This is a genomic window from Rubrobacter taiwanensis (assembly GCF_004337705.1).
Classification (GTDB): Bacteria; Actinomycetota; Rubrobacteria; order Rubrobacterales; family Rubrobacteraceae; genus Rubrobacter_C; species Rubrobacter_C taiwanensis.
Map to the genome: position 1 here is coordinate 1 of NZ_SKBU01000014.1, position 56,964 is coordinate 56,964.

At 68.6% G+C, this 56,964-nt stretch carries 63 protein-coding genes (1 of these 63 only partly in view); all 63 read right to left on the reverse strand.

Annotated features, from left to right (window positions below; genetic code table 11):
- A partial coding sequence (locus tag E0L93_RS06855; RefSeq protein ID WP_207890363.1) for a (d)CMP kinase occupies positions 1-213 on the reverse strand: 213 nt, incomplete at its 3' end.
- 35 nt (positions 214-248) lie between these two features.
- Entirely contained in the window at positions 249-1,571 is a 1,323-nt protein-coding gene (gene aroA / locus E0L93_RS06860) for a 3-phosphoshikimate 1-carboxyvinyltransferase (RefSeq protein WP_243638149.1), read from the reverse strand.
- A 2-nt stretch (positions 1,572-1,573) separates the two neighbouring features.
- Positions 1,574-2,269, reverse strand: coding sequence for a pseudouridine synthase (locus E0L93_RS06865; protein WP_132690307.1), 696 nt, complete (start codon positions 2,267-2,269; stop codon positions 1,574-1,576).
- Positions 2,266-2,835, reverse strand: coding sequence for an SMC-Scp complex subunit ScpB (gene scpB / locus E0L93_RS06870; RefSeq protein ID WP_132690309.1), 570 nt, complete (start codon positions 2,833-2,835; stop codon positions 2,266-2,268). Before scpB ends, E0L93_RS06865 begins: the two co-directional genes overlap by 4 nt.
- Positions 2,832-3,515: a segregation and condensation protein A gene (locus tag E0L93_RS06875; protein WP_132690311.1), complete on the reverse strand. Its 684-nt coding sequence runs from the start codon at positions 3,513-3,515 to the stop codon at positions 2,832-2,834. The genes scpB and E0L93_RS06875 overlap by 4 nt, the downstream gene beginning before the upstream one ends.
- 4 nt (positions 3,516-3,519) lie before the next feature.
- The gene (ald, locus tag E0L93_RS06880) at positions 3,520-4,653 is read right to left on the reverse strand and encodes an alanine dehydrogenase (protein WP_132690313.1); all 1,134 of its coding nucleotides are present in this window, start codon (positions 4,651-4,653) and stop codon (positions 3,520-3,522) included.
- Complete coding sequence (locus E0L93_RS15770) at positions 4,650-5,666, reverse strand: DUF3866 family protein (protein WP_165874214.1); 1,017 nt, start codon at positions 5,664-5,666, stop codon at positions 4,650-4,652. The genes ald and E0L93_RS15770 overlap by 4 nt, the downstream gene beginning before the upstream one ends.
- On the reverse strand, positions 5,663-6,163 hold the full coding sequence (locus E0L93_RS15775) for a hypothetical protein (RefSeq protein WP_165874215.1): 501 nt from the start codon (positions 6,161-6,163) through the stop codon (positions 5,663-5,665). Before E0L93_RS15775 ends, E0L93_RS15770 begins: the two co-directional genes overlap by 4 nt.
- A complete protein-coding gene (locus tag E0L93_RS06890; RefSeq protein WP_132690317.1) occupies positions 6,163-7,797 on the reverse strand; it encodes a CTP synthase in 1,635 nt (544 codons plus the stop codon). The genes E0L93_RS15775 and E0L93_RS06890 overlap by 1 nt, the downstream gene beginning before the upstream one ends.
- The gene (locus tag E0L93_RS06895) at positions 7,790-8,578 is read right to left on the reverse strand and encodes a hypothetical protein (protein ID WP_132690319.1); all 789 of its coding nucleotides are present in this window, start codon (positions 8,576-8,578) and stop codon (positions 7,790-7,792) included. Before E0L93_RS06895 ends, E0L93_RS06890 begins: the two co-directional genes overlap by 8 nt.
- Positions 8,572-9,231, reverse strand: a complete 660-nt coding sequence (locus E0L93_RS06900) for a glycosyltransferase (RefSeq protein WP_243638150.1) — start codon at positions 9,229-9,231, stop codon at positions 8,572-8,574. The genes E0L93_RS06895 and E0L93_RS06900 overlap by 7 nt, the downstream gene beginning before the upstream one ends.
- Positions 9,232-9,255: 24 nt before the next feature.
- Positions 9,256-10,104 (reverse strand): copper transporter, encoded by an 849-nt coding sequence (locus E0L93_RS06905; RefSeq protein ID WP_132690323.1) that lies wholly within the window; start codon positions 10,102-10,104, stop codon positions 9,256-9,258.
- A 4-nt stretch (positions 10,105-10,108) separates the two neighbouring features.
- Positions 10,109-11,284, reverse strand: coding sequence for a putative cytokinetic ring protein SteA (gene steA, locus E0L93_RS06910; protein ID WP_243638142.1), 1,176 nt, complete (start codon positions 11,282-11,284; stop codon positions 10,109-10,111).
- Positions 11,281-12,933, reverse strand: a complete 1,653-nt coding sequence (recN, locus tag E0L93_RS06915; protein WP_132690325.1) for a DNA repair protein RecN — start codon at positions 12,931-12,933, stop codon at positions 11,281-11,283. The genes steA and recN overlap by 4 nt, the downstream gene beginning before the upstream one ends.
- The gene (locus E0L93_RS06920) at positions 12,923-13,717 is read right to left on the reverse strand and encodes an NAD(+)/NADH kinase (protein ID WP_132690327.1); all 795 of its coding nucleotides are present in this window, start codon (positions 13,715-13,717) and stop codon (positions 12,923-12,925) included. Before E0L93_RS06920 ends, recN begins: the two co-directional genes overlap by 11 nt.
- The gene (locus E0L93_RS06925) at positions 13,714-14,490 is read right to left on the reverse strand and encodes a TlyA family RNA methyltransferase (RefSeq protein WP_207890365.1); all 777 of its coding nucleotides are present in this window, start codon (positions 14,488-14,490) and stop codon (positions 13,714-13,716) included. Before E0L93_RS06925 ends, E0L93_RS06920 begins: the two co-directional genes overlap by 4 nt.
- A 10-nt stretch (positions 14,491-14,500) precedes the next feature.
- Positions 14,501-15,385, reverse strand: coding sequence for a polyprenyl synthetase family protein (locus E0L93_RS16060; RefSeq protein ID WP_132690331.1), 885 nt, complete (start codon positions 15,383-15,385; stop codon positions 14,501-14,503).
- Positions 15,378-15,779, reverse strand: a complete 402-nt coding sequence (nusB, locus tag E0L93_RS06935; protein ID WP_132690333.1) for a transcription antitermination factor NusB — start codon at positions 15,777-15,779, stop codon at positions 15,378-15,380. Before nusB ends, E0L93_RS16060 begins: the two co-directional genes overlap by 8 nt.
- Positions 15,776-16,117 (reverse strand): Asp23/Gls24 family envelope stress response protein, encoded by a 342-nt coding sequence (locus E0L93_RS06940; RefSeq protein WP_132690335.1) that lies wholly within the window; start codon positions 16,115-16,117, stop codon positions 15,776-15,778. The genes nusB and E0L93_RS06940 overlap by 4 nt, the downstream gene beginning before the upstream one ends.
- Complete coding sequence (gene efp / locus E0L93_RS06945) at positions 16,114-16,641, reverse strand: elongation factor P (RefSeq protein WP_424511422.1); 528 nt, start codon at positions 16,639-16,641, stop codon at positions 16,114-16,116. Before efp ends, E0L93_RS06940 begins: the two co-directional genes overlap by 4 nt.
- A gap of 92 nt (positions 16,642-16,733) precedes the next feature.
- Positions 16,734-17,171, reverse strand: coding sequence for a type II 3-dehydroquinate dehydratase (locus tag E0L93_RS06950; RefSeq protein ID WP_132690339.1), 438 nt, complete (start codon positions 17,169-17,171; stop codon positions 16,734-16,736).
- On the reverse strand, positions 17,168-18,232 hold the full coding sequence (gene aroB / locus E0L93_RS06955; RefSeq protein ID WP_132690341.1) for a 3-dehydroquinate synthase: 1,065 nt from the start codon (positions 18,230-18,232) through the stop codon (positions 17,168-17,170). Before aroB ends, E0L93_RS06950 begins: the two co-directional genes overlap by 4 nt.
- Complete coding sequence (locus E0L93_RS06960) at positions 18,217-18,714, reverse strand: shikimate kinase (protein ID WP_132690343.1); 498 nt, start codon at positions 18,712-18,714, stop codon at positions 18,217-18,219. The genes aroB and E0L93_RS06960 overlap by 16 nt, the downstream gene beginning before the upstream one ends.
- Entirely contained in the window at positions 18,711-19,859 is a 1,149-nt protein-coding gene (aroC, locus tag E0L93_RS06965) for a chorismate synthase (protein ID WP_132690345.1), read from the reverse strand. The genes E0L93_RS06960 and aroC overlap by 4 nt, the downstream gene beginning before the upstream one ends.
- Positions 19,856-20,488 carry a hypothetical protein gene (locus tag E0L93_RS06970; protein WP_132690347.1) on the reverse strand — a complete coding sequence of 211 codons (633 nt, stop codon included), beginning with the start codon at positions 20,486-20,488 and terminating at the stop codon, positions 19,856-19,858. Before E0L93_RS06970 ends, aroC begins: the two co-directional genes overlap by 4 nt.
- The gene (locus E0L93_RS06975; RefSeq protein ID WP_132690349.1) at positions 20,478-21,119 is read right to left on the reverse strand and encodes a type IV pilus inner membrane component PilO; all 642 of its coding nucleotides are present in this window, start codon (positions 21,117-21,119) and stop codon (positions 20,478-20,480) included. Before E0L93_RS06975 ends, E0L93_RS06970 begins: the two co-directional genes overlap by 11 nt.
- Positions 21,120-21,122: 3 nt before the next feature.
- A complete protein-coding gene (locus E0L93_RS06980) occupies positions 21,123-21,785 on the reverse strand; it encodes a PilN domain-containing protein (protein ID WP_132690351.1) in 663 nt (220 codons plus the stop codon).
- Complete coding sequence (pilM, locus tag E0L93_RS06985; protein ID WP_165874216.1) at positions 21,782-22,852, reverse strand: type IV pilus assembly protein PilM; 1,071 nt, start codon at positions 22,850-22,852, stop codon at positions 21,782-21,784. Before pilM ends, E0L93_RS06980 begins: the two co-directional genes overlap by 4 nt.
- Positions 22,849-23,604, reverse strand: a complete 756-nt coding sequence (locus E0L93_RS06990) for a prepilin peptidase (RefSeq protein ID WP_132690355.1) — start codon at positions 23,602-23,604, stop codon at positions 22,849-22,851. The genes pilM and E0L93_RS06990 overlap by 4 nt, the downstream gene beginning before the upstream one ends.
- Positions 23,604-24,218 (reverse strand): PglD-related sugar-binding protein, encoded by a 615-nt coding sequence (locus tag E0L93_RS06995; protein ID WP_132690357.1) that lies wholly within the window; start codon positions 24,216-24,218, stop codon positions 23,604-23,606. Before E0L93_RS06995 ends, E0L93_RS06990 begins: the two co-directional genes overlap by 1 nt.
- A 161-nt stretch (positions 24,219-24,379) precedes the next feature.
- Positions 24,380-25,303 (reverse strand): methionyl-tRNA formyltransferase, encoded by a 924-nt coding sequence (fmt, locus tag E0L93_RS07000; RefSeq protein WP_207890366.1) that lies wholly within the window; start codon positions 25,301-25,303, stop codon positions 24,380-24,382.
- A gap of 2 nt (positions 25,304-25,305) precedes the next feature.
- Entirely contained in the window at positions 25,306-25,806 is a 501-nt protein-coding gene (gene def, locus E0L93_RS07005) for a peptide deformylase (protein ID WP_132690361.1), read from the reverse strand.
- 2 nt (positions 25,807-25,808) lie between these two features.
- The gene (locus tag E0L93_RS07010; RefSeq protein ID WP_132690363.1) at positions 25,809-28,004 is read right to left on the reverse strand and encodes a primosomal protein N' family DNA-binding protein; all 2,196 of its coding nucleotides are present in this window, start codon (positions 28,002-28,004) and stop codon (positions 25,809-25,811) included.
- 6 nt (positions 28,005-28,010) lie between these two features.
- Positions 28,011-29,246: a methionine adenosyltransferase gene (gene metK, locus E0L93_RS07015; RefSeq protein ID WP_132690365.1), complete on the reverse strand. Its 1,236-nt coding sequence runs from the start codon at positions 29,244-29,246 to the stop codon at positions 28,011-28,013.
- A complete protein-coding gene (coaBC, locus tag E0L93_RS07020) occupies positions 29,246-30,319 on the reverse strand; it encodes a bifunctional phosphopantothenoylcysteine decarboxylase/phosphopantothenate--cysteine ligase CoaBC (RefSeq protein WP_132690367.1) in 1,074 nt (357 codons plus the stop codon). The genes metK and coaBC overlap by 1 nt, the downstream gene beginning before the upstream one ends.
- Before the next feature lie 38 nt (positions 30,320-30,357).
- A complete protein-coding gene (gene rpoZ, locus E0L93_RS07025; protein ID WP_132690369.1) occupies positions 30,358-30,678 on the reverse strand; it encodes a DNA-directed RNA polymerase subunit omega in 321 nt (106 codons plus the stop codon).
- Complete coding sequence (gmk, locus tag E0L93_RS07030; RefSeq protein WP_132690371.1) at positions 30,662-31,258, reverse strand: guanylate kinase; 597 nt, start codon at positions 31,256-31,258, stop codon at positions 30,662-30,664. Before gmk ends, rpoZ begins: the two co-directional genes overlap by 17 nt.
- Positions 31,243-31,518, reverse strand: a complete 276-nt coding sequence (locus tag E0L93_RS07035; RefSeq protein ID WP_207890367.1) for a hypothetical protein — start codon at positions 31,516-31,518, stop codon at positions 31,243-31,245. Before E0L93_RS07035 ends, gmk begins: the two co-directional genes overlap by 16 nt.
- Before the next feature lie 66 nt (positions 31,519-31,584).
- Positions 31,585-32,454 carry a dihydroorotate dehydrogenase gene (locus tag E0L93_RS07040; RefSeq protein ID WP_207890368.1) on the reverse strand — a complete coding sequence of 290 codons (870 nt, stop codon included), beginning with the start codon at positions 32,452-32,454 and terminating at the stop codon, positions 31,585-31,587.
- A complete protein-coding gene (locus tag E0L93_RS07045; protein ID WP_132690377.1) occupies positions 32,445-33,113 on the reverse strand; it encodes an iron-sulfur cluster-binding protein in 669 nt (222 codons plus the stop codon). The genes E0L93_RS07040 and E0L93_RS07045 overlap by 10 nt, the downstream gene beginning before the upstream one ends.
- A complete protein-coding gene (carB, locus tag E0L93_RS07050; protein WP_132690379.1) occupies positions 33,110-36,280 on the reverse strand; it encodes a carbamoyl-phosphate synthase large subunit in 3,171 nt (1,056 codons plus the stop codon). Before carB ends, E0L93_RS07045 begins: the two co-directional genes overlap by 4 nt.
- A gap of 1 nt (position 36,281) precedes the next feature.
- Positions 36,282-37,388 carry a glutamine-hydrolyzing carbamoyl-phosphate synthase small subunit gene (gene carA, locus E0L93_RS07055; RefSeq protein ID WP_132690381.1) on the reverse strand — a complete coding sequence of 369 codons (1,107 nt, stop codon included), beginning with the start codon at positions 37,386-37,388 and terminating at the stop codon, positions 36,282-36,284.
- Positions 37,378-38,667, reverse strand: coding sequence for a dihydroorotase (locus E0L93_RS07060; protein ID WP_132690383.1), 1,290 nt, complete (start codon positions 38,665-38,667; stop codon positions 37,378-37,380). The genes carA and E0L93_RS07060 overlap by 11 nt, the downstream gene beginning before the upstream one ends.
- The gene (locus E0L93_RS07065; protein ID WP_132690385.1) at positions 38,664-39,578 is read right to left on the reverse strand and encodes an aspartate carbamoyltransferase catalytic subunit; all 915 of its coding nucleotides are present in this window, start codon (positions 39,576-39,578) and stop codon (positions 38,664-38,666) included. Before E0L93_RS07065 ends, E0L93_RS07060 begins: the two co-directional genes overlap by 4 nt.
- Positions 39,571-40,122 carry a bifunctional pyr operon transcriptional regulator/uracil phosphoribosyltransferase PyrR gene (pyrR, locus tag E0L93_RS07070; RefSeq protein WP_279387460.1) on the reverse strand — a complete coding sequence of 184 codons (552 nt, stop codon included), beginning with the start codon at positions 40,120-40,122 and terminating at the stop codon, positions 39,571-39,573. The genes E0L93_RS07065 and pyrR overlap by 8 nt, the downstream gene beginning before the upstream one ends.
- A gap of 56 nt (positions 40,123-40,178) precedes the next feature.
- The gene (locus E0L93_RS07075) at positions 40,179-41,072 is read right to left on the reverse strand and encodes an RluA family pseudouridine synthase (protein ID WP_132690387.1); all 894 of its coding nucleotides are present in this window, start codon (positions 41,070-41,072) and stop codon (positions 40,179-40,181) included.
- On the reverse strand, positions 41,072-41,368 hold the full coding sequence (locus E0L93_RS07080) for a DUF167 domain-containing protein (protein WP_165874218.1): 297 nt from the start codon (positions 41,366-41,368) through the stop codon (positions 41,072-41,074). Before E0L93_RS07080 ends, E0L93_RS07075 begins: the two co-directional genes overlap by 1 nt.
- A complete protein-coding gene (locus tag E0L93_RS07085; RefSeq protein ID WP_132690389.1) occupies positions 41,358-42,251 on the reverse strand; it encodes a DivIVA domain-containing protein in 894 nt (297 codons plus the stop codon). The genes E0L93_RS07080 and E0L93_RS07085 overlap by 11 nt, the downstream gene beginning before the upstream one ends.
- A 7-nt stretch (positions 42,252-42,258) precedes the next feature.
- Positions 42,259-42,576: a YggT family protein gene (locus tag E0L93_RS07090; RefSeq protein ID WP_132690391.1), complete on the reverse strand. Its 318-nt coding sequence runs from the start codon at positions 42,574-42,576 to the stop codon at positions 42,259-42,261.
- Positions 42,573-43,361, reverse strand: coding sequence for a pyrroline-5-carboxylate reductase (proC, locus tag E0L93_RS07095; protein ID WP_165874219.1), 789 nt, complete (start codon positions 43,359-43,361; stop codon positions 42,573-42,575). The genes E0L93_RS07090 and proC overlap by 4 nt, the downstream gene beginning before the upstream one ends.
- 8 nt (positions 43,362-43,369) lie before the next feature.
- Positions 43,370-43,942: a cell division protein SepF gene (locus E0L93_RS07100; protein WP_207890369.1), complete on the reverse strand. Its 573-nt coding sequence runs from the start codon at positions 43,940-43,942 to the stop codon at positions 43,370-43,372.
- Positions 43,932-44,660 carry a YggS family pyridoxal phosphate-dependent enzyme gene (locus E0L93_RS07105; RefSeq protein ID WP_132690395.1) on the reverse strand — a complete coding sequence of 243 codons (729 nt, stop codon included), beginning with the start codon at positions 44,658-44,660 and terminating at the stop codon, positions 43,932-43,934. The genes E0L93_RS07100 and E0L93_RS07105 overlap by 11 nt, the downstream gene beginning before the upstream one ends.
- Positions 44,661-45,353 (reverse strand): purine nucleoside phosphorylase YfiH/LACC1 family protein, encoded by a 693-nt coding sequence (locus E0L93_RS07110; RefSeq protein ID WP_132690397.1) that lies wholly within the window; start codon positions 45,351-45,353, stop codon positions 44,661-44,663.
- Between the two features lie 60 nt (positions 45,354-45,413).
- On the reverse strand, positions 45,414-46,478 hold the full coding sequence (gene ftsZ, locus E0L93_RS07115; protein ID WP_132690399.1) for a cell division protein FtsZ: 1,065 nt from the start codon (positions 46,476-46,478) through the stop codon (positions 45,414-45,416).
- Between the two features lie 20 nt (positions 46,479-46,498).
- Entirely contained in the window at positions 46,499-47,734 is a 1,236-nt protein-coding gene (gene ftsA, locus E0L93_RS07120; RefSeq protein ID WP_132690401.1) for a cell division protein FtsA, read from the reverse strand.
- Between the two features lie 10 nt (positions 47,735-47,744).
- Entirely contained in the window at positions 47,745-48,419 is a 675-nt protein-coding gene (locus E0L93_RS16435) for a cell division protein FtsQ/DivIB (RefSeq protein ID WP_132690403.1), read from the reverse strand.
- Positions 48,416-49,762 carry a UDP-N-acetylmuramate--L-alanine ligase gene (gene murC, locus E0L93_RS07130; protein WP_132690405.1) on the reverse strand — a complete coding sequence of 449 codons (1,347 nt, stop codon included), beginning with the start codon at positions 49,760-49,762 and terminating at the stop codon, positions 48,416-48,418. The genes E0L93_RS16435 and murC overlap by 4 nt, the downstream gene beginning before the upstream one ends.
- 16 nt (positions 49,763-49,778) lie before the next feature.
- Positions 49,779-50,813 (reverse strand): UDP-N-acetylglucosamine--N-acetylmuramyl-(pentapeptide) pyrophosphoryl-undecaprenol N-acetylglucosamine transferase, encoded by a 1,035-nt coding sequence (locus tag E0L93_RS07135; protein WP_132690407.1) that lies wholly within the window; start codon positions 50,811-50,813, stop codon positions 49,779-49,781.
- A complete protein-coding gene (locus E0L93_RS07140) occupies positions 50,755-51,894 on the reverse strand; it encodes an FtsW/RodA/SpoVE family cell cycle protein (RefSeq protein ID WP_132690409.1) in 1,140 nt (379 codons plus the stop codon). The genes E0L93_RS07135 and E0L93_RS07140 overlap by 59 nt, the downstream gene beginning before the upstream one ends.
- Positions 51,891-53,207 (reverse strand): UDP-N-acetylmuramoyl-L-alanine--D-glutamate ligase, encoded by a 1,317-nt coding sequence (gene murD / locus E0L93_RS07145; RefSeq protein ID WP_132690411.1) that lies wholly within the window; start codon positions 53,205-53,207, stop codon positions 51,891-51,893. The genes E0L93_RS07140 and murD overlap by 4 nt, the downstream gene beginning before the upstream one ends.
- 4 nt (positions 53,208-53,211) lie before the next feature.
- The gene (gene mraY, locus E0L93_RS07150; RefSeq protein WP_132690413.1) at positions 53,212-54,210 is read right to left on the reverse strand and encodes a phospho-N-acetylmuramoyl-pentapeptide-transferase; all 999 of its coding nucleotides are present in this window, start codon (positions 54,208-54,210) and stop codon (positions 53,212-53,214) included.
- Positions 54,203-55,567 carry a UDP-N-acetylmuramoyl-tripeptide--D-alanyl-D-alanine ligase gene (locus E0L93_RS07155; protein ID WP_132690415.1) on the reverse strand — a complete coding sequence of 455 codons (1,365 nt, stop codon included), beginning with the start codon at positions 55,565-55,567 and terminating at the stop codon, positions 54,203-54,205. The genes mraY and E0L93_RS07155 overlap by 8 nt, the downstream gene beginning before the upstream one ends.
- On the reverse strand, positions 55,568-56,964 hold the 3' portion of the coding sequence (locus E0L93_RS07160; RefSeq protein ID WP_132690417.1) for a peptidoglycan D,D-transpeptidase FtsI family protein. The gene runs 322 nt beyond the window's last position; 1,397 of the gene's 1,719 nt are visible here — the last part of the coding sequence; the start codon falls outside the window, past its right edge; its stop codon occupies positions 55,568-55,570.

A 56,964-nucleotide genomic window follows, 5' to 3' on the forward strand; every position in this document is an offset into this window, starting at 1 on the left:
CCCCCCCGGCGTGAGCAATACCTCCCGCGCCAGCCCCGCCAGCCGCTCCCCGTCCCGCACATCCACCCCCGCCCTCAGCGCCGCCAGCGCAACCGCCCGGTAAGTGGCCCCGGTGTCCAGATGCGAGATCCCGAGCTCGCGCGCCACCTCCCGCGCAACGGAGCTCTTGCCGCTGCCCGCAGGACCGTCTATGGCAACCCTGATCCTACCCATCAGCTAGAGCAAGTATAGCGGATGGACCGGCCACCTCACCGTAGCTCCCCCAGCCGCCTAAAGTAGCCGGGAAACGTCTTGGTCACACACCCCGGATCCCGGATGCATACGCCCGGCACCTTTAACCCCACCAGCGCAAACGCCATCGCCATCCGGTGATCATCATACGTCTCAACGATGGCCGGTCGTACCCGCTTCGGTGGTATTATGCGTAAACTATCGCGAGTCTCCCGGACTCTGACGCCCAGGCGGGAGAGTTCTGTTGCGACGGCGGAGAGGCGGTCGGTCTCTTGGTGGCGGGTATGTTCGACGTTCCGGATGGTGGTAGGTTCGGTAGCGAAGGGGGCTATGGCGGCGAGGGTCATCATGGTATCGGAGAAGGCGTTCATATCCACCTCGACGCCCCGGAGGGTGTGGGGGCCCCGGACCTCTATATGGTTGTCGTTTATCTTGATCTTGCAGCCCATCCTGTGCAGCACCTCAAGGAAGCGGAGGTCGCCCTGGGCGGAGTGGCGGCCCAGGCCCGGCACTCGTACCCGGCCGCCGGTGAGGGCGGCTGCGGCGAAGAAGTAGGAGGCGGCTGAGGCGTCGGGTTCGACGGGGTAGTCCTGCGGGGTGTAGCGGGCCGGGGAGATGTGGAAGATACGGGAGTCCGGGGAGGCCTCCACTTCCACGCCGAAGGCGCGCATGACCTCCAGCGTGATATCGACGTAGGGTTTGGAGACGAGTTCGCCGGTCGCCTCTATGCTGAGCGGGGCGGCGGCGTAGGGGGCGGAGATCAGGAGCCCGCTCAAAAACTGGCTGCTCTTCGCGCCGGAGATGGCGATACGGCCGCCGTGCAGGGTGCCGCCTCTGATGACGATGGGGAAGTGTCCCGGTTTTGAGGTGCATTCCACGCGGGTTCCGAGTCTGCGCAGGGCGTCTATTAGGTCTTCCATGGGGCGTTCGCGCATTCTGGGGGTTCCGTCCACGCGGTAGGGGCCGGCTCCGAGGGAGAGTGCGGGCGGCAGGAAGCGGGCTACCGTTCCGGCGTTGCCGACGTAGAGTTCGGCTGTGGGGGCCGGGATCTCACCGGCCCGGCCTTCGACGCGGACCGTGCCGGAGGCGGGTTCAGCCCGCACATCGAAGCCCAGCCGTCTGAGGGCGTCCATGAGCCAGTAGGAGTCGTCGCTCATGAGGGCGTTACGCACGGTGGAGGTTCCCGTGGCCAGGGCTGCTATGAGGAGAGCCCGGTTGGTTACGCTCTTGGAGCCCGGCACCCGGATGGTGGCGTCGACGGGACGTTCGAGCGGCGGGATCTTTAGCTCCTCCGGGAAGGTGCCCCGGATGTCTTCGATGGTGAAGTCCGTACCGGGCACCTTCAACGCAGCGCCTCCAGCTCTCCGGGGGTGAGCGGGCGGTATTCACCGGGCTTGAGGTTCCCCAGACGCACCGGTCCGACCCGGACGCGCTCGAGAGCGACGACCTGCAGGCCGACGGCGGCGCAGGCCCGGCGCACGATGCGGTTGCGGCCCTCGTGCGTGGTGAGGTGGAAGGTGGTGGCGCCGGGGGAGCGGCGCACGCGCGCAAGCCGCATGGGCCGGGTGGGACCGTCCTCGAGGTCCGGCCCGGCGGCGAGGGCGGCGAGTGCTTCGCGCGAGGCGTGGCCCGCCACGGTCACCCGGTACTCTTTCTCGATCTCGAAGGAGGGGTGGGAGATGCGGTTGGCGAACTCCCCGTCGTTCGTGAGCAACAGCAGGCCCGAGGTATCCCGATCCAGCCGTCCGACGTGCACCAGGCCGGGGACTTGCGGGATCAGGTCCCGCACCGTGGGCCGGCCCTGGGGATCGCTCAGGGCGGTGAGATATCCCGGGGGCTTGTGCAGCGCCAGGTAGGCGTGCTCGTGCGGCGGACGGACCGGCCGGCCGTCCAGGGTGACCTCGTCCCCCTCGGAGACGGTGGCACCGAGAGCGGCGATCTCCCCGTTCACGCGCACCCGGCCGGCGGAGATCAGGGCCTCCGCCTTGCGGCGCGAGGGTGCAACCCCGCTGCGGGCCAGGTACTTCTGCAGCCTCATCCCGCCTCCCGGCCGCTGCGCACCACCCTCTCCCGCACCCGCTCCAGTTCCTCGGCGCTGACCAGTTCGTCCAGCGGCGGGAAGTCCTCCCGGCCTTCGGCTCCGGCCGCGGTGAGGAACTCCTCGGTCACGTCCAGCAGCGCCGGCGAGCCGGGCGCCTCCTCGTCGCGGCCGACCTCCCGCAGCAGCTCCCGGTCCACAAGCGAGCGCACCACGGCGTCGGAGTTCACCCCGCGCACGGCCGAGATGCCACCGCGCGTGATCGGCCCCATGTAGAGCACCGTCGCCAGCACTTCGTAGGCCGCCGCCGAGAGCGGGGCCGGCCGCGCGACCTCCCGGAAGCTCTCCACGTAGCGGGCGCAGGCGGGGTTCGTGGCCAGCTGGTAGCCGCCCGCCACGTGCCGCAGCACCACACCCGAGGACTCCGGGGAGTAGCGCCGGGCGAGCTCCTCTAGCGCCTCCCGGGTCTCGGGTTCGGGGAGATCCGCGGCGCGGCTCAGCGCGCGCAGGCTCACCGGACGCGGGCTCACGATAAGGATGGCCTCGATGCGGGCGGCGGCGTTCACGGTCGGGGTTCGAGGGTTATGGGTCCGAGGGGTTCGCTCTGGAGCAGGTTAAGTCTCCCTTCCGAGGAGAGCGAGAGCGCCGCGGCGAAGGCTACGGCCGTGCGCAGCCGGTCCATGCCGGAGACGATCTCGTCGAACGAGCGCGGGCCGCGGGTCAGGGCGGCCTCGATCAGGGCCGCAAGCTCCTGCACGGTGACGGTTATGGGGCCCAGGTGATGTGTCTGGGGTTCCGGGGCGCGGGAGAAGACCCGGCGGGCCGTCTCCAGCAGCCGCCCGCGGGAGATGGCGAGCCGCTCCCTGCGAGGAGGCAGGCTCACTGCCGAGGGGTGGTATCCGGCGTTGGCCTTAAAGCGGTCCGCCAGTCTCTCCGCAGCGCGCCGGATCTTCAGGTACTCCTTCAGGCGTCCGGCCAGCTCCTCGGGGCTCAGGAGGGGCGCCTCCTCCCCGGCTTCGGCGGGCTCCAGAAGCGGTGAGAGGAGGCGGCTCTTGAGCAGCACGAGCGCCGTGGCCGAATCCGCAAACTCCGTGTCGCGCTCCAGATCCGGGGCGAGATGCGTCGAGCGGTAGAGCTCGACCAGCCGCCTCAGCGGCACCTCGAAGACCTCCAGCTCCTCCCGCATGATGAGCTTCAGCAGCAGGTCGTAGGGCCCGGCGTAGACGTCCAGCTCCACGGTGAACACGGGGTCAGCGAGCCTCCGCGTGCATCGGGAGTACCGATGAGAGCCGGTAGTGCTCGGCGCCGCAGGCCTCCGCCAGCGGCGGGCTGACCACGCGCCCCTCCACGATGGCGGCCCCGCGCCGGAGCCCCGCGTCGGAGTTGAGGGCTCCCACGAGGCCGCGGTCGGCGACCCCGAGCACGTAGGGCAGCAGGGCGTTAGAGAGCGCCTGTGTGGCGGTGATCGGGACGGTAGCCGGCACGTTTTTGACGCAGTAGTGTATGACGTCCTCCTCCACGAAGACCGGGTCGTCCAGCGTGGTCGGCCGCGAGGTCTCCACGCAGCCACCGTGATCGACGTCCACGTCCACGATCACGGCCCCGGAGCGCATCTCGCGCACGGTGTCCCGGTCCACGAGCGCCGGGGTGCGCGCCCCCACGACCAGCACCGCGCCGACCACGAGATCCGCGCCCAGCACCGCCTCCCGGATGCTCATGCCGCCCGCAACGAGCGTGCGGACCCCGCGCAGGCGCAGCCCCTCCAGCTGGCGCAGCCGGTCTATGTCCCGGTCCAGTACCGTAACGTCGGCCCCCAGCCCGCTGGCCACCCGGGCCGCACCGGTCCCCACTATCCCGGCCCCCAGCACCACGACCCGGCCCGGCTGCACGCCGGTCGATCCCCCGAGCAGGATGCCCCGCCCGCCGGAGGGCCGCTGCAGGTAGTGAGCCCCGATCTGGGGTACCAGCCGGCCGGCGATCTCGCTCATCGGGGTCAGCACCGGCAGACGCCCGCGGTCGTCCTGGATCATCTCCAGCGCGAAGGCGCGGCAGCGGGACTCGATCAGCGCCCGCACGAGGGACGGGTTCACCGCGAGCGAGAGGAAGCCGAAGAGGATCATGTCCTCCCGCAGGAGTCCGTGCTCTTCCGGCACCGGCCCGGAGACCTTGACCATGATCTCCGACTCGTTCCACACCGCGGCCGCATCCCCCAGAATCCGGGCTCCGGCGGCGGAGTATTCCTCGTCGGGGATCCCGGACTCCAGCCCAGCGCCCAGCTCAACGAGCACCTCGTGGCCGCGGCGCGTGATCTCGTACACCGCGCCCGGCGTCAGGGCCACGCGGCTCTCGGCGGGCGAGAGCTCTCTTACGACGCCGATCTTCACCGCGATTCACCCCCGAGCGCCAGCGCGACGGCGGCGGCAGCGGCGTCGAAGAAGACCGGATCTTCTCCGTATCCCCGTCCCATGCTCTTAAAGGTTAAACCGAACTTCTCCTCCAATCCACCGGCGCCGAACCCGACCCGCTCGTAGCGGTGCCGCTCCGGAAGACCCGATAGGTCCACCCCGTCCGCGCCCTGCGGAAGCGCGACCCGGCAGCCTCCCAGAGCGGCCCGAATCACGGTCCGCGTGTGGTGGCTCATCCCCCGGTGCCGCTCGCGGGGATCGGCGTGCGAGAGGCGCGGGGCCAGGACCGGGGTTGCGCCCAGAGCAGTGGCGGCGTTGAGCGCCACCGCCGCGCTCATCCCCCCGTGTCCGTAGGCCGCGCCCGTGCCTACGACCCCCGGCCCGATACCGGCCAGGACCAGATCCGCCACACCCGCCGCGGCCAGCAGCCCGGCGTACACGTTCGGGGACTCCAGATCTCCTCCGAAGCAGTTGCCGCAGGAGACGACGGCGTGCAGGAGGTTCTTAGCCTTCAGAACGCGAACGGTCTCGCTGAAAGCCACGGGCAGGGCTCCCCCCTCCTGCCAGACGAAGGCGACCCTCTTCCCCGGGGCGAGCCCTCCGGCCGCAGCACAGGCCGGTGAGAGGTGCGAGTGCAGCGGCAGCACGACGACCGGCACCCCCCGCAGCGTGCCCGACATCCGCGCCGGCCGGGCCGGGAACTGGAGCGGCGTGTAGGGCAGCTTGGTGAAGTGATCGCGGTTTTCGGGAAGCTCGGAGCCGTCTCGCGGCAGGATGAGGGCCACCCCACCGGTCCCGAGCCCCATCTCCGGCCCGGCGGTGTTCGCCAGCACCGTCTCTCCGGGTTCCGGAGGGGGCCCCAACTCCCGGTAGGAGAGGCCCGGAACCTGCCGGCCGGCCAGGCTCCCCTCCAGAATCTCCAGCGTGAACGCGGCGGCCCCGGAGTGCTCGCCCTCCGCGCGCAGCACGCGCGCCCGGCGCAGCCCCGTCACGGGACCTCCAGCCCGAGCTCGCGCGCGAGGCGCTCCTTTACGACCTCCTCCATGCCCCGGACGCCGAGCGCGACCTCCCCACCCCGGACGGTCTCCCACGAGGGGCCGAGCCGGACACGCAGCCCCAGCCCGCGCAGCAGGAGCGCGAGCTCCTCCAGCACCTCCCTCTGCGGTATCACGGGCGCTGCGCTGCGCGTGGCGCGCACCTCCAGAACCGCTCCGGAGAGCGCCGCGGCGCAGGAGATGCGCTCCAGAGCGCGCTCCGCCACCGCGGAGAGCCCGCCCTCCGAGAGGGCGCGCAGCTCGCCGGAGATCTCCAGAGTAGCGGGACCGACCCTTCTCACCCCAAGACCGGCGGGCGGGGCGAGATCCGGCACGTCCCCGGCTCGGCGCCACTGCAGGCGGGCTGAGATCTGCACCGCACCGGCCGTGGAGGTCGCGACGAATCCGGCCGGCTCCGAGCGGAGGAGAGCCGCAGAGAGGGCCGTCCGGTGCATTATCTCTGGCGCGCCGGATTCTCCACCGGAGCAGCCCCCTTCTTCCGGAACCCGAGGCTGGCCTCCACGAAGCCCCTGAAGAGGGGGTGTGGACGCAGGGGCCGGCTCTTGAACTCGGGGTGAAACTGGCTCCCGATGAAGAACGGGTGGTCTGCAAGCTCGGCTATCTCGACCAGCCGCCCGTCGGGCGAGGTGCCGCTCCAGACCATGCCGGCCCGCTCCAGCCTGTCCCGGTAGGCGTTGTTCACCTCATAACGGTGGCGGTGCCGCTCGTAGACCAGCTCTTCCCCGTAGATCTCGGCGGCGAGCGTACCGGGAGCCATCCGGCAGGGGTAGCTGCCCAACCGCATCGTGCCGCCCATCTCGACGCCTACCTGATCCGGCATGATGTCTATGACCGGGTGCGGCGAGTCGGGATCGAACTCGGTCGAGTTGGCGCCTGCAAGCCCGCACACGTTGCGGGCGAACTCGATGACGGCGATCTGCATCCCGAGGCACAGTCCCAGGTACGGTACGCCCTCCTCCCGGGCGTACCGGGCGGCCCGGATCTTGCCCTCAACCCCCCGGGGACCGAAGCCCGGAAGCACCAGGATCCCGGCAGCATCCCCGAGCCGCCGGGCGACGACCCCGGAGTCCGTAAGCTCCTCGGAGTCCACCCAGTCCAACTCCACCCTCGTCCTGTACTCGGCCCCGGCGTGCTCCAGAGCTTCGGATACCGAGAGGTAGGAGTCCCTAAGCCGGGTGTACTTCCCGATGACGGCTATCCTAACGCTGCTCTCGGCGTCCAGAATACGGTCTACCAGCTCGCGCCACTCCTCCAGCCGGGGCGGCGGAGCCGGCAGCCCCAGCCGCTCCAACACGAGCTCGTCCAGCCCCTCCTCGTGCAGCCCGAGCGGGATCCAGTACAGATTCGGAGCGTCCACCGCCGGGATGACGCTCCTGAGATCCGTGTCGCCGAAGAGCGCGATCTTGCGCCGGATATCCTCGTCTATGGGCCGGTCGGCCCGGCAGACGAGGATGTCCGGCGAGATGCCGATCTCCCGCAGGCGCTGCACGGAGTGCTGGGTCGGTTTGGTCTTAAGCTCCCCGGCGGCCTCTATATAGGGCACGTAGGAGACGTGGACGTAGATCACATTCTCCCGCCCCACGTCGCTGCGGAACTGCCTTATGGCCTCAAGAAAGGGCAGGCTCTCGATGTCGCCGACCGTGCCCCCGATCTCCGTGATCACCACGTCCCGGTCGCGCCCGAGGCGCCCGATCCGGTTCTTGATCTCGTTGGTTATGTGCGGGATGACCTGCACGGTGGCGCCCAAATAGTCCCCCCGCCGCTCCCGGCTTATGACCTCCAGATAGACGCTGCCGGTGGTAACATTGGACAGCCGCCCCAGATTCTCGCCCAGAAACCGCTCGTAGTGGCCCAGATCCAGATCGGTCTCCGCCCCGTCCTCGGTGACGTAGACCTCGCCGTGCTGGTAGGGGTTCATCGTCCCCGGATCCACGTTTATGTACGGGTCGAACTTCTGCAGCGCCACCCGGTAGCCCCGGCTCTTGAGCAGCATCCCTAAAGCAGCCGCCGTCGTTCCCTTCCCTATGGCGGAGACCACCCCGCCCGTCACGAAGATGTATTTAGTCAATCCGCCCCCATCTGTCTAGCCTGCGCAACATCCCGCTCCGCTCTATCAGGGCGGAGATGGAGAACGCCTCCGCCACAGCGGTGAGCCCCAGAATCACGGCCAGCGCAACCCACCACACAACTCCCGGCCCGCTCATCACGACCAGATATCCAGCCACCGCCCCGCACACGGCAGCCCCGGAATCCCCGAGCATGAGCCGCCCCCGGAGATCTAGCCCAAACAAAGCCAGCGCCCCGCCCAATACCGGTAACACAGCCACCCGGACATGCTCCGGAACCGCAAGGAGGAGCAGCACCGAAGGAATCCCGAGGAATTTGAGGGTTCGTGCCGGGCGAACGTCGAAAAGATTCGCAAGATTGACGCTGCCCGCCATTAACACGGAGGCGATTATAACACCAAAGATGCCCCCGTCTACAGCCGCAAGAGCGAAGATGAAAGCTCCCCCGCCTAGCACCCCGGCCTTGATTGCCCCCGTGGTCACCCTCCCCCGTACTAAAGCCCCGAAGTGACCCCGGAATCCTCGCGCCTCCGCCCCACCCCACATATCGTCCACATACCCCACCAGCCCCGCAACCAGCGTATATAACAGAAACGCCAGCGCATCCCGCTCCCACCCCGCCAGCATGCCCGCCATATATGCCCCTAGTATTATGGGCATGAATGCCAGTCCGGCGGAGGTCGGGATGCTCTTTTGCCGGAAGTTGGCCCGCCGGGGGAGGAAGCGCCAGAGGAGGGCCAGGGAGGCCAGCGTGACCAGAAATCCTGCCGCTGCGGCTACCAAGGGATGCGGCTCCCCTGCAGGGCGCGCAGGACGTCGAGCCCCTGCCGGGCGCGGTGAGCGAAGCCGGAGGGGCCTCTGCCGGTGGGGCGGTGCGAGAGCGGGAGGGGTATCTCTAGGGGCTGGATCCCGGCGGCGAGGAGGTCCAGGGTCATGCCGACCTCGACCCCAAAGCCCGGAGCGAGTCCGGGGAGGAGGTCGAGCGCCCCGGCGAGCAGCGCCCGCTGGCCGGAGAGCGGCTCCCGCGGGGCGAAGCCGGTGCGGCGCGAGATCTCGCACCGGGCCAGCCTCTTCACCAGCCCGAAACCCGCCCCCTCCGCCGGCGGGAAGGCGGCCACGGCAACGGGAGCCCCATAGAGACCGTCCAGCAAGGGCCTCAGGCGGGCAGCAGAAGCCCCCAAATCGGCGTCGGCGAGCAGCACGGCGTCCGGGTTGTGACGGCGGGCGTGGACGATGCCGGAGAGGAGCGCACGGCCCTTGTCCCCCCGGCGACGCGGCGGTAGCCGGACGACCTCCGCGCCGAACGCCGCAGCTACCTCGGATGTATTATCCATACTTCCGTCGTCTACGACCACGACATGCTGCACGGCGGGGAGGGTTACGAGGGCGCTCAGGGTCTCCGGCAGTCGGGGGGCTTCGTTACGGGCTGGAACCACTGCGACGGCGGGGGTGGTCAATCTCTAGCTTGAGGGCTCGGGGAAGGCGCTAGAGGCGGTGGGTTTGACTCCGTAGGAGCCTTCGGCGGCTCCGGAGGCCAGCAGGACGAGTGCGGCGCGGCCTGCCGGCATATCGGCGTTATCCACCGAGGAGATCCCGGCGCTCTGGTAGAGCGGGATCTCGGAGTTCGCGGCGAACGAGGATTCGGCCGCCACGACCCTGATTCCGGCGTCCTCCCAGGCGCCGAACATCTCCTCCTGGGCCGTGGCCAGGAAGTCCAGTGCGGGCTCGGCCGCCTCCGGGTCCACCGGCGCTCCGCCGCCGACGAAGACCACGACGTCCGGCAGGCCCTCCGGCCGCGGTCCGCCCGCGATGACATCCGCGACGTCTTCCAGGGCCCGGATCTCCAGTGTGGAGCCGGCTATCTCCAGTGCGGCGCGGGCGTAGGGCTCGAAGGAGGCGGCGGAGATCTGCTCCCGATCGGGCGGTTCCAAGCGGATGACGGGTCCGAGGTCCGCTCCGGCGCTCTGGAGGGTCTCCTGGACCTGCCGGGAGACCTCCTCATCCGCGTAGGGACCCGCGACGACGGCCACATCCACCCCTTGCAGGCGGCCGGCGACGATCGTCTCCGCCATCCGGTGCGAGATCTCGTCCTGCGCCTCCAGCTGCGCCCGGAGGGTGGCGATCTCCTGGTCCTTCTCGGCTATGACCTCCTGCTGGTGGCTGAAGCGGTTCTCGATGTCCGCTATCTGCGCCCGGAGCTGCTGGTCGACCACGCCGCGGTCGGCTATGGCGGTGCCGAGCAGGACCCCTATCGCCAGGGCCAGAAACACGGATATGAGCGAGACGAGGTGGTAGCGGAGGTCCGGCATGATCTTAGATCCCCAGCACCAGACGCAATTTTATCGCCAGAAGACGGAAGATCTCGGCTATCGGTTCGGAGGCGTAGACGACCGCGGAGAGCGCGACCAGCCCGGCCATCACGAGCGCGGCGAGCTGCCCGGAGGAGACCCGCGCCGGGTAGAGCTTGCTCACCCCCTTGGCGTCGACCAGCAGCGAGCCGACCTTCAGCCGGGTCAGGAAGGTGGAGGAGGCCCCTTTCCTGCCCTTGTCCAGAAACTCCACCAGCCCCACGTGCGTCCCCACCGCCACGATGAGCTCGGCTCCGCACTGTTCGGCGAGCATGATCGCGATATCCTCCGAGAGTCCGGGGGCCGCGAGCACCTCCGCTTCCTCGATGCCCGCCCGCTTCACCCGTTCCATCCCCGGCGCGGGGCCGCCCGGGTAGCCGTGCACCAGGACGCGGTCCGCGGCGCGCAGGGCCCTCTCGGAGACCGAATCCATGTCGCCGAAGACGAGGTGCGGCCTCCACCCGGCCTCCAGCACGGCGTCGGCTCCGCCGTCGACCCCGATGATGAACGGGCGCATGCCCCGGATGTACGGGCCCAGGGCCTGCAGGTCCTGCCGGTAGTCGTAGCCTCGGACCACAACGAGCACCTGGCGGTCCCGGATCTCGCCCGCCAGCTCGTCCGGAATCTCCAGCGAGGAGAACAGGATGTCCCGCTCCAGCCGCATGAACTCGACGGTGTTCCGGGCGAAGCTCTCCAGCGCCGCCCCAACCCGCTCCCGGCTCTCGCGGATGGCGCTCTCCGCCTTCCCGACGTCCAGGTGCTCCCCGGCGGCCACGAGCCGGCCGCCCAGATATACGGCGTCGCCGCGGACCTCGATCTCCTCTCCCGTCTTGATGCGCTCGAAGACCTTCGACCCCACGCCGTCCAGCAGGTACACCCCGCCGCGAGCCAGTATCAAGGGGCCCAGATTGGGGTAGAGCCCCGTAGAGGAGCACGCAGCGTTAACCACCACCCGCACCCCGGCGGCCACGAGCGATTCGGCCGTGACCCGATCCAGATTCTCGTGATGGATGACCGGGATGTCCTCCGGGGTGAGACGCGGCACGATCTCCTTGGTCTTCATCCCCAACACCGCCCGGCCGGTGAACCGGACCGGAACGCCCGCCGGTCGCCCGTTCTTCGTGAGGTCGATCCGCCTCACCGCTCCCCCACCAGAAGCTCCGAGGCGTGGGCCAGCGAGGCCTCGTCCACCCGCCCAGAGAGCATCCGGGCCAGCTCCCGCCGCCGCTCCCCGCCGGAGAGCCGGCGCGCCCGGGTCAGCGTGCGGCCGCCCTCCTCGAGCTTCTCGACCAGGATGTGATCCTCTGCCCGCGACGCTATCTGAGGCAGGTGCGTTATCGTGAGCACCTGATTGCGCCCGCTCAGCTCCTGCAGCTTCTCGCCCACGGCCGTCGCCGTCTCGCCCCCGATGCCCGCATCCACCTCGTCGAAGACGTACGTGGCCCCGCCATCCACCCGCGCCTGCGCCAGCCGAATCGCAAGCATGATCCTGGAGAGCTCGCCACCCGACGCATAACGGCGTACAGGTAGCTCCGGCTCTCCGGAGTTGGGCGAGATCCCGAACTCCACCCGCTCCCGGCCGAGCGGCCCGGGCTCGACCTGGATCAACCGAGCTCTAAACCTCCCTTTCAGGTTCAGATCGCTCAGGTTCTCCATGACTCTCGCGGTCAGTCTCTCGGAGGCCTCCCGGCGGCCGGCGCTCACCCTATCTGCCAGCTTCCGCAGGCGGGCTTCGCCGGCGGCGAGGCGTTCTTCCAGCTCGCCGACCCGTTCGGAGGAGCCCTCCAGCCGGGCCAGCCGCTCGCGGGCGCTGCGGGCGTAGGCCTCCACGTCGCCGTACTTGCGTTCGAGTTCGTGCAGCTCGGCGAGGCGGGCCTCTACCTCATCGAGGCGGGCGGGGTCGGCCTCCAGATCGTCCGTGTAGGCCTGCAGTTCGTAGAGAATATCCTGCAGTTCGGCGGAGGCTCCTTCCAGGCGCTCCACCAGCGGCGAGAGCGTCTCGTCGTAGCCGGCGGCCCGCCGCAGCTCCGAGCCCGCCGTCCCGACGGACTCCACCGCGCCGCCCTCCTCGGAGGAGAGGGCGGCGGAGGCTGAGGCCGCGGCCTGGAGCAGATCCGTGACGTTGCGCAGCCGGTCCCGCTCCCGGCGCAGGCTCTCCACCTCTTCCGAGGTGTAGCCGGTGCGTTGTAGCTCGTCGAGCTGATAGCGCAGGAAGTCAATCTCGCGCGCGCGGGCTTCGGAGGACTCCCGGATCTCCTGCAGCTCGCGCCGGTCGCGTTCCACGGCGGTCCAGAGCCGGGCGTGCTCTTCCAGGGCCCGGGCGGCATCCGGGGAGAGGAAACCGTCCAGGATCCCGAGCTGCGCCGCCGCCGTGGTAAGCTGCGCCTGCTCCCGCTGTCCGTGGTAGGAGACGAGCCGCTCGCCCAGCGCGGCGAGTGCGCGCACCGGCACGCTCACCCCGTTCACGTAGCACCGCGAGCGGCCGTCTGCTGTGACCGTGCGCCGCAGGATCAGGCCGTCCTCCGCATCCACCTCCCCGGCCAGGTCCCCTAAAGCGGCGAGGATGTCGAGGCTCTCCGGCACGATGAAGCGGCCTTCGATGGTGGCCTGCGAGGCTCCGGAGCGCACGAACTCCGAGCGGGCGCGGCCGCCCAGGAGCATCTGCAGCGCGGTGGCCAGCAGCGTCTTGCCGGCCCCGGTCTCGCCGCTGATCACGTTCAGCCCGGGGCCGAACTCCACGACGGCCCGCTCTATGAGGGCAACGTTCTTAACCGAGATCTCAGCCAGCACCCAGAAAAGTCCTCCTCACGGCCTCCCACCAAGACCAGCCGTCGATCCGGGCTATCCTCAACTTCTCCTGCGAGAGTCTAACCCGCACGCTCTCCCCCGGCGTGATCCGCTGCGGCTCCTCGCCGTCGAGCGAGAGCAGCGCGTTCTTGTTCTCCAGAACCGTCAGCTCCGCCACGTCATCCTTACCCAGAACCAGCGGGCGGCTAAGCAGGGTGTGCGGGGCGATAGCGACCAGCACGTAGCATTCGGCGTTGCGGGAGACGATCGGTCCCCCGGCCGAGAGCGCGTAGGCGGTGGAGCCCAGAGCGGTGGCGGCCACGAAACCGTCGCACATGTACGACCCGATATCGTCGCCGCTCACCCTCACCCCGACCGAGATGAGCCGGTGCGGCCTCTCCTTGACGAGCAGTGCGTCGTTGACCGCGTGGCGGGGCTCGGTGGCCCCGGTGCGGACCTCCAGCTTCCGGTACTCCTGAACGTACAGCTCGCCCTCCACGGCGCGCCGCACGCCCTCCTCCATCTCGTCCGGGCGCATCCCGGACATGAACCCGACCTTGCCCAGGTTCACGCCCAGCAGCACGCTCTCCGGGTACATGCGGGAGGCCCGCAGCATCGTGCCGTCGCCGCCGAGCACGAAGATCAGCTCCGAGTGTGCCCCGCCGGCCGGGTTCCCCTGCACCACCTCCACGCCCCGGCGCTCCAGCTCCCGCACCAGGCGCTCCCGGGCCCCGGCGCTGACCTCGGGGCTGGGGTGCGCAACTATTCCCACCCGCCGGACCTTCACGTCTCCACCGCCTCGCGGATCTCATCCTCCCTCAGGCCGGCCGGAGCACCTCGCAGCAGGTGCAGCGGGTACTCCCGGTTGCCGGAACGCCGCCCCGCCACCGCGGCCCGCATGACCCCGGCGGCTCCGAACCCCATCTTATCGAATTGGTCCACAACCTCAGATATTACCCGGAAGTGCACCTCAGGGTCGCGCACCACACCGCCGCGCCGCACCTCCTGCGGGCCGGCTTCGAACTGGGGCTTGACGAGCACCACCGCCTCCCGGATGGAAGGAGTGGTCTTCACCAGCCGCTCCAGCGCTACCGCGAGCGAGATGAAGGAGAGGTCGGCGACGAGCAGCTCCGGCGCCAACGGAAGCTCTCCTCCCGTCAGGTACCGCACGTTCGTACGCTCCATGACCGTCACCCGGGGATCGTTCCTGAGCCGCCAGTCCAGCTGGCCGTAACCGACGTCCACCGCCACGACGCGCCGCGCCCCGCGCTGCAGGAGCACGTCCGTAAAACCGCCCGTGGAGGCTCCGGCATCCAGGCAATCCCTGCCGGTGACGGAGATCCCGAACCCCTCCAGCGCTCCGGCGAGCTTCTCCCCGGCCCGCGAGACATAGCGCCGGGGGGAGGTTACCCGGATCTCGGCCCCCGGGTCCACCGCGGCCCCGGCCCTGGTGGCCACCTCCTCTCCGACGCGCACCGCCCCGGCCAGGATCAGGGCTCTGGCCCGGCTCCGGTTCTCCGCCAGTCCCCGCTCCACCAGAAGTGCGTCCAGCCGCCGCACGGCCGCCCGGCTAGTGCTCCCGGTGCCGGACGAAGAGGGCCAACTGCTCCAGCCCGGCGGTGTCGCCCTCGATCCTCCGCAGCGCCTCCACGGCCCGTGCGAGAGACTCGTCCGCGGCCCGGCGGGCCCCGTCCAGCCCGTAGACCCCGACGAAGGTGACCTTCCCCTGCTCGGCGTCGCTCCCGGCGCTCTTGCCGAGCCGCTCCGTGGTCGAGGTCGCATTCAGGATGTCGTCTACGATCTGGAAGCAGAACCCGAGCTCCCGGGCGTACTCCGAGATGTTCTCCTGCTCCTCGACGCTCGCCCCCGCCAGGATCGCGCCTATGCGGGCGGAGGATTTAATCAGCGCCCCGGTCTTAAAGGCGTGGATCATGTGCAGTGTCTCCGGGTCTCCCCCGCCGGTCCCGGTGTACATCATGTCCATCACCTGCCCGCCGACCATGCCGTTCACGCCGGTGGAGTCGGCCAGCTCCCGCACCACCTCCAGGATCTGCTCCGGGGTCCCATCCTGGTGCACGGTGATCAGGGTGAGCGCCTCCCCGAAGAAGGCGTCCCCGGCCAGAATGGCCAGCGCCTCCCCGAAGACCTTGTGGCAGGTCGGGCGGCCCCGGCGGAAGTCGTCGTCGTCCATGGCGGGCAGATCGTCGTGGATTAAGGAGTAGGTGTGGATCAGCTCCACGGCCGCCGCGGAGGGCAGCACGTGCGCCGGATCGGCGCCGAAGACCCGCGCGGACTCCATGCAGATCGTGGGCCTGACCCGCTTGCCCCCGGCGAGCATGGAGTACCGCATGGCCTCCACCAGCCGCTTTAGCCGGGGGTCTTCGGAGAAGACGAGCCCCTGCAGGTACGCCTCCAGCCGCCGCCGGTGTCCCTCCCAGAGCCGCGCGCTATCCATGTATCAACAGCCGGTCGGCCGCCCCCCTCAGCACCCCGCTCACGAAGCTCGGCGCGTCCTCGCCGGAGAAACCCTTGGCCAGCTCCACCGCCTCGTTTATGGCCACATCGAGCGGCACGTCCTCCACGTGCAGGATCTCGTAGAGCGCCAGCCTGAGCACCGTGCGGTCCACGGCGCTCATCCGGTGCACCGGCCAGCCGATGGAGACCTCCGAGAGGATGCGGTCCAGCGCCTCCCGCTCGCCCATCACGCCTCTTATCACGCGGCGGGCGTACTCCTCAAGATCGCTCCGGTAGGCGAGCCACTTGCCCATCAGCGATTCGACCGGAGCCCCGGTGACGTCGCTCTGGTAGAGGATGAGGAACGCCTGCTTGCGGGCCCGCCGCCGGCTCACGCGACCACCTCCGCCACATGCACGTCTACCCGTTCGACCTCGACGCCGGCCTGCTCCCGCAGAGCCCCGGCGACCCGGCGCTGAACCTGACGCGCCACCTCCGGGATGCTGCGGCCGTAACGCACGGCTATTGTCACCTTCGGCGCCGCCCCGGCCTCCCGTTCCGGAAGCTCGACGCTCCCCACCAGCCGCCGGCGGGCGAGGATGCCGAGCTCGGAGTCCTCAACCTGGGAGGCCACGCCCTCCACCTCCCGGGCGGCGAGCGCGGCCAAAAGCCGGAGCGCCTCGTCTCCGATCCGGTACTCTATCCCGGCCGTGTCGCGCGGCTTTAGGTTCATACCCGGGTCAGGTACTCGCGGGTGCGGGTGTCCACCCGTACCCTCTCTCCCTCGCTGATGAACAGCGGAACCTGGACGGTAAGTCCGGTCTCCAGCGTGGCCGGCTTGCTGCCGCCCTGAGCGGTATTGCCCCGGACGCCGGGATCGGTCCGCACGACCTCCAGGTCCACGTGCGCCGGAGGCTCGACGCTCACGATCTCCCCGTCGGCGAAGAGCAGGCTCACCTCACCACCCTCCACGATGAAGTCGGCGGCCTCGCCCACCACCTCCCTGGGGACCGGGATCTGATCGTAGGTCTCCGAATCCATGAAGTACATTAGATCCCCGTCACCGTAGAGAAACTGCATGGGCCGCGACTCGGTGCGGATGTTCTCCACCTTCTCCCCGGCCCGGAAGGTCTTCTCGATCACCGCCCCGGTGTCCATGTTCCGCAGCCGGGTGCGCACGAAAGCGCCGCCCTTGCCGGGCTTGACGTGCTGGAAGTACAGTATGATGAATCGTTTGCCATCGACCCTGATGGCCATGCCGTTCTTGAACTGGTTCGTGGATATCACGCTCTCGCGTCTCCCGATCTCTCATCAGCAGCTGGCAAGCATCGTCTTCGACCTCGCCAATATTAACGCAAATCCCACCGGCTTCCAAAGAGCACGTACCGGGCCGCAACCCGGTATCCGAACGGCCCCATCCCGGCCACCACGGCGTCCACGGCCGGCGAGATTACCGACCTCCTGCGCCACTCTTCCCGCCGGTAGACGTTGGAGAGGTGCACCTCGACCCTGGGTATGGAGAGTATCTCCAGGGCGTCGTGTATGGCGTAGGAGTAGTGAGTCCAGGCCCCCGGGTTGAGTATGAGGCCGGCGGCGTCTGCCGCGGCGTGTATCCTGCGCACGAACTCCCCCTCTAGGTCCGTCTGGAAGAACTCCCACTCCACATCGGGAAACTCGGAGCGCAGGCCGTCCTCGATCTCCTTCAGGGTGGTCCCGCCGTAGATCTCGGGCCGCCGGTCGCCCAGCAGCCCCAAATTCACCCCGTTTAACACCACGACCCGGCTCACAGCGACCCGATCACCTCTACCACCTCCGCATCCTCCACCCTCTGGTCCCAGACCGGCTCGCCCACACCTTTGAGCAGCACGAAGCGGTGCTCGCCGCTCCGGCGCTTCTTGTCCCGCTTCATCGCCTCCAGGACGGGTGCGGGCTCCACCTCCGGCGGCCGGGTGGGCAGAGCGGCGGCCTCTAGAAGCCTCCGGTGCTCACCCCGCAGATCCGTCCCGAACCTCCGGCGCGAGAGCTCAGCCTCGGCCAGCATCCCGACCGCCACGGCCTCCCCGTGCAAAATCCGGTAGCTAGCGGCGGCCTCCAGCGCGTGACCGACGGTGTGGCCGTAGTTCAGGATCGCGCGCAACCCCTCCTCCCGCTCATCGCGCTCCACCACCGATGCCTTAAAGCGCACGGAGTGCAGGATGAGGGTCTCGAGCGCCGCCGCCTCCCGCCCCCGCGCCTGCGGGAGGAGTTCCAGGTCCCGGTAGAACCCTCCGCCGCAGAGCAGCCCCATCTTTACCACCTCCGCGAGCCCGCAGGAGAGCTCGCGGTCCGAGAGGGTCTCCAGCCAGCCCACCTCGGCGATAACCGCCCGCGGCTGCAGGAAGCCGCCGACGAGGTTCTTCCCCTCCGGCAGGTCCACCCCCACCTTCCCGCCCACGGAGCTGTCCACCATCGCCAGCAGGGAGGTCGGCAGCTGCACGAGCGAGATGCCGCGCATGTAGGTGTGAGCTATAAACCCGCCGAGATCTCCTACGACCCCGCCCCCGAGCGCGAAGAGCGTCCCGTCGCGCCCGAGCCCCGTCAGCGCCAGACGCCGCACCACAGCCCCATAGGACGAGAGGCTCTTGGAGCGTTCGCCGGGCGGCACCTCGATCGTATCCACCACCCGCCAGCCGGCGCCTTCCAGCTCCCCGGCCAGCCTCCCGGCGTGCAGCGGCCCGACGTTCGAGTCGGTTAGGATGACGCCGGTTGCGGGCTCGAGCGCCTCCGAGACCAGCTCCCCGATGTCCAGCTCCCTACCGACGACGACACGGTAGGGCGCGCCGGCGGTGACCGTCACTCCCTCAGCCAAGCCACGATCTCCCGCGCCACGTCTTCCGGCGGGCGCTCGTAGACCTCGACCTGCAGCGCAGCGACCTCCAGATAGTACGGCAGCCGCTCCGAGTAGCGCCGGGAGAACTCCTCGTAGTCCTCGCCGCGCAGCGGCCGGTCGGTGCCGCGCGTGCGGCGCCAGAGGATCTCGGTGTCCTCCCAGAGGAAGACGGTGTTCACCTGCGAGAGGAGGCTCCGGTTGCGCGGCTCCTCCACCACCCCGCCCCCGCAGGCGACGACCCGCTCGCCCCCCAGCATCTTCCCGAGCGCCTCGCTCTCCAGCCGCCGGAAGGCCCGCTCGCCCAGAGAGTCGAAGATCTCGGTGATGGAGAGCCCGGCCCGCTCGGCGACGACCTCATCCAGATCCACGAACTCCCAGCCGACCTGCCGGGCCACGATCCGGCCGACGGTGCTCTTGCCGCTCCCCATGTACCCGACTATGGCCAGCGGCCCGCTCTTCATCTCCCGATCCGCCCCAGGTACGCCTCATACGAGGCCCGGATGTCCGTCATGTTGTCTTGCCCGAACTTCTCCAGGAAGGCCTCGGCCAGCACGACGGCTACCATAGCCTCCCCGATAACGGCCGCCGCCGGGACGGCGCAGCTGTCCGCCCGCTCCCGGAAGGCGCGGGCCGGCTCCATCGCGGAGAGGTCCACGGTGCGCAGGGCCCTGGCTATGGTGGAGATCGGCTTCATCGCGGCCGAGATCACGACCGGCTCGCCGTTGGTCATGCCGCCCTCCAGCCCGCCGAGGCGGTTGCTGGCCCGCGCGAGCCGTCCGTCCTCCAGCAGGATCTCGTCCTGCACCTCGCTGGAGCGGCGGGCGGCGAGCCCGAACCCGAGCCCGAAGTCCACGCCCTTGATGGCGTTGATGGACATCACGGCCGCCGCGAGCCGCGCATCCAGCTTGTCCCGCCAGTCCACGTACGAGCCGAGCCCCGGGGGACACCCCTCCGCCACGACGACGAACTCGCCGCCGAGCGCGTCCCGGGCGTAGCGGGCGGCGTCGATCTCGGCCTTCATCCGCTCCGTGATCTCCGGGTCGGGACAGCGCACCTCCGAGGCGTCGGCCTTCGCCGCGTCGCGGACGGCCAGCTCCCTGGGGTAGGCGACGCCCCCAATGCGGTAGACGGCACTGTGGACGGTGATCCCGAACTCCCCGAGCAGCTTGCGGGCCACCGCCCCCGCGGCAACCCGCGCCGTGGTCTCGCGGGCGCTGGAGCGCTCCAGAACGTTGCGCAAATCGTCGTGGGCGTACTTCTGCATCCCGGCCAGGTCGGCGTGTCCGGGCCGGGGGAGCGTGATCTTCTCCGGCGGCCTCTCCACCGGAGCCGGGTTCATCCGCTCCTCCCAGTTGGCGTAGTCCCGGTTGCGGACGAGCATGGCCACCGGGGAGCCCAGAGTGTAGCCGTGCCGTACCCCGCCCAGAAACTCTACCCGGTCTTGCTCGATCTTCTGCCGGCCGCCCCGGCCGTAGCCCCGCTGCCGCCGGGCCAGATCCCTGTCTATGTCTTCCGCGAGCAGCCCGAGCCCGGCCGGCACGCCGTGCACTATCGCGACCTCGGCCGGGCCGTGCGACTCGCCCGCCGTCGAGAATCCGAACTTCATCGCTCTCCATCCGAGAAAGTGAATACAACGGTGCGGTCTCCCCGAGACAGTACCACCACCCTCTCCGCCGTGTCCACCCCGACGACCCGCGCCCCGAACAAACGGGACCCGGCGCCGATCCTCTCCCCGTTCACCTCGACCCACGACTCGCCGCCGCTGCCGCCGAAGACCACCCGCGAACCCCGGAAGAGGGCCTCCGCATGCTCAAGCGAGTCCGGCGGGGGCAGCGTCCCACCGCTGTCGTAGAGCCGGTCGTCAGGGACGGGCGGAGCCGGCGGGGGGGTGGCCGGACCGGGCGCGGGTGGAGCGGCAGGATCGGGAGTTGGAGCGGAGCCGAGAGGATCGCCGTCATCCTCCGGGACCTCCGGAGGGGCAGTCTCTTCCGGAGGGGCACTCTCTTCCTGCGCGAGCGGTATGAGCTGCCGGAACGGGTCCTTGGCCTCGTATCTGGAGTAGTCGCGGACGCGCCGGATCTCCACCTCCGGCTCCGGGGCCTGCTGCCGGGGGGCCGGGGAAACCTGCGCCGGAGGGTCCGCCTCCGGCGGCCGGATCAGAAAGCCGGCGGCGGCCCAGGCCACGACGACCAGGATCAGCAGGGCCGCGACGGGCTGCAGAGCTCTAAGGAGCATCGGTCTCCTCCTCAGCGGGCGGTTCGGGCGCCGGCGTCTCCTCTCCGGGGCGGGCGGCGGGCTGGACGTAGATCTCGGCATTCACCTCCACCGTAAGCAGGCGTTCGGCCGCAGGAACGGCGGCATACTGTTCGGCGGCCGGGTCCGCCGGAGCGTAGCGCAGCTCCCTGACGGTAACCAGCCGGCTGAGGTTCCGGAGCCGGAAGAGGAAGTCCTGCATCTGTTCGTAGGTTCCCTCGAAAGACATCTCCACCGGTATTCTAGAATAGTTGACCCCTTCGGCGGAGAAGACCTCCGGGTCCCCGGGGGCCACCGAGAGCTGCAGCACGCCCGCCGCCTGAGCGACCTCCTCTATCTGCACCAGCAGGGTCGGCATCTCATCCTGCTCCGGCACCCGGCGGGAGAGCTCCAGCAGCCGGCGCTCTATCTGCGGAGCGTTCTCCCGCACGGCCTCCAGCTCCGCAACCTCGGCGTTCAGGCTCTGCAGCCGGGCCTCTCTGCCCTCCCGTTCGGCGCGGACGGTCTCGAGCTCGGAGAGCAACGGGGAGAGCAGCACGAACCAGAAGGCCACGGCCACCAGCACCAGTCCCAGGATTCCGAGCGCGAGCACGTTGCGGGTGCGGGAGTCCACTGCCTAAGGCTCCTCCGGCTCGACTCCCAGCGGCACCCTCTCCCCGTCTTCCCCGACGACGGTGATAAGCTCGGAGGAGACCTCGAAGGCTATGGCCGGCTCCACATAGGTCTCGCGGTCCAGTTCCGCGCTCACCAACCGGCTGTTCGCCAGGTAGGGCAGGCCGTTCATCCGCACTATGAAGTCCGCCACGTTCTGGTACTCGGGCAGCGTTATGCCGGTGAACGTCACGGCGCCCGGGGGCTCCAGGATCTGGCCGGCGGGGGCCTGCAGGTTCACCGGCGAAGCCTGCGCGGTCAGGCCGTTGAGGGCCGCGCTCTGGGGTATGGCGAAGGCGAGCCCCTGCAAGAACTCGTCCCACGGAAACCGGGTACGCCAGACACCGTCGGCGACCTGCTCCTTGGCCGCCAGCCGCTCCTGCAGGTCGCGGTAGGGCTCGAGCTCGGCCAGCCGGCGCTCCTGGCGGGCTATGTCCTGGTCAAGGCGCATAACGGCCTCCCGTTCGCCTGCGAGCCTGAGAAGGAAGAAGAGGTAGAGGGCGACCATGCAGATGAGCATCAACACCCCGGCGATGAGCAGCAGCTCCACCGGGCGGCCCCGGAGGGCCGGAGGAGCGCCGGCCAGCCTCCCGCGCTCCTCCGGCGGCAGAAGGTTTATGCGCCTCATGCTTCCTCAAACGCAAGGCCCATCGCCACCGACAACACCGGCTCCATAGCGCGCAGATCCTCGTCGGAGACGTTGGACCCGTTCTGCTCGATCTTCTCCAGAGGCCTTCCCCTGTGAACCGGAATGCCGAGAACCCCCTCCAGATATCTCTCGAAGCCCGGTATCATGGACCCCTCGCCCGAGACGAAACCCCGATCTACTTCGCTGGCGAAGGGCTGCTGGTTATGATAATCGATCGAGCGCCGCACGTCTTCGGCGAGGAGCTGCACGGCCTCCTCAAGCCCCTCCCGCACCCCGCGCCGGCCGGCGGGCTGCTCCGTGGTCTCTTCCGGATCTCCCGCCAGGTCGAGGTCGAAGACGCGCTCCTCGGCCTCTTCGGCGGAGATGCCGGCAGCCTCCGCGGCCGCCGCGAGGAATGACTCAGCGCCGCCGGGGATGAAGCGGGTCACGGTAGGCGCAGCGCCCTGGGAGATAACCAGGCTCGTGGTCTCGGCCGAGACATCCAGGAGCAGCGTGGCGCCCTCGTCGTCGAAGAGGCTCGGTGGCAGCATCGAGCGCAGCAGGCAGAGCGACTTGACATCCACCCCCGCGGGCCGCAGACCGGCGGCCCTGACCGCCGAGCTGAAGGCGCTCACCATCTCCCGGTGCGCAGCGACGAGCAGGATGCGGTCCAGCTCCTCATCCGGGGACGGGCCGAGCACCACGTAGTCCAGAACGGTCTCGTCTACCGGCATGGGTATATGGTCCTGAGCCTCGAAGCGGATCGCACCCTGCAGGTCCTTCTCCTCCATGCGGGGGAGGTTGATGAGCCGCACCACCACCCGGTTGTTCGCAACCCCCAGGTAGACGCTCCTGCTCCCGAAGGAGTGGGTCCCCCAGAACTCCCTCAGCTCCGAGGCCAGCAGCTCCGCGTCCGCAACCTCGCCCCCGGCGATGGCCTCCCGGGGCAACCGGCGATACCCGACGTGATGCAGCGTGTAAGCCCCGCGCCCCTGCGAGACCTCCACGGCCTTGAGCGAACCGTGGTCTATGTCCAGCCCGATGCTCCGGGATCTGAAGAGCCTCAACTCCCGCCTCCCCAGAGCGAGTCAATGTAGGCGGCCCAGATCTCCTCCCCCGCGAAGAGCGTTACGATCGCTCCCAGCGCCATGAACACCCCGAACGGGAGCGGGGTTCTGCGGCCGGCCCGCCCGAGAGCCATGAGCACCCCGCCGGAGATGGCGCCGGCCAGCGCGGCCAGGAACAGAGCCAGGAAGGCGTAGAGGCCGAGGAAGGCCCCGAGCAGGGCCGCGAACTTCACATCCCCCATCCCCATGCCGGCCGGGTAGGCCACCGCGAGCGCCAGCAGCGCACCGGAAGCCGCCCCCGCCCCCGCGGGATAGACCCACCAGCCCCCGGGATCGGCCAGCAGCGAGAGCGCGAGCCCGAGCGCCGCACCGGGCAGCGTAAGGGCATTGGGGAGCAGCTTGTGCTCCAGATCTATGCCGGCCAGCGCCACGAGCAGCAGGATGAAGACGAGAGCCCGCAGCAGCTCCGGCCCGAAACCGAAACGGAGCACCGCCAGCAGAAAGAGAACCGCGGTCAGCAGCTCGACCACCGGATAGCGGAGCGATATGCCCGCCCCGCAGTGCCTGCACCTGCCCTTCAGGATCAGGTACGAGATGAGCGGAACGTTGTCCGCCGCAGAGATGGGATGCCGACACGCCGGACAGCGGGATGCGGGGAGAACGAGGGACTCTCCCCGGGGCAGGCGATGGATGACCACGTTCAGGAAGCTGCCCAGGATCAGCCCGACCGCCGCCGCTGCCGCAGCGAGCACTACTCTCCTTCTCCGACTATGTTGGTGAGCGGTGGCACTCGCAGATCGTCCCGCACCTCGGCCTTGCGGCCGACGGTGGAGTTCGCCCCCAGATGCACCCGCGCCCCGACGTGCGACCGCACCCCGACCACCGCCCCGCCCGAGACCCAGGCCCCGGCCCCCACGACCGAATCCCGCTCCACAACCGCTCCCGGTCCCACGTGGCAGTGGCTGCCGAGCGCCGCGTCCGTATGTACCACGGCGCCCGCACAGATCACCGCGCCGTCCCCGACGGCCGCCTCGAGCGAAACGTGCGCCGCGGGATGTACCGCGCTTACGAACCGGGCCCCCGCCCCACGCAGCGAGTTGGCCACCCGCATCCGGGCCCGATTCTCCGTTATGGCCACCACGACGTAGAGCTCCTCAACCGAGAGCATGCTCTTGAGCATCCCCACATCCCCGAGAACCGGGACGCCCTTTATCTCCTCCGGAAGCACCGCATGCGCATCGTCGTAGAAGCCGACGACCAACTCCCGGTAGCCGCAGGCAGTCAGGATGTCGAGAACGACACGCCCGTAGCCCCCGGCCCCGACTATGACTATCCTGACACCGGCCTCCCGTTCTATCTCCTGCACCTGAGCTTCAGGTGCAGCGTATCTTGCTCCCCGCTCCGCGATGTGAGACCTCCAGAAGATCCCGCGCCCTTCCTATAGCGGAGAATTCTAGCACCCCCGCATATCCGGCAAAACAGCAACCACATGTACTGTATATGAACTTAAGGTACACAACGGATTGGCTACGCGTGCACCTGGAAGGCTCCCTCCAGGGGGTTACCGCGCAGGAGGTCGGCCGCCGGGAGGGGTCTCTTCCCTGGCAGTTGGAGCTTCAGGAGCTCTACCGCTCCCCGACCGCAGCCGACGAAGATGCGGCCGTTCCGGGTCTGGATCTCTCCGGTCGAGAGGCGGGGCGGGTCATCCGGCAGCCGGGAGCGGTAGAGCTTGACGGGTCCCCGGTAGCGGGGGTGGAAGGCGCGGGCTCCGATATGCGGGGCCAGTGCCCGGATATGGTCGTGGACGCGGGTTGCGGGGAGCCTCCAGTCCACCGCGAGGTCTTCGGGGGTGAGTCGGGCGGCGTAGGTCGCCTGCAAGTGGTCCTGGGGCGTGAGCTGCAGCTCGCCTTTCTGCAGGAGATCGAGCACCTCCACGATGGCCTCCGATCCCAGTCGTGCGAGGCGTTCGGACAGCTCGCCGCCGGTCATATCCGGTGGGATCTCGAGCTCTCTTCTGAGCGCCACATCCCCGGTGTCCAGCCCCTCGTCCATGCGGATTATGGTCACGCCGCTCTTCCGCTCTCCGGCCATGATCGCGCGCTCTATGGGGGCGGCTCCCCGGTAGCGGGGCAGGAGCGAGGCGTGGACGTTCCAGGCTCCGAGCCGGGCGGCGTAGAGGGTATCGGGGTGCAGGATCTGGCCGTAGGCTGCGACGACCAGCGCGTCACACGCCGCTATCTCGTCCCGGACCTCCGAGATGCGCTCCGGCTGGCGCAGGGGCAGCCCGAGCTCGCGGGCGAGGGAGGCCACCGGGGGAGGCCGAAGCCTCCGCCCCCGGCCGCGGCGGGCGTCGGGCTGGGAGATGACGAACTTCACGTTGTGATCCGAGCCTGCCAGCCCGCGGAGTATGGTGGCGGCGAACTCCGGAGTGCCGGCGAAGGCTAGGTGCAAGGCTACCGCCGGGCGGCCATCTGCCGCTCGCGCCATGCCCGCAGCGCGGCCTTGCGGGACTCGCGGTCGGTACGGTCCAGGATCAGGACGCCGTCGAGGTGATCGATCTCGTGCTGGAACACCCGGGCCAGCACGCCTTCGGCGTCGAGGGTCACGGGTTCGCCCTTGAGGTTCCGGCCCGAGAGCACCACCCGGCCGGCCCGCTCCACCTCAACCTGAATGCCGGGGATCGAGAGGCATCCTTCGGAGTCCTTCACCGTCTCCCCGCTCAGCTCCTCTATCTCGGGGTTGACGATCACGAACTCCTCGTCCTCCCCCAGCGCGGCCACGAAGATGCGCCTAAGATAGCCGACCTGATTGGCGGCCAGCCCCACCCCTTCGGCCCGGCGCATCGTCCTGAGCATCTCCTGCGCCAGGCGCTCCAGCGACTCATCGAAGCTCTCAACCGGGGTAGCCTGCGACTTGAGTACCGGATCGCCGAACTTCCGGATCTCGAGCGTCATCTCTACACCTCCTCCGGGTCTATATCAACCTGCACGCGCACACCCCGGACCCTTGAAGCGCCGCGCGCGGCCCTTCTGGCGGCCGCCGCGACCGATTCCCGGTCCCGCGCCCGCAGGATCGCCTGCCAGCGGGAACCATTCTCCAGCGGGATGGGACCGAGCAGATCCACCCCGGGATCCGGCCGCGTAGATTCTACCGCATGCAGAACCCCGGACTCGCTCCCCTCCAGTGTGAGCACGGCCAGGTGCGAGTACGGCGGGTATCCCGCCGCGCGTCGCCGGGACAGCTCGGCGCGGGCGAAGCCCTCGTAGTCCCGCCGCAGCGCCGCCCGCAGGGCGTAGTGCTCAGGATCCCGCGTCTGCACCGCGAGACGGCTCCGGGCCCTCTCCACCGCCGTAAAGAGGATGCGGAACCCTTTCTCAACCGCCCGGAACCCGCCGGCCTGCAACAGCGAGTCTGCATCGGGGACGGCGATCAGATCCCACTCGCATTCCAGGATCTTGCGCGCCGTGCCTACCACCGCGGGAGCTTCCAGGTCTTCGCTCAGCTCCGCCGTGTGGAGACCGATGCCGGTCCCCAGGCGTCTCTTTAGCCCCTCCCGGACCCGCTCTACGGTGAGACCGGTGAAGCTCAACCGCCCCGAACCGCACGATTCACACGCCTCCGGTGCCGGGCGCTCGCTGCCGCACCCGCCGCAGACCAGCATCCGGGTCCGCCGGTGGAAGCGCTCCGGCAGATCGCAGCGGAGGCAGGTAGCCACGGCACCGCAACCGTTGCACCTCACCACCGTCGCGTACCCCAGACGGTTGACGAGCACCCCCGCCCGGCCGCCGTACCTGATGCAGCACCGGATCTCGTCCAGCAGATGGGCGCTCAGGGCGACGCCACTCCCCCGCAGGTCCACGAGCCTGATCCCCGGACGCCCCGGGAGCTCCCGCGGCGGGAGCTCCCTCAACCCCGCCGCCCGGAGCTCCAGCGACGGGGCCGGGGAGAGGAAGAGAAGCTCCATACACTCCAGACGCTGCCGCTCCAGTACCGCGTCCCGCGTGTGAAAGGCGGCGTTCTCGTACTCCAGCGCCGGCGCGGAGCGGTGGGATTCGTTCGGTTCGTCCACGACCACCGCCACCCCCGGCCGTGCCAGCGGCAGCAGCACCGCAGGGCGCGTCCCCACGACCACGTCCACCCCACCGCGCTTTGCGGCCTCGTACACCTCCGCCCGCTCGGCCCCCGCGCCCCCGTGGTATGCGGCTATCCTGACACCCCGGGGCAGGCGCTCCACCAGTGCCCGCCGCACCTCCTCGAGCATCCTCGCCTCCGGAAGGAGGATCAAGGCCTGCTCCCCCCGCCCGACGGCGCGCAGCGCGGCCGCCGCCGCGGCTCCGGCCTGCTCCCGGAGCGGCAGCCGCCACACCAGAGCTCCGCCGCCCGAGAGTGCTTCCAGCTCCGGGTAAGCGGCGGCGAGGCTTCCGCGCGAGCCGCCCCCTTCCGCGCCGTGTATATAGGATCGCTCCACCCGCCGCCACAGGCGGATCAGGCCGCGCTCCGCCAGTCGCGGCAGCGCGGCGCGGGAGGCACCTGCTCCGCTCAGCAGGGCGCGGACGGGGGCCTCCCCGCCGAGCTCCTTCAGGGTCTCGAGCAGCTGCCGCTGGCGGGGTGCGCGGTCGAGCTCACCATCAGCGGCATCCCGCAAGAGGGTGGCCCACTCAGCGGCCGGGGGATGCGGGGGTACCGGATCCAGCTCCACCCTCCCGGCGGCCTCGGCCAGCTTCAGGCCCTCGCCGCCGAGCTCGCGCCGCAGGACGCCGCGGGAGACGCGGGAGCCGGGACGCCAGCTCCAGCCGGGAGCGGGGTCGAGCACGCGGTAGGCGTCCCGCAGGCCAGGCGGCAGGGCTAGACGCAAGACCGCCGGCAGCGGCGCGGAGCAGGAGTCCGAGATCCGGCGGCAGAGCTCTAGAAGCTCCGGGCCGATGGAGAGCCGGTCTATGACCCGCCGGATCTCCTGCAGGGGCCTCTCTCCGGAGGGCTCCTCTCCGACGACGATGCCGAGGCGGGAGTAGCCCGAGAGCGGAGCAGCCACGGCAGCCCCCGGGCCGACGGCAGGGACCAGAGCATCCGGCACGCTGTAGCTGAGAGGCGGCAGAGCCCGGGTGGGGATCAGGAGGCAGACCCGCACCCGGTGCGGCAGAGATCCGGACAACTCCGGCTACAGGCCGGCGGCCCGGCGCAGCTCGTCCGCCCGGGAAGTCTCCTCCCAGGTAAAGTCCGGTTCGCGGCGCCCGAAGTGCCCGTAGGCAGCGGTGCTCGCAAAGATCGGGCGCCGCAGGCTCAGATCCCGGATTATCGCTCCCGGCCTGAGGTCGAAGTGCTCCTGAATCAGCTCGCTCAGCGTGGAGCCGGCGAGCCGGGAGGTGCCGAAAGTCTCGACCATCACGCTTACCGGACGCGCGACCCCGATGGCGTAGGCGAGCTGGATCAAGCACCGCCGCGCCAGCCCGGCTGCCACCACGTTCTTGGCCACCCAGCGCGCAGCGTAGGCTCCGGAGCGGTCCACCTTGGTGGCGTCCTTGCCGGAGAAGGCGCCGCCGCCGTGAGGGACGGCGCCGCCGTAGGTGTCGACGATGATCTTGCGCCCGGTGAGCCCCGTGTCGGCCTGAGGACCGCCGGTGACGAAGCGCCCCGTGGGGTTGATCATGACCTCGGTGGCCTTCCCGTCGAAGAGGTGCTCCGGGATCACGGGCCGGATTACGGCCTCCAGGATATCCCCCTCGATGCTCTTCTCCGCACCGTCCCGGTGCTGGGCGGAGACCAGCACCTTCTCCACCCGGACCGGACGCCCCCCCTCGTAGCGCACCGTCACCTGGCTCTTCCCGTCCGGCCGCAGATAGTCGAGTATGCCCCGCTTGCGCACCTCGGCCAGCCGGCGGGTCAGGGCGTGGGCCAGCGTGATCGGCAGCGGCATCAGCTCCTCGGTCTCGTCGCAGGCGTAGCCGAACATCATCCCCTGATCTCCGGCCCCGATCTCATCCAGATCCTGCCCGCGGCGCGCCTCCAGCGCCACGTCCACGCCCTGCGCTATGTCCTGCGACTGGGGATCTATGGTCACGATGATGCCGCAGGTCTCGGCATCGAAGCCGTACTTGGCGCGGGTGTAGCCGATCTCGGCGATCTTCTCCCGCACCACCTTGGGAATGTCTATGTAGGTGTCGGTCGTGATCTCCCCGGCCACGATCACCAGTCCGGTGGTCACCATGGTCTCGCATGCCACCCGGCTCATGGGATCGTCACGCAGGGCGGCGTCCAGGATCGTGTCCGAGATCTGGTCGGCCACCTTGTCCGGGTGGCCCTCGGTTACGGACTCTGAGGTGAAGGGATAGGAGCTCCCGGAGCACGTCTCAGACCCCTGATGCACGGCCGGGCTCTTGAGGATCCTCTCCGTCATTACGTCTGTCCCTTCCTGTTCAACTCCGAGATCAGAACGTCCAGGATGACGCGGGCGATCTCCCGCTTCGAGGCCCGCCCCACCCGGCGTTCCTCACCGCGGCTCACGATGCAGACCTCGTTCTCATCCGACCCGAACCCGATCTCCGGCCGGGAGATGTCGTTGCCGACGATGATGTCGGCTCCCTTGCGTTCCAGCTTCTCCCGCGCGTCGGGCAAAGGGTCGCCGAACGCTGCTGCGAATCCTATCATAAAGAGGTGCGGGAAAGACTCCCGCACCCGAGCGAGTATGTCAGGGGTGGATCTGAACTCTACCTTGAGCCCTTCGCGCCGCCGCACCTTGCCCCTCCCGGGTGCGGCGGGGGTGAAGTCCGAGACGGCAGCGGCCATGATGAGCGCGTCGGCCTCCGCCACGGCCCCCAGCACCGCCCTCTCCATCTCGGCGACGGTCTCTACCGGTATCCACTCCACGCCCGGCTCGGGTGTGCCGAGGTTCGCGGCCACCACCGATACGTCCGCGCCGCGCGCCAGCGCTTCCCGCGCCACCGCGAGCCCCATCTTCCCCGAGGAACGGTTTCCGATGAAGCGCACCGCGTCCAGCGGCTCCCGGGTACCGCCGGCCGTGACCACGATGCGCCGCCCGGCGAGCTCTCCCCCGAGGGAACGGAACAGCGCGGCAGCTATCCCGCCCGGCGGCGCCATGCGCCCGCCTTCCGGCTCCAGCACCCGGCAGCCGGATTCGCGGACGCGCCGGATGTTCCGGCGCACCGCCGGGTGCGCCAGCGTGCCCGCATCCATCTCCAGCGCGACGACGCAACCCCGTCTCCCAGAAAGGGCCTTCTCGAACGTCGGAGCATCCGCAACCCCCCAGGCCAGCCGGGAGAGGACGTCCGGCCCTGCCGGAGCGAACGCTACGGCGTCCGGATCCTCCGGCGGACCGGAGAGAGGAACGCCGGCGGCCGCAAAGGCCGCCGGCCCCACGAACCTCTCCGCCCCCGGGGCGAGCAGCGGCTTTACGCCGTAACCCGCCTCCGTTAGGAGCCGTGCAAGGGCCGGGCCCCGGAGCGCGCCCATCCCCGGCCCGACCGAGAGCAATATGGTGAGAGCGTCCCTCAGGCCGCCCCGTGAGACTCTTCGGGCGAGGTCTCCTCTTCAGTGTCCGGCGACTCCGCCAGACCGGTGGAGTCCACTTCCTCCTCGGCGAAGCTGACCTTGAGCCTTCCGGCCCGCAGCTCCTCGATCGCAATGGTCAGGGGGTGCTGGGAGCTCGGATGCACCTGCGGCCCCGGGATACCGAGGCTCTCTCCGATGCCCAGCGTGGCGGTGTACTCGTTGATCTGGCGCGCGCGCCGGGCCGCCGCCATGACGAGCCCGTAGCGGGAGTCCACCCGGCCACCCTCCAGCAGCTCGTCTATCTTAAGCTCGTTCAGCATCTCTTCTACCTCCTTCACAGGGGCTCCGGATTATCTGCCGCATAAGTTTAATCATTGCCGTCCGGGATTTCTCCAGCTCGTCGTTTACGATCTCATAGTCGAACTCGTCGCGGGCCGCCACCTCATTCCGGGCCGCCTCCAGACGCCGCTCCAGCGCCTCTGAAGTCTCGGTCGCCCGTCCCTCCAGCCGGCGGCGATTCTCCTCCAGCGACGGAGCCCGGACGAAGATCATGACCGCATCCGGCCGCCGCCGCCGAACCTGCCGGGCCCCCTGCAGCTCGATCTCCAGGATCACGGAGAGCCCGGCATCCAGAAGCTCATCCACCTTCTTCTCGGGCGTGCCGTAGAGGTTTCCGGAGTACTCGGCCCACTCCAGAAAGCGTCCCTCCCGAATCCACGCCTCGAACTCTTCGCGCGAGAGGAAGATGTAGTCCCGGCCATCCACCTCTCCGGGCCGCGGCGGGCGGGTGGTGGCGGAGACCGAATACGCCAGCTCCGGTACGGCCTCGAGAGCGGCCCGGATAAGAGTTCCCTTCCCGGCCCCGGAGGGCCCGGAGACCACGATCAGTCTTCCGCGCAACCCAGAACCTTGATCAGCCGGTCCCGCTGTCCGTAGGTGAGGCCCACGAGCGTCTTGGAGCGGCTTATCCCGGACTCCCTGAAGATCCGGTTCACCTTCACCTTGCCCACGCCGCGCATGGCGAGCAGCATCTCCTCGACCTTGGCCCCCCTCAGCTCGGGCGGGGGATCCATGAGCAGGTCGTAGATGCTGATGCGCCCCTCCTTGAGGTCCCGCTTGGCGGCGGCCCGGGCGAAACGCACCCGGTTTGCCTTCTCCAAGGCCGAGAGGCGCTCTTCGGATGTCCTTTCAGGAACCCTCCTCAACATCAACTGCAGAGTATACCATCAGTGCGCCGCCCCGATGAGGTCCCGGGCGTCCAGACCCGTCTCTCTCAGATAACCGGAGAACTCTCGCAGTATCTCCCGCGGATCCCGTACGAAGCCGGCAGACCCTATCTGCACCGCCGTGGCCCCCGCCAGCATGAACTCGGCCACGTCGGTCCCGGTGGCCACACCTCCGCACCCGAGGATCGGTATCCCGACCGCGCGAAAGGCCTCGTAGACGGCCCGCAGCGCCACGGGCTTGATGGCGGGGCCTGAGAGGCCGCCGCGCAGCCGCACCTCTCGCCGACGGGCGTCCACCGCCAGCGCCGGCAGGGTGTTGATGAGCGTCACCGCCGCAGCCCCGGCACGTTCGGCGGCCTGCGCGCCCTCCACGGCCCCCTCGCTGGCAAGCTTGGCGAGAACGGGCTTCCCCCCCGCCGCCTCGACCGCCGCGGCCACTACCTCCTCCACACTCGCCGGCACGGCGCAGAAGTAGAGCCCGCCGCGCTCCACGTTGGGACAGGAGAGATTGAGCTCTATCGCCCGGACCCGGTCGTCGGCGGCCAGCCGCCCGCAGAGAAGCGAGTAGTCGCCGGCCGTCTCCCCCGCCACGGAGACGAAGAGCGGAACACCCGTGTCAAAGGCATCGAGCTCCTCCATGAACCGCTCGACGCCCGGGTTCTGCAGGCCGATGGAGTTGATCATTCCGGCCGGTGTCTCCGCAAGACGGGGCGGCGGGTTCCCAGTCCGCGGTTGCGGCGTCACGGTCTTGGGCAACACCGCACCGTATACTCCCTCCGAGGCCTGGACGGCCTCCTTACCATGCGTGCCGGCGGCCGGAACGAGCGGCGTATGCAGCCGGAGGCCGCACAGCTCCACGTTCAGATCCACGCCAGCTCCCGCGCTTCGAAGACGGGCCCCTCCACGCACGCCCGGGCGTAACCGCCCCCGGCGAGCGGGACGGCACATCCGTAACAGGACCCCTCGCCACACGCCATCATCTCCTCGACGGCGACCTGGCAAGGGATGCCGGGCGGCACCGCTCCCGGACCGCTGGCGTAGACGGCGGCGTAGCCGCTCAGATCGCCGAAATCGTCCACCACCCGGGCGCCGGGGAAGTCGCGGAGAATGGGGACCTGAGCCGCGGCGAGCTGCAGGAAGATGTCGTGGTCCACCCCCCGCTCCTGCAGCCGGCGGTAAAGCAGCCTGAGCGGCGCCACCTTCCCTTCCCGGGCGATCAGGGCCACGCGCCCGGCCGGGACGTCCGGCCGGTACCCCCGGCCGTGCGGGGCACTGACCTCGATCTCCTCCGAGGAGGCTATCAGGCGGGTCCCCCGGCCGCGGACCTCCAGCAGAACGCTCATTACTCCACCCCGGAGATCGTACACCGAGAAGGGCCGGGCCAGGAACGGGTCGAAAGATGTCCGCTGCGAGGCGGCCCGGATCAGGACGAACTGCCCGGGCTCCACATCCCCCTCCCAGGGATAGCGCAGCACGCGGTAAGATCCCAGCCGCTCCCGGCTCTCGACCCTGACCCGGTGGAACCTCACGTCGCGGGAGCGATGAGCCGCTGTAGCGCCCGCACTTCGGCGATCCCGCCACGAATCATGGACTCCACCCCCTGTACCGCGGCCGAGGCCGCGGCCAGGGTGGTAATGCAGGGCACACCGTACAGGAGCGCCTTGCGCCGGATCAGATACCCGTCCGAACGCTCCCGCGCCCCGCGCCCCCAGGGAGTGTTGATGATCAGATCCACCTCCCCGCGCTCGATAAGCGTGAGCACATCGTCCCCGAGCTCCCCGATCTTCGGCACCACCGCCACCGGCAGACCGTTGTTCCGGAGCACCTCGGCCGTGCCCTCGCTGGCCGAGATCTCGAATCCCAGATCCGCGAACGCCCGCGCGATGAGGACCGCCGAGCGCTTGTCCCGGTCGTTGACCGAGATGTACGCCCGCCCCCCCGTCGGAAGCGGCACGCCGGCCGCAGCGAGCGCCTTGGCGAACGCCCCCCCGAAAGACCTGTCTATGCCCATCACCTCCCCGGTGGAGCGCATCTCGGGTCCGAGCAGCGGGTCCACGTCCGCAAACCGGTCGAACGGGAAGACCGGAGCCTTCACGCTGAAGTGACCATTGTAGCTCGGCTTTAGGTTCATATCTCTGAGCTTCTCGCCGACCAGCACACGGGTCGCCACCCTGGCCAGCGGAACCCCGGTCGCCTTGGAGATGAACGGCACCGTGCGCGAGGCACGCGGATTGCACTCGATCACCATCACCCGGTCTCCGCGCACCACATACTGCACGTTCATCAGCCCGACCACCCCCATGGCCCGCGCCAGCTGCCGGGTGTAGTCCTCAATACGCCGCAGCAGGGGACGGGTGATCGTGATCGGCGGCGTTACGCACGAGGAGTCGCCGGAATGTACCCCCGCCTCCTCAATGTGCTCCATGATCCCCCCGATGTACACGTCCTCGCCGTCGGAGACAGCATCTACGTCTACCTCGACGTAATCCTCCATGAACTTGTCTATGAGGATGGGGTGCTCCGGGCTCGTACTCACACTCTCTGTGAGGTAGAGGTCGAGCGCTTCGCGGGTGTAGACGATCTCCATCCTGCGCCCGCCCAGCACGTAAGAGGGCCGGACGACCACCGGGTATCCGATCTCCTCGGCCACGCTCCGGGCCTCTTCGGCGCTCATCGCGGCTCCCCAGCGCGGATGGGGGATGCCCAGCTCTCTGAGCAGGCAGGCGAAGCGGGAGCGGTCCTCGGCCAGGTCTATGGCGTCGGGCGAGGTTCCCAAGACCCTGAACCCGGCCTGTTCCAGCTCCCGCGCCAGCTTGAGCGGGCTCTGGCCGCCGAACTGCAGGACCACCCCCTCGGGCCGCTCCCGGCGCAGCACCTCCAGCACGTGCTCGGCGGTCAGCGGCTCGAAGTAGAGCCGGGTGGAGGTGTCGTAGTCGGTAGAGACGGTCTCGGGGTTGGAGTTGATCATGACCGCATCGAAGCCGCACTCGATGAGCTCCTGACTGGCATGCACGCAGGCGTAGTCGAACTCTATGCCTTGCCCGATCCGGTTCGGACCGCTCCCGAGCACGACCACCGAAGGGTTCTCGCCGCGCGCCACCTCGTCCTCGGCCTCGTAGCTGGAGTAGTAGTATGGGGTCTCGGCCGGAAACTCTCCGGCACAGGTGTCCACCGCCTTGTAGGTCGGGCGAATGCCCAACGCATGCCGCACCCCGCGCACCACCTCCGTGGAGTAACCGGTTGCCGCCCCCACGAGCTCGTCAGGCAACCCCAGCCGCTTGGCCTCGCGCAGCTCCTCGACCCCCAGAACCTCCGGCAGCGACTGCTCGGCGGCCACCACACGGGCCATCGAGGCCACGAAGAACGGGTCTATGCGGGTCCGGTCCGCTATCTCCTGCACGGTCATCCCGGCCCGCAGCGCGTCGAAGATGGCGAAGATGCGGTACGGATTCGGCCCCTCCAGCGAGGGCTTGATGTCCTTCCGGTCCAGCTCCAGCGAGGAGATGGCCTTGAGCAGACTCTCCGTGAACGTCCGGCCGATCGCCATCACCTCACCCACCGACTGCATCTTGGTGGTCAGACTCGGCTGCGCCCCCGGAAACTTCTCGAACGCAAAGCGCGGAATCTTGGTCACCACGTAGTCCAGCGCCGGCTCGAAAGAGGCCGGCGTCGCCCGCGTTATGTCGTTCGGAATCTCGTCCAGCGTGTACCCGGCCGCCAGCTTGGCCGCTATCTTGGCGATCGGGAACCCCGTAGCCTTGCTCGCCAGCGCACTCGAACGGCTCACCCGCGGGTTCATCTCGATCACATAGTAGTCGTCACCGTGCGGATCTACCGCAAACTGGATGTTCGATCCCCCCGTCGATACCCCGATCTCACGTATTATGCGTATTGCTGCACTACGCAGGGCCTGGTACTGGCGATCGGAGAGGGTTTGGGCCGGGGCGACGGTGATGGAATCGCCGGTATGCACGCCCATCGGGTCCACGTTTTCGATCGAGCAGATTATGACCACGTTATCTGCGAGGTCGCGCATGACCTCCAGCTCGAATTCCTTCCACCCGACGACCGAGCGTTCCACGAGCACGCTGCGCACCGGGGAGGCGTCCAGGCCCTCGTTGATGGAGCGGCGCAGTTCTTCGGGGTTGCGAGCTATGGAGCCGCCCTTACCTCCGAGGGTGAAGCTCGGCCGGATGATGAGCGGGAAGCCGATCCGTTCGGCCAGTTCCTCGGCCTCCTCCACCCGGTGCACGACGCGGCTCTCCGGGATCTTGAGCCCTATCTTCTCCATGGAGCGCCGGAAGAGCTCGCGGTCTTCGGCCTTGCGGATCGAGTCCACCGAGGCTCCGAGCAGCTCGACGGCGTGTGCTTCGAGCACGCCGCGCTCCTGCAGCTCCACTGCGAGGTTAAGGGCCGTCTGGCCGCCGAGGGTCGGCAGCAGGGCGTCCGGGCGTTCGCGGCGGATGATCTCGGTCACGCTCTCGGCGGTGAGCGGCTCGATATAGGTGGCGTCCGCGATCTCCGGGTCGGTCATGATGGTGGCCGGGTTGGAGTTGACGAGGATTATGCGGTAGCCGTCCTCGCGCAGGGCCCGGCACGCCTGCGTGCCGGAGTAGTCGAACTCGGCCGCCTGTCCGATGACTATGGGGCCGGAGCCGATGACGAGAATGCTGGAGATATCGTCCCGCCGGGGCAAGCTAGACCACCGCCTTTCGCGAGACCCGCTCGGCGAACTCGTCGAAGAGGTAGCCTGAGTCGCGCGGTCCGGGACTGGACTCCGGGTGGTACTGCACGCTCCAGGCGTCGAGTTTCGGGGCGGCGATCCCCTCCACCGTACCGTCATAGAGGTTGCGGTGGGTCAGCTCCACGCCCTCCGGCAGCGAGGCTTCGCGCACGGCGAAGCCGTGGTTCTGGCTGGTGATCTCGATCCTGCCGGTCTTCAGGTTGCGAACCGGGTGGTTGGCACCGTGGTGTCCGAAGGGCATCTTGTACGTCTCGCAGCCCAGGGCCAGACCCAGGAGCTGGTGCCCCAGGCAGATGCCGAACGTCGGGATCCTCCCCAGCACGCCCTGCAGGCTCTTCACCGCCCGTTCCAGCGCCGCCGGGTCGCCCGGCCCGTTGGAGAGGAAGAGTCCGGCGGGCCTCTCCTCCAGTATGTCCTCCGCACTCATTGAGCCAGGGACGGCGAGCACGGAGATACCGCGACTGCGCAGCTCCCGGTAGATGGACCCCTTCACCCCGTAGTCCAGCGCGACCACCCGGCAGTGCTCTTCGCCGAAGGCCGAAAGCAGCGTGGGTTCTGTTATCTGGGAGCTGCCCGAGGCGAGGTCCTGCCCTACCATCTCGGGGTGCGAGAGCACCCTTCTGAGAAGGGCGCCGGTATCGGTCTCCGTGGTGGAGATGATGCCGCGCATCGCGCCCTTGTCGCGCAGGTGCCGGGTGAGGGCGCGGGTGTCTATCCCCTCGACCCCGATCACGCCCTCCTCCTCCAGCAACCGTGCCAGGGACTTCTCGCTCGCCCAGTTGCTCGGGTAGGGAGTGTACTCCCGCACCAGGACCCCGGCGGCCTGGACCCGGGAGGACTCCTCATCGCCGGGAATGACGCCGTAGTTACCGATCAGGGGGTAGGTGAAGGTCACGATCTGGCCCCGGTAGGAGGGATCCGTCAGCGTCTCCTGGTAGCCGACCATGCTGGTGGTGAACACCACCTCGCCCAGTGCCTCGCCCTCGCCGGCGAAGGTCCAGCCGTCGAAGCGGGTCCCGTCTTCCAGAACCACCGCTGCCCGCCGGCGCTCAAAGTCCAAGCTTCGCTCCCATACGGTCATGTACCATCTCACCCCCCACGAAAGTACCCGTTATGCGGCCGGTCAGCCTCCGGCCGAGATACGGCGTGTTCCGCGACCGGCTCAGGAGCTCGCCGGGCCTGACCTCCCACTCTTCGGAGAGATCCACCAGAACGAGGTCCGCCGGAGCCCCGGGCTCTATCCGCCCCTGCTCTCCGATCCAGCGCCCCGGGGCACAGCTCATCGCCTGCACGAGCCGCGCGAGCGGGAGCCGGCCTTCGAGCACCAGTTCCGTGTAGAGCGCTGCGAAGGCCGTCTCATGTCCCAGAAAGCCGGGTGAGGCCTCCTGCAGCGGCAGCTCCTTCTCTTCCGGAGCGTGCGGAGCGTGGTCGGTGGCGACGAAGTCGAGGGTGCCGTCCGCCAGCGCCTCCCCCACTAACAGCCGGTCTTCCTCCGGCCGCAGCGGCGGGTTCACCCGGTACATACCGTCCAGGGTGCCGACGAGCTCGTCGGTGAGCGTGAGATGGTGCGGCGTGGTGTCGCCCGTTATGTTGGGGTTGCGGTCCTTGAACCATCCCACCAGCGCGGCGGAGAGGGCCGTGCTAACGTGCGTTATGTGTACCCGGGCTCCGGTCTCGGCGGCGAGCACGAGCGCGGTTGCCGTCGCTACGTCCTCGGCGCTCGCCGGCGAGCCCGGAACGCCCGCCAGAGCCGCAACCGCTCCGTCGTGCACCGCACCGGTGGCCAGCGTGTGATCCTCGCAGTGCAGGATGACCGGCAGCCCCGCCGATCGGGCGTAGAGCATCCCGTTCCTGAGCACCCCGGCGGAGGCCGTACCGAGCCCGTCGTCGGAGACGGCGAAGGCTCCGGCCTCTCTGAGCAGCTGCATCTCGGTCAGGCGCTCGCCCCTGAGTCCCTCGTGCAGCGCGGCGGCCACGTAGGCCCGCACGCGCGACTCCCGTTCCACCCGGCGCAGAAGTCCGGAGACGAGGGCCGGGCTGTCGATTACGGGCTCGGTATTCGGCATCATTACGACGGAGGTGAAACCTCCGGCAGCGGCGGCCGCCGAGCCGCTCTCGATGGTCTCCTCGTCCTCCCGCCCCGGCGTGCGCCAGTGGGCGTGCACGTCCACGAACCCGGGGAAGAGGTGCAGCCCGGCAGCATCCAGCTCGCGGACGCCGGAGAGGCCGGGCCCCACCTCGGAGATCCTGCCGCCGGTGACGCGCACGTCCAGCTCGCCGTCCAGTCCGGTGGCCGGGTCGAGGACGCGCGCACCGCGGATGACGAACTCGCCGCTCAAGCCGCCACCTCGAGCCCGACGCCCAGCGCCTGCATGAGGACCGCCGCGCGCACGTGGATGCCGGCCGCGACCTGATCCGGGATCAGGGACGCCTCGTCGAGCACCACGTCGCCCGCGATCTCGACGCCCCGGTTCACCGGTCCCGGATGCATAACGCGCACGCCGGGCAGCAGATGACGCCGCTGCACGCCGTAACGGGCGGCGTACTCCTGCACGGAGGGGATCAGCGCCCCGGCCATCCGCTCCCTCTGAAGGCGTAGGGTGTAGAGCACCTCCGCACCCCACTCCAGCGCCGCGTCCACCGACTCCAGCACCGCAGCCTCCCAGACCGGCTCCTGCGGCAGCAGGGTCGGGGGCGCGACGAGCGCGACCTCCATCCCGGCGGCACGGAAGGCCGGGATCACGCTCCGCGCCACCCGGCTGTGCAGGATGTCCCCTATGATGGCGGCCTTCCGCCCGGCCAGCCCCCCGAAACCCCCGAGCGCCGCGCTCAGAGCGTAGAGGTCCAGCAAGGCCTGGGTCGGGTGCTGCCCGCGGCCGTCTCCGGCGTTGATCACGGCGGCTCCGGTATGCCGGGCGGCCAGGGCCGCCGCTCCGGCCGCCCCGTGCCGCACGACCAGCACGTCGGCCCCGAGGCGGTCCAGGGTGACCACCGTGTCCACGAGGGACTCGCCCTTCTCCAGCGAGGAGCCGCGGGTGGAGATGGAGATCACGTCCGCTCCCGCGCGCCGCGCGGCCAGCTCGAAGGAGGCAGCCGTGCGGGTCGAGGGCTCGAAGAAGGCCAGAAAGACCGTCTTACCGGAGAGCGGACGCTCGAAACTTCCCGCCGCCACCTCCCGGGCCAGCTCCAGCACGGAGCGCAGCTCCTCCCGGCTCACGTTCTCCAGACTCAGCAAGTGCCTGTTACTCAACGATCACCACCCCGTCCTCTCCATCGGTCTCGGCAAGGCTCACCTGGACGCGCTCCTCGGGAGCGGTGGGGATGTTCTTCCCCACGTAGTCGGCCCGGATGGGGAGCTCCCGGTGTCCGCGGTCCACCAGGATGGCGAGCTGGATGGCCGCCGGACGGCCCCGCTCCATCAGGGCGTCTATCGCCGCCCGCACCGTGCGCCCGGTGTAGAGCACGTCGTCAACCAGCACGACGACCCGCCCGGCGACTTCGAAGGGGATCTCGCTCCCCCGCACCTCCGGCTCCTCGTCGGCGAGATCGTCGCGGTGCAGGGTGATGTCCAGGGAGCCCACCGGGACCTCAAGCCCCTCGAACCTCCGGATGTTATCCCCTATCCTGCGCGCCAGCGGCACACCCCGGGTGAGGATGCCTACCAGAGCCAGATCTTGCAACCGGGATGCGTTGCGCTCCAGGATCTCGTGGGATATCCGCCGGAGGGAACGGGAGAGAGTGTCCGCGGTGAGCACCCGAGATTTTACGCGCCTGTTCGCGCCGGTTCGCTGCAAACTGCCCCCTTCGCGCCTCGCGGGACGCCGTTAAAGGTTGCCACGTCGGCAGGATATTAACCGAGCGGGAAGTTCTCGTCAAGCTCCAGGGCCGCCTCGCGCAGATCCCGCGGCACGGGAGACCGGAAGCGCAGCTCCCCGCCGCTGACGGGGTGGCGCAGCCCTAGCTCCGAGGCGTGCAGCCAGACCCGGCGTCCGGGCACGGGCCTTCCGTAGAGCGGATCGGCGTAGACGGGATGCCCTATCGCGGAGAGGTGCACCCGGATCTGGTGCGTCCGGCCCGTCTCTAGCCGCACCCGCAAAAGGGTGTGCCGCTTCGAGCGGTAGGCGACCTCGAAGTGCGTCACTGCGGGCTGCCCGATACCGCAGGCCATCCTCACCGGGTTCTCCGGGTCGCGCCCCACAGGAGAGTCGATGGTCCCGGTCTCCGGCAGCCCGCTCCCGACCACGAGCGCGAGATAGATCCTCTCCACCTCCCGCCCCTTCATCATCTGCACGAGCCGGGCGTGCGCCTCCCCGCTTCTTGCCAGCACCAGCAGCCCGGAGGTATCCCGGTCCAGGCGGTGCACCACGCCGGGCCGGTCCGGGTCGTCACCGCCGGTGATGCCACGCCCAAGCAGGGCGTTCACCAGCGTGCCGGACCGGTTGCCCGCCCCGGGATGCACCACCAGCCCGGCTGGCTTGTCCACGACGATGATGTGCTCGTCCTCGTAAACGACGGGAACGGGGATCTCCTCCGGCTCCGGTCCCTCCCGCTCTGCGGGGATGCGGACCGAGATCTCCTCCCCGCCCTTCAGCCGGAACGCGGGAGGCTCCCGCCGCCCGTCCACCAGAACGTGCCCCTCCCGGATGAGCCGCTGAACCTCCGACCGGCTGATCCCCTCCAGCCGGCTGCTCACGCACCGGTCCAGGCGTTCTCCGGCGGTGGACTCCAGGCGCAGCTCTTCCACTAAGGGCCGAGCGCCTCCCGTACGGCCCGCGCGCCGATGCCCCGGATCGCCACCTGCTTCGAGCGCCCCGAACCTCCGCGCACGATCTCCACCCGGGAGACCGGCACGCCCGCAGAGCGCGCCAGGAAGCGCCGGATCTCATCGTTCGCCCGGCCGCCCACCGGCGGAGCGGCGACCGAGAGCTTCAGGGCATCCCCACCGTAGAGTCCCTTCACCTCGGTCCTCTTCGCTCCCGGCGAGACCCGGAGGTTGATCCGGACGCCATCCCCCTCCTCGATGATGAAGCTACCGGGCACGCCGCCGCAGAAAACGCCCCGCCCGGGCCCGGCGGGAATCCTCCGCTTCGTCGCGGGGCCGCTCCTCGACGGGCTTACGCCCGAGGTCGCCGGTGTCGTCCTGCTCCTCGGGGTCCTCAGGGACCGCCGCGATCGGCTCCTCCTCGCGCTCCACCTCCCCGGCCGCCTGCTCGGAGGGCGAATCTGAGTTCCCGGAGGCGACGAACCCCCTCTCGGCGCTCGAGGGCTCCACCTCCGGCTCTTCGGCCTCGGGACTCTCTGCTACCGGCGGCTCCTGCTCGCGCTCGGTCTTCTTACCGGCATCCTCATCCAGTATGGACGGCGGCCCCTCCTCCCGCTGGAGCTCCAGCCGGCGGTTCTCGGCAGCCTGCCGGGCGGCGGCGATGGACTCGGTATCCAGCCGCTCGTTCAGGGAGCGCTCGATCTCTTTAGCCGACGCGATGTCCATGTTGTCCATGACCGCCAGATAGCTCTTCAAAAGCTGGCGGAAGTCCGCGGCGAAGCTCTGCCGCGCCTTGCGCAGCGCCTCATAGGACTCCTGAATCCTCTCCACCCGCGCGGAGGACTCGGCCAGAATCTGGTGCGCCCGCGCCTTCGCCTCCTGAACGGTCAGCTCGGCCTCCTTGCTGGCCGCGCGGCGCAGATCCTCGGCCGATTGCTGGGCGTGCACCAGGGCCTCCCGGATCGAGCCCTCTAGCTGCTCGAACTGCTCCAGGCGGCCCCGCAGCGAGTCCAGCTCCTCGCGCATGCGCGAGTTCTCGGCGTAGACGCGCTCGAACTCGTCGGCCACCTCGTCCAGGAAGTCATCCACCTGGTTGGCATCGTAGCCGCGCATCGCCCGGCCGAACTCTTTGCGGCGAACGTCTATCGGTGTAATTCTCATCTCTCTATCACCCCGTGACAGGTCGTACGAAGTTCTCGATTATTATCAGCAGCAGCCGCCGGGCTATGAACAGCCCGATCAGCGCGATAATCGGCGAGAGGTCCAGGGCGATGCCGCCTATCCTGAGCGGAGGCAGCCGCTCCCGCAGCGGCATCATTATCGGGTTGACCACGTTGTGCACGATGTCGTAGACCCGCTGCAAGAGCTCGTTGGACGGGTAGCGCCCGAACCAGCCGAAGAGTATCCACACGATGATGAAACCGAGCAGGATGTAGTACGCGTAGTTGACCACGTTCGCCAGGAGCTCCGCGATGCTGAAGGTCACTCGGCCAGCCTCCTCGCCCGCTCGGTCGCCGCACCTATGCCGTCGTAGATGGCGGCCACAAACCCGCTCTTCTCCATGGCGGCGAACGCAGCCGCCGTGGTACCGCCCGGCGTCATCACCTCGTCCCGCACCTGATGCGGGCTCTTCTCCTTGAGCAGCACGGCCGTGCCCTGCACCGTCTGGCTCACCAGCCGCCGGGCTATGTCGCGCGGGATGCCCTCCCGCACCCCGGCCTGGATCAGAGCGTCGGCGAAGAGCGCCACGTACGCCGGCCCGGAGCCGTGCAGCGCCGTGGCCGCATCGAACAGACGCTCGGGCAGCTCGATCACATCCCCCACCGACTCGAAGATGCGCATCACATCCGGCAGCACGGCGCGGCCGGATGGATTAGCCGTGATTACAGCCGACCCGAGACCGATGGCCGCACACACGTTCGGCATCACACGCACCACCGGGGTCCCGTTCGGCAGCCGGCGCGAGATGTCCTCTATCGTAACCCCGGCGGCCACGCTGACCGCCGCCCGACCATCGGCGTGGAAGGCGGAGTAGACCTCGCTCAGCACCACCGGCACATCCCAGGGCTTGACGGCGATGATCACGATCTCACTCCGCTCCGCCAGCTCGTCGTTGGAGGTGGTGGTGAAGACCCCGTATCTCTCAGCGAAGCGCGCCAGGCGGTCCCGGTGTACGTCGCTTACCCCCAGGTCGTACTCACCGCCCTCCGCCAGCCGCGAGAGGAGCGATCCTCCGATCTTACCGGCCCCGATGATGCCTACAGACTTCAACTCCCTCCTCAGAGCTGATTGAAGAAGCCGCGCTCCGCCAGCCGCTTGCGCTCCTCGGCGCTCACCTCCACGTTGCGCGGGGTCAGCAGGAAGACCCGACTGGCCACGGTCTGAATCTGACCGTCCAGAGCATAGGTGAGCCCGGCGCAGAAATCCACCATGCGGCGGCTGAGGTCCTGATCTACATGCTGAAGGTTAAGAATCACCGGCTGCTGACGTTTGAAGCGGTCGGCCAACGCCTGAGCATCGTTGAAGGTGGAGGGAGCCACGACGCTTACCCGGGTAGAGGGCCGCGGGTCGGGCACCGGGCGCAGATGCCCGCCGGAGTTGTAGCGCTCCCGGTTGGAGGCCTCGCCGCCGAAGAGGTCCCCAAGCGAGGTTCCGAAAGCGGAAGAGCGCTCTACACGCCCCAGCCGGCGCACCGCCGGAGAGGGCTCCGCCTCCCGAGACTCCTCTTCGTAGCGACGGTCCTTGTAGCGGCGCTTGCCGTCGTACTCCTCCTCGTCGTAGTACTCGTACTCTTCGTCCACACCGAAGCCGAACCAGGCCGCAACCCGCTCCATCTGATCCCTAAGTCCCATCCTGCCTCCTCACGGGCTCCGATCCACCCCCCTCTTCTATCAACGCCCGTCCTACCCTCACGATGGTGGCGCCTTCTTCGACCGCAACGAGGTAATCGTTGCTCATGCCCATGGATAGCTCCGAGAGATCAAGATCGGGGCTCCACCGTCCCGTAAGCCTATCACGAATCGCTCTGAGTTTCGCGAAAACATAGCGCACATCCTCCGGGTCTTCAACCAGCGGCGCAAGCGTCATGAAACCCCGAACCCGCACACGCCCGCCGGTCGCGGCCGCCCGCTCCAGCAGCGGCTCTATCTCCCCTTCCCCCACCCCGTATTTGGACTCCTCCCCGCTCACGTTCACCTGGATCAATATATCTATTCCCCGTTCCGGCGCGCGCTTCTCCAGCTCCCGGATCAACCGCTCCGAATCCACCGAGTGTATGAGACTCACCCGTCCGACCACTTCCCGGGCCTTCCTGCGCTGCAGATGCCCGATGAAGTGCCACTCGAAGGCCTCTCCGAAGACCTCCTGTTTGGCGATGAGCTCGGCCGAACGGTTCTCCCCGAGCAGCCTGACCCCAACCCGGGAGAGCAGCGCTATCTGCTCTATGGAGTAGTACTTGCTGGCCACCAGGATTCTCACATCCTCCGGCCGCCGGCCGGCCCGCCGCGCAGCCTCTGCGATGCCGCTCTCCACGGCCTCCAGATTAGCCCGGATGTCAGCGAGCTCCACCATCTATCTTAGAGCCGCCACCGCCAGCATCCTCCCGGTCCTCGGCTTCTGCACCCGGTGCGAGAAGAAGAGATCCCCCCTACACCCCGTGCAGAGCCCCACATCATATATATTCTCCACCCCGGCACCCCGCAGGCTGCTCTCCACCGCCGCCGGCAGGGAGAGACGCCGCCCCCTGACCACGTCGCCGAACTTCTCGCCGAACTTCCCGGCCACCTCTTCGGAGACCTCGTAACAGCACTCCCGGATACAGGGGCCTATGTACGCAGACACCGCTTCCGGATCGCCCATCCACCCGGCGGCGCGGGCGGCTATCTCCGCGTAAGTCCCCCGCCAGCCGGAGTGCACTACCCCCAACACCCCGTTTCCGACGAGCACGAGCGGCAGGCAATCGGCGACGCTGACCGCGAGCGGGAGCCCCGGCGACCGGGTCACCAGCGCATCGGCCTCCCCGGCGAACCCCGGCTCCACCACGCACACCACCCCGTCCCCGTGCACCTGGCGAACCCAGGCCGCCTCCCTCCCACCGAGCACCCGACGAACGCGGGAGAGGTTCTCCAGCACCGCCGCCCGATCGTCCCCAACCGAAACGGAGACGTTCAGGCTGTCGAAAGGCGGACGGGAGACGCCTCCCCGCCGGGTGAAGAAGTAGATGGAGGCGTTAATGGGACCGGGGTCCGGAGAGATCCAGACCACACCCCCAGCCCTCCGTTCCTTCCACGCAACGATCTGCACCGGCGCGCCCGGAGAGGGAGACTACCGGCGGCGCAGGAAGGCCGGTATCTCCAGGTCATCGGCCGGCTGCTGCTCCGGCTGCCGTACCGGCTCCTCCTCGGGCTGCGGCATCGGACGCTGTACCCGCTGCTGCGTCGCTATGCGCTGGTCGAACCCGGTCGCGATGACCGTAACGCTCACCTTGTCGCCGTGCGACTCGTCTATGACCGCACCGAAGATGATGTTGGCGTCCTGATGAGCGGCCTGCTGCACGATGTCCGCAGCCTCGCTCGCCTCGAAGAGACCGAGATCCGTGCCACCCGTGATGTTCAGGATTATGCCGGTCGCACCCTCTATGCTGGCCTCCAGCAGCGGGCTGGAGATGGCCTGGCGGGCAGCCTCCTCCGCCCGGTTCTCACTGCTGGACTCGCCGATGCCCATGAGCGCCGAACCGGAGTTCTGCATTATCGTGCGGATGTCCGCGAAGTCCAGGTTGATAAGCCCGGGCTCGGTGATGAGATCCGTGATCCCCTGCACACCCTTGCGCAGCACGTCATCCGCCATCCCGAAGGCGTCCGAGAGCGAGGTGCGCTTCTCGGCTACCTGCAGCAGCCGGTCGTTCGGGATCACGATCAGCGCATCCACGTTCTCCTTGAGGCGCTTGATGCCTTCCTCGGCATAGGTGGCCCGGCGCCGCCCCTCGAATGAGAACGGGCGGGTGACAACACCAACCGTAAGCGCCCCCAACTCGCGCGCGATCTTGGCCACCACCGGAGCCGCCCCGGTCCCCGTGCCACCGCCCTTGCCGGCCGTCACGAAGACCATGTCCGCCCCCCGGAGAGCCTCCTCTATCTCGCCCTTGCTCTCCTCAGCGGCCTCCGTGCCGATCTTGGGGTCCGCACCGGCCCCAAGCCCCCGGGTTATCTTCTCGCCGATCGCTATCTTTAAGTCCGCATCACAGGTCTGTAACGCCTGAGCATCGGTGTTGATGGCTATGAACTCCACACCCTGCAAACCGGAGTTGATCATCCGGTTCACCGCGTTCGTCCCACCACCACCAATGCCAACAACCTTGATAACCGCAAGATAACTAGTCGCCGAGTCCAATTTCTACCTTACCCTTCGTCCTAACGCCTTCTCTCCAGACCCATCTTCGACCGCCCGCCTCCAAACCAACTCTTGATGGCCGCCACTATGCTACCAAAAGTTGTGGCGCTTGCACCTTTATGCTGTGGTTTAAGGTTACTGCTTTTGGCCGCGAAGTATAGCAGACCTACAGCCGTCGAGTACTGAGGCTCCTGTAGAGGTTTAATTCGTCCCCGAACCCGGCGGGGAGCGGCGAGTCTGGCTCGCAGGTCCAGGATATCCTCGGTCAGTTCGGTCATGCCGTCGAGCAGGGAGCCGCCGCCGGTGAGGACCGCACCGCCGGTGAGGAAGTTCCGGACGCGGGCTTTGTCCAGCGAGTCGCGTGCCATCTCGAGTATCTCGCGGCCCCGGTACTCCAGGATCTGGCTCAGAAAGTGGGCGTTGTAGTGGCGGTCTTTGGCCTTGACGGCGGCGAAGGTGTCCACGGTGGTGGAGAGCACGGTTCCGTAGCGGATCTTGAGTCTTTCGGCGATCTCGAAGGGCACCTTGAGGCCGAAGGCGGCATCTGAGGAGAGGCTCTGTCCCCCGAGCGGGAGCACGGCCGTATGGGTGAGGGCTCCGCGCCAGAAGACGGCTATATCCGTCGTGCCGCCCCCGATATCCAGCAGGGCCACGCCCATGTCGCGTTCGGCCTCGGTGAGGCAGGATTCGCTGGCGGCCAGCGGCTCCAGCACGACCTCCGAGACGCGTACGCCGCAGTCCTCGACGGCCCACAGCAGGTTCTGGATGCTCTGGACCGAGCCGCTGATCACGTGCGCCCGCAGCGTAACCCGGCGGGCCGCCAGCCCCAGCGGCTGGCGGATGCCTTCCTCGCCATCCAGGGTGTAGCTGCGGGGGACGATGTGTATGACCTGCTCGTCCGGTCCCAGCTCTACGGCGTGCAGCGCCTCGTTCTCCAGCCGCCGGAGGAAGCGCGGCGTTACAACCTTGTTGCGCCCCCGGTTCAGGAGCGTCACCTCGGTGTTGAAGGAGTTGATGTGCCCCCCGGCGATACCGACCGTCGCCGACCCCGGCTTCACGCCGGAGCTCTCTATCGCCTCCCAGATGGACTCGCTGGCGGCCTGCCGATCCACCACGATCCCCCGACGCAACCCCCGGCTGGAAGCCTCGCCCAGGTCCGTAACCTCGGCGATGCGACGCCGGGGCTCGACCCGGCCCGCGAGGGCCACGATCTTGGTCGTCCCCACGTCTATGCCGAAGTGTTGCGACTGCCGCATCGGGAACCCTCTATTCCTCCCGCGCTCCGTCCAGACCTACGATCACCCGCCCGGGAGACCGCAGATCGAAATACTCCGCCCCGGGATATGAAGCCATGATCTCCCGCAGCGCCGCGACCTGCTCCTCACTCACCCCGCCGGAGAGTACCGCCCGCTGACCACTCCCCAGCGAGACGAACACGCCCCCCGCTCCCGCCGACTCCACCGCACGTATCCTCACGCCCCCCTCTTCCAAAACCCCGACTACCCCCAGGATCTCCTCCACCTGCCAGCGCTCCAGCCGAAGCTCCGGAAGCCGCGCGCCACCCGCCCCCGGCAGCTCGACCCCGTCCGCCGAGTAGAACCTCTCCCGGCCCTCTACCACGGCTCGCAGGATGGCGGTTCTTTCTTCAACCTCAACCGTAACTATACTGGAATCCCAGTTCTTACTCACCCTTGCACTGTAAACCCATGGATCAGACTCCACCCGACGCTCCAGGGCTCCGGTGTTCAGAGTGAGGAGGCTCGCGCGTTCTCCCACAAGCTCTTTCACCCGGGATTCGGGCAGCATGCGGGCGCCCTCGAGGCGCACCTCGCTCACCGGGAAGACCAGGTACGAGAGAGTAAATACCAGCAGGGTTGTGAGGGCGGCGACGAGGGCAGAGAGGGTGAGGGCGCCGAGCGTTCTGCGCGCCGCGCGCCTCACTGCGGCAGGATTTCCAGCAGTTCTTCGCCGACCCGGCTTATATCTCCGGCTCCGAGGGTGAGCACCATGTCTTTCGGCCGGGAGATGGTTTTAAGCACCTTGGGTATGGCGTGGGTCTCGGGGACGTAGTAGACCTCCGGCGGTCTCTTTGCGGACTCGCAGATAGCGTCCACGATCAGCTTCCCGCTCACGCCGGGCAGGGGTGGTTCACCGGAGCCGTAGACATCGGTTACCAGCACGGCGTCCGCCCGAAAGAAGGATTCTCCGAACTCCCGGTACAGGGCGCGGGTACGCGTGTACCGGTGAGGCTGGAAGACCGCCACTACGCGGCCTTCGGTCGTGGACCGCGCCACCTCGAGCGTCATCCGGAGCTCGGTGGGGTGGTGAGCGTAGTCGTCCACCACCTTGACCTCCGACCTCTCCCCCTTGAGCTGGAAGCGGCGGCGGACGCCGCTGAAGCTCCGCATGTGCTGTGCGGCCTCGTAGGCGTCGTAGCCGAGCCAGCGGGCTATGCCGATTGCCGCCAGCGAGTTGAGCATGTTGTGCCGCCCGAAGACCCCGAGCGTCACCGCGCCCCGCCTCCGGCCGCTCTCGTAGAGGATGTAGGAGTTGTGGGAGGTGGGTTCGGCCCGCAGGTCTCCGCCTTCTATCCCGTAGGTGGAGACTGGGCAGGCCGCGCGTCTGGCCAGCTTCAGGCACCGGGGGTCGTCGGCGCAGACGACCAGGTGCCCGTGCTCCGGGATGGACTCCACAAACTCGCCGAAGGTCTCCATGACATCCTCCAGAGAGGTGTAGAAGTCCGGATGATCGAACTCCACGTTCGTAACGACGGCCGCCTCGGGCCTCAGCAGCAGGATGGTCCTGTCGCTCTCATCGGCCTCGGCGACGACGAGCTCCGATCTGCCGACGACGGCGTTGCTGCCGATATCGTTGAGCTGCCCGCCGATGAGCGCCGTGGGGTCTTCGCCCAGCGCGCGCAGCAGGTGGTTGGTCATGCTGGTAGTCGTGGTCTTTCCGTGCGTCCCCGCGATGGCTATCCCCCGACCGGCGTTGAGGATCTCGGCCAGCACGCCGGCCCGCCGGATGACGGGAATGTTCCGGCGACGGGCCTCCAGGAGTTCCGGGTTCGTGGGCGGGATGGCGGTGGAGATGACGACCCGGTCGGCGTCCCCGACGTTCCCGTCGGCGTGCCCGATATAGATTCTCAGGCCCAGCTCCTCCAGCTGCCGGGTGTAGTAAGACTCCTTGAGGTCGGAGCCGGTCACCTCATGCCCCCGGGTGTACAGAACCTTGGCTATCCCGCTCATCCCGGCCCCGCCGATACCGATCATGTGCACCTTCATCCAGCCCGCTCCTTCCTCACCACTGCCGCAGGAGCCTCTCCGCCACTGCGGCGGCGGCTCCGGGAGTTGCCAAATCGCGTATTCTACTCTCCAGCTCGCGCCTCCTCGAATCGTCCGCGAGCAGGCGCTCCACCCGCTCCCGCAACGCGTCCCCGGTCACCTCGGAATCCGGCAGAAGCTCGGCGGCTCTCCGGTCGGTGAAGTACCGGGCGTTCCTGAGCTGATGATCTCCGGCGGCGTGCGGGAAGGGGACCAGGATCGCCGCTCTCCCCGCCGCGGCGAGGTCGAAGAGCGAACCGGCTCCGGCCCGGCTGACCACGACCTCGGCCGCTCCGAGGGCCCACCAGATCTCATCGTCGTAGGCCACGATCCGGTGCCGGGGGTTGCGAGGCTTCAGGCGGGGATAGTCCCGGCGGCCGGATATGTGGAGTACGGAGTAGGACGTCTCGCCCGCAAAAGCCTCGACCGCCGCGAGGTTCAGCCGGAGCGCCCCGCCGCTGCCGCCGTAGAGCAGTACCACCGGGGGTTTCAGCTCCAGTCGCCGGAGCGCCTCCTCCCGCCTTATCCGGAAGAACTCCGGCCGGGTCGGCATCCCCACCTGCACTGCACCGGGAAGGTACCCGGCCGCCTCAGGGAAGGTGATAAACACCTCCCGGGTAAAGCGCGCCGCCAGGCGGTTGACCTTACCGGGCACAGAGTTCTGCTCGTGCAGGAAGGTGGGAACCCCAAGCGTCCAGGCCGCCACGACCGCCGGCGCGCTGGCGTAACCCCCGACCCCCAGCAGAGCGCGGGGTCCGAAGTCCCGGATCACATCCCGGAATCTCATGCAGGCCCGCATGAAGAGCGCTCCGGCGCGTGCCGCGCCGAGGGGACCGCCCGAGAGCCCCCTGAGGGGCAGAGCGTGCAGCCGGTAGCCCGCAGCCGGGACGAGGTCGGCCTCGATCCCGGAGGAGGCCCCCAGAAACTCGACATCGACACCCCGGCTCCTCAGCTCATCCGCGACGCACAGCGCGGGGATCGCGTGCCCCCCGGTGCCGCCGCCGGCTATCATTATTTTTCTGAGGCTTTGCTTCTCTCGCTCGCTCACTGTCCTCCGATATCCGGTAGAGGATCCCGACCGCCGCGAAGCTGACGATTATGCTGGATCCCCCGTAGCTCACGAACGGCAGGGTCATCCCGGCGAGCGGCACCACACTCATCGCCGCTCCGATGTTCGAGAACGCCTGCACGGCCAGCATGGCCGTCAGGCCACCCGCGATGCACCGCCCGAAGGTGGTTGAGGCCCCGAGGGCTATCCGGATGCCGGCAAGGGTCAGGAAGAGGAACGCCGCTATAACCACGATCATGCCCAGCAGTCCCAGCTCCTCCCCGATGAGGGCGAAGATCATGTCCGTATGCACCTCGGGGATGAAGGCGCTCCGGTCGGATGATCCCACCCCGGTTCCGAAGATGCTCCCCATCCCGATGGCCAGCATGGACTGCACCACCTGGTAACCGGGGCCGTCCGCCAGCTCCCAGGGGTTCAGGAACGCCATAAAGCGCTCCCGGCGGTAGGGCTCCAGCAGCATCACGACGACCGCCAGCGCTGCCGACGCACCGCCGAAGACCACAAGATCCCGCGTGCGCAGCTCCGAGGCCCACAGCGCGCCGGCGGCCCCGGCCAGCATGACGACCGAGGTTCCGAAATCTGGCTCGATGACCACCAGCCCGATCAGCAGCCCCACGGCCGCCAGCGGCCCGGCCGGCACCCCGGAGCCGGGAGGCCGGCGCGAAACCGCCGCGCTCAGCACGATGACGACCGCCAGCTTGGCGAGCTCTGCGGGCTGGAGGCTGATCGGCCCGAAGTCGAACCAGCGCCGGGCTCCACCCACATCCGTCCCTAGCCCCGGCACCAGCACGAGCACCAGCAGTACTGCAGAGGCCCCGTAGAGCCAGGGGGCCAGCCTCCGCCAGGCGGTGTACCGAACCCGGGTCGCGGCCCAGAGCACCGCCAGCCCCAGCGCCACGTGCAGCCCCCGGGTTACGAGGTAGTGAGCCCCGTAGTCCCTGACGGTGGCCGAATAGACCATAACCGTACCGAGCAGCGCGAGCCCTGAAGATACGAAGAGGAGATTCGCCCGCAGCGCGCTCACGTCCCGCCTCCCCGCACCAGCCCGGCGAACCTCTCCCCTCGCTCGGCATAGCCCGAGAACTCGTCGAAGCTCGCGCACCCCGGCGAGAGGAGCACCACATCCCCAGGACGCGCCGCCCGCCGCGCAGACTCGACCGCCGCCGCCAGACCCCCGGCCCGAACCACCGGCGCCCTCACCGCCCTGCCCTCCAGGTATTCGGCTATGCGCGGGCCGGCCTCTCCGTAGCAGATGACGGCCCGGCAGCGCCCGAGCCTGGGAACGACCTCCCCGAAGTCCGTGTGCTTCTCGGAACCGCCGAGAATGAGTACTACCGGATCGTCGAAGCTCTCCAGCGCAGCCGCCACCGCCGCCGGATTGGTGGCCTTGGAGTCGTCCACGTACCGTACCCCGCCCAGCTCCGCAACGAGCGCCAGCCGGTGTGGCCTCGGAGAGTAGCTCCGCAACCCCTCGCGAACGTCCTCCAGACCAGCTCCCAACTCCCGGGCCGCAGCCGCCGCGAACAGAGCGTTCTCGTAGTTGTGCACCCCGGCGAACGAGAGCTCCTCCACGCCAACCAGCCGCTCGCCGCCGAGCATCAAAGCCCCGTCCCAAACGCCGGTCTCCCCCTCCCCGATCACTAACGTCCGGGCCACAAACCCGCCGGCAGCCTCCCAGCCGACCGGATCCCGGCGACTCACCAGCGCCAGATCCCCGGGCCCCTGCCCCTCGAAGATGCGCAGCTTGTCCCGCCGGTACTCCTCAAAAGAAGAGTGCCAGTTCAGATGATCCGGCCTCACGTTCAAAAGCGCGGCCACCCGGAACCCCGGCTCTGGCAGATGGTGCAGCTGAAACGAGGAAACCTCCAAGACCAGAACCTCCGCCCGCTCCACCTCCCCCAAACACCCGGTCAGCGCTCGCCACGAGTTTCCCGCGACCACATGCTCCACGCCCGAGGCCTCGAGTATCTTGCGTATCATGTCCACGACGGTGGTCTTGCCGTTGGTGCCGGTTACGGCCACCACCGGCAGCCCGGCGGGCAGCAGCTTCAGGCCCAGGGCGGCCTCGGAGAGGATGGGGATACCGGCGGCCCCGGCGGCCTTCAGGAGGGGGTCTTGTGGCGGCACGCCGGGGCTGGTGACCACAAGGTCCACGCCGCGTTGCAGGATCTCCGGTCCGGCTCCCAGGACGGTCTCGACCCCCAGTTCGGCGGATGTGGAGCGGAGCTGCTCCGTATCCGCAGCGTCGGCTGCGAGCACGCTCTCGCCGCGGGCCGCAAGAGCTCGCGCGGCGGCTCTGCCCGACTCCCCCAAGCCGTATACGAGCGTGCGGGGCATGAGCCTAGAACGGCCCCCGGTTGTAGAGGGTGAGGTAGTAGAGGGCGAAGCCGACCCCGGCGAAGGCGGCCTGGATGATCCAGAACCGCACCACCACCTTGGACTCCTCCCACCCCAGAAGCTCGAAGTGGTGGTGGATCGGGGTCATCTTGAAGACTCGCTTGCCGGTGAGCTTGAAGACGACGACCTGGATCATCACGGAGAGCGTCTCGATCACGAAGAGCCCGCCGATGACCGGCAGGAGTAGCTCGGTCTTCGTGAGCACCGCAGCAGCGGCCAGAATGCCCCCGATGGCCAGCGAACCGGTATCGCCCATGAATATCTGGGCCGGATGCGCGTTGAACCAGAGAAATCCCACGAGCGCTCCGACCATCGCACCACAGATGATCGCCAGATCGTACTGGCGCTCCATGAACGCGATGGCGGTGTAGACCGCCAGGGCTATGGCTCCGGCTCCGGCGGCCAGCCCATCCAGACCGTCCGTCAGGTTTACGGCGTTCGTCGTCCCCACGATAACCAGCAGCATGAGAACTATAAAGAGCGCCACACCCGCAAGCCCCGGCCCCAGCACCAGGTTGAGGTCGAGCCCCGGAACCACAACGTTCTGCGTCACCCCCACATACCGCAGCGCCAGCACCACGGCCAGCACCACGGCCAGCGCCAGCAGCCCCGCCTTCCACCGGGCGCTCAACCCCTCGCTCCGCTTGCGGGAGATCTTCTGCCAGTCATCGTAGAGCCCGATGCTCGCCACCGTGACCATTATCACGAGCGCCGTCAACGTAGCCACGTTAGGCCGCGCAACCACCACCAGCGCCGCCACCACCCCGGCCAGCATCACCACCCCACCCATCGTGGGCGTGCCGGCCTTGATCAGATGCGTCTGAGGCCCCTCCTCGCGTACGAACTGTCCGAACTTGCGGCTCTGCACGAACTCTATGAATTTGGACCCGAGGCTCAGAGTTACGATGAACGCCACGGCCGCCGCCAGAAAGACGCTAAACAAGACCGAGAATCTCCCTCAATCTCCGAGACACCCGCTCCAGCCCGACACCTCTCGAACCCTTGATGACAACGTAATCTCCCGGGCGCAGATGTTCTACCAGAGCTTCACTCGCGGCCCGGGCATCGGGGAAGCAGACCGACGGACCGGAGAACCCCTCGACATACCAGCGGGCCTCCTCGCCCACGGCCACCAGCAGGTCCACGCCGACCTTTTGAGCCAGCTCTCCGGCCTCGCGATGGTAGTCCCGGGACCGGGAACCGAGCTCGAACATCCCCCCGAGTACGGCGACGAACCGCCCGCCGTGCCGCTTCGACTGCGAGGCTCCGTAGCGCAACACCGCTGCTACGGCGGCCGGAGAGGCGTTGTAGGAATCGTCGTAGACGGAGATGCCGTCCTTGAGCCGGTACAGCTCGCCCCGCAGGCCCGTGCGGCGCAGCCTCTGGACGCCGCGCGCACAGTCCTCAGGGGTCAGTCCCAGCGCCAGCGCGCCGCCGAACGCGGCGAGCAGCGGCTGCACCAGATGCGTGCCGTAAACCGAGGCATTCACCCGCGCGGAGCCTCGGGGAGACTCCAGCCGGAAGGAGAGTCCCTCCCCGGTCTCCTCGACCTCCGAAGCATGCAGGTCGGCGGCCGGATCGGAGCCGAAGGTGATGCGCTTGAGGTTCCGTCCCTTCCCGGTGGCGGCCGGCGGCGCTCCCAGTGGAGCCACCAGCGTCCCCCCCTCCGGAAGCGCCATCGCCAGCTCGCCCTTGGTCCGCACCAGACCCTCAAAGCTCCCGAAAGACTCCAGATGCACCGGGGAGATGGCGGTGAGCACCCCGATCTCGGGCGGAGCGATCCCGCACAGGCGTTCTATATCTCCCGGGTGCGTGGCGCCCATCTCCAGTACCAGAACCTCGACCCGATCATCGACGGCGAGAATAGTCAAAGGCAGCCCGATCTCGTTATTGAAGTTCCCCGCCGTCGCCGCCACCTTCACCCCGGCCTCCCGCAAGACCGCCGCCAGCGCATCCTTGGTCGTGGTCTTTCCGACCGTGCCCGTTATCCCCACGACCCGGGCACCCAGACGCGGCAGCTCCCAGCGAGCCAGCTCCTGCAGGGCCGCCAGCGGCTCCCCAACCACTATCGTGGGTACCGGCAAAGGCTCGGTAGCCACGGCGGCAACGGCCCCCTTCGCAATCGCATCCGGCGCAAAGTCCCGCCCAGATACCCGCTCTCCCTCCAGAGCGAAAAATAGCTCGCCTCCTCGCACCTGCCGCGAGTCCACGGTGGCCCCCATCACCCTCTTCTCCGCGGAGCCGCCGACCAGCGTCCCGCCCACTATCTTTGCCACCTCACGCAGAGCTACAGGTATCAATCAGTCAACCTCCTGCACGGCTTCAGGTTCACGATCGGGAACGACGTTGAAGTACCGTAGAGTGTAGCTCATGACCCGCTGGAAGGCTGGTGCTGCGACTCGTTCGCCCCAGATGGATCTCTGCGGCTCATCCACGACGATGAGCGTGAGGTACTCGGGGTCCGAAGCGGGTGCGAACCCGACGAACGAGCTCACATACTCGTCTCCGTAGGTACCCAGTTCGGGGTCCACCTTCTGAGCGGTACCGGTCTTGCCGGCTACGGAGTAGCCCGGGATCCGGGCTCTGTGTCCGGTACCGGCCTCGACGACATCCTGCAGCATCCCGCGTAATATAGCCGAGGTCTCCTCGCTTATCACGCGTTCTCCGGGGGCCGCACCACCCTCTGCCACATGAGGCGTCACCGAGACCCCACCATTGGCGATGGCAGCGTATCCGGCCGCCAGCTGAAGGGGGGTTACGGTCAGGCCCTGTCCGATGGGGATGTTGCCTATGGAGGAGCCGCTCCACTCCTCGAGGGGAGGCACGTTGCCGGCATCCTCGCCCCACAGGTCCACCCCGGTCGGACTTCCGAAACCGAACCGGGTGATGTAATCGTACAACAGCTCCTCCCCGAGCCGCTGGGCGATCTGGATCGTCCCGACGTTGCTGGAGCGCTGCAGTATCTCGCCCGGGGTCATCCGCTCCGGATCGTGCGGTTCGGAGTCGTGCACGACGCGATCGGCTACCTCGATCCTGTCGGGCACGAGGAAGACGTCGTCCTCCCGCACCACGTTCGCTTCCAGGGCGGCCGCCAGCACGAACGCCTTGAAGGTGGAACCCGGCTCGTAGGGGTCGGTCAGCACCCGGTTGCGCTGCAGTGCGGGATCCGCTGCGGAAAACTCGTTGTTGTCGTAGTCCGGCACGTTCGCAAGCGCGACGATCTCACCATTCTCGACCCGCATCACGATGCCGAGGGCGCTTCGCGCCTCGTACTCCTCCATCGCCCGCTCCAGCGAGCTCTCAAGCTCCTGCTGCACGGCGGCGTTCAGGGTAAGCCGCACGTCCTCCCGGCGGAGCCGCTCGTCGTAGCGAGCCTCCACGCCCCCGTAAGCGCGGCCGTAGTCCCCCAGATACCCCACGAGCTGGCTGGCGAGATCCCCGTCCGGATAGACCCGCCGGTAGCCCGGCTCCAGCGTAATACCGGGAATGAGCAGCTCCTGCACCCGGCCGGCCAGCGCGGGGTCCAGATCTTCGGCCACCACGCTGTAGCCCCGGAGGCGGCCGCGATCGTCCCTGGCCGTAAGCCGCTGCAGGATCTCATCCTCTCTCAGCCCGGTCGCCGGCCCGATGACGCGGGCCAGCTGGCGGGCGGCCCGTTCCGGCTCCGGTATCTGGTACGGCGTCGCGATCACGGAGA

Bases quoted from the DNA above. Each gene is read 5' to 3' on its own strand.
- aroC (WP_132690345.1), bottom strand. From the start codon at position 19,859: ATGAAGTTCGGATTCTCGACGGCGGGCGAGTCGCACGGCCCGGCCGAG.
- murD (WP_132690411.1), bottom strand. From the start codon at position 53,207: ATGCCCCGCACGCTCGTATACGGCTTGGGGGAGTCGGGCAGAGCCGCC.
- efp (WP_424511422.1), bottom strand. From the start codon at position 16,641: ATGGCCATCAGGGTCGATGGCAAACGATTCATCATACTGTACTTCCAG.
- rpoZ (WP_132690369.1), bottom strand. From the start codon at position 30,678: ATGCTGAACGAGCTTAAGATAGACGAGCTGCTGGAGGGTGGCCGGGTG.
- def (WP_132690361.1), bottom strand. From the start codon at position 25,806: ATGACGCTCGAGATCCGGAAGTTCGGCGATCCGGTACTCAAGTCGCAG.
- E0L93_RS06865 (WP_132690307.1), bottom strand. From the start codon at position 2,269: ATGAGGCTGCAGAAGTACCTGGCCCGCAGCGGGGTTGCACCCTCGCGC.
- E0L93_RS07135 (WP_132690407.1), bottom strand. From the start codon at position 50,813: ATGATAGCCGGCGGCGGCACCGGGGGGCACGCGATCCCCGCGCTGTGC.
- ftsA (WP_132690401.1), bottom strand. From the start codon at position 47,734: ATGCGGCAGTCGCAACACTTCGGCATAGACGTGGGGACGACCAAGATC.
- E0L93_RS06960 (WP_132690343.1), bottom strand. From the start codon at position 18,714: ATGAAGAGCGGGCCGCTGGCCATAGTCGGGTACATGGGGAGCGGCAAG.
- coaBC (WP_132690367.1), bottom strand. From the start codon at position 30,319: ATGGGCGCGCTCCGGGGCCCGGCCCTTGCACGGCTCCTAACGGAGGCG.
- E0L93_RS07100 (WP_207890369.1), bottom strand. From the start codon at position 43,942: ATGGGACTTAGGGATCAGATGGAGCGGGTTGCGGCCTGGTTCGGCTTC.
- E0L93_RS16060 (WP_132690331.1), bottom strand. From the start codon at position 15,385: ATGGATAGCGCGCGGCTCTGGGAGGGACACCGGCGGCGGCTGGAGGCG.
- E0L93_RS06980 (WP_132690351.1), bottom strand. From the start codon at position 21,785: ATGAGGCGCATAAACCTTCTGCCGCCGGAGGAGCGCGGGAGGCTGGCC.
- E0L93_RS07105 (WP_132690395.1), bottom strand. From the start codon at position 44,660: ATGGTGGAGCTCGCTGACATCCGGGCTAATCTGGAGGCCGTGGAGAGC.
- E0L93_RS06905 (WP_132690323.1), bottom strand. From the start codon at position 10,104: ATGCCGGACCTCCGCTACCACCTCGTCTCGCTCATATCCGTGTTTCTG.
- E0L93_RS06940 (WP_132690335.1), bottom strand. From the start codon at position 16,117: ATGAACCTAAAGCCGCGCGACACGGCCGGGATAGAGTACCGGATCGGA.
- E0L93_RS15775 (WP_165874215.1), bottom strand. From the start codon at position 6,163: ATGCACCGGACGGCCCTCTCTGCGGCTCTCCTCCGCTCGGAGCCGGCC.
- murC (WP_132690405.1), bottom strand. From the start codon at position 49,762: ATGAAGGTGCACATGATCGGTATCGGCGGGGCCGGGATGAGCGGGATA.
- metK (WP_132690365.1), bottom strand. From the start codon at position 29,246: ATGACGGAGAGGATCCTCAAGAGCCCGGCCGTGCATCAGGGGTCTGAG.
- E0L93_RS07085 (WP_132690389.1), bottom strand. From the start codon at position 42,251: ATGAGAATTACACCGATAGACGTTCGCCGCAAAGAGTTCGGCCGGGCG.
- E0L93_RS06970 (WP_132690347.1), bottom strand. From the start codon at position 20,488: ATGCTCCTTAGAGCTCTGCAGCCCGTCGCGGCCCTGCTGATCCTGGTC.